The 57,671-nt window shown below is 39.4% G+C and carries 54 protein-coding genes, 1 other RNA gene and 1 riboswitch; of the genes, 11 read left to right on the top strand and 44 right to left on the bottom strand.

What is annotated here, in order from left to right; genetic code table 11:
- Positions 1–131: 131 nt before the first annotated feature.
- Entirely contained in the window at positions 132–749 is a 618-nt protein-coding gene (locus tag ACIQXN_RS08855; protein ID WP_402964931.1) for a YpjP family protein, read from the bottom strand.
- Between the two features lie 417 nt (positions 750–1,166).
- Here ACIQXN_RS08855 and ggt point away from each other — a divergent pair, with 417 nt between their 5' ends.
- Entirely contained in the window at positions 1,167–2,864 is a 1,698-nt protein-coding gene (ggt, locus tag ACIQXN_RS08860) for a gamma-glutamyltransferase (protein ID WP_402964934.1), read from the top strand.
- Here the strand turns inward: ggt and ACIQXN_RS08865 are convergent.
- The 10 genes from ACIQXN_RS08865 to ACIQXN_RS08910 all read right to left on the bottom strand — a co-directional run bounded on the left by ACIQXN_RS08865 (position 2,859) and on the right by ACIQXN_RS08910 (position 13,190).
- Entirely contained in the window at positions 2,859–3,638 is a 780-nt protein-coding gene (locus tag ACIQXN_RS08865) for a class I SAM-dependent methyltransferase (RefSeq protein ID WP_402964938.1), read from the bottom strand. The genes ggt and ACIQXN_RS08865 overlap by 6 nt on opposite strands.
- Before the next feature lie 81 nt (positions 3,639–3,719).
- Positions 3,720–4,154: a BrxA/BrxB family bacilliredoxin gene (locus tag ACIQXN_RS08870; protein ID WP_402964942.1), complete on the bottom strand. Its 435-nt coding sequence runs from the start codon at positions 4,152–4,154 to the stop codon at positions 3,720–3,722.
- 183 nt (positions 4,155–4,337) lie between these two features.
- Positions 4,338–6,008, bottom strand: coding sequence for a dihydroxy-acid dehydratase (gene ilvD, locus ACIQXN_RS08875; protein WP_402966068.1), 1,671 nt, complete (start codon positions 6,006–6,008; stop codon positions 4,338–4,340).
- A 468-nt stretch (positions 6,009–6,476) separates the two neighbouring features.
- Positions 6,477–7,022, bottom strand: coding sequence for a GNAT family N-acetyltransferase (locus ACIQXN_RS08880; protein WP_402964946.1), 546 nt, complete (start codon positions 7,020–7,022; stop codon positions 6,477–6,479).
- A gap of 253 nt (positions 7,023–7,275) precedes the next feature.
- Positions 7,276–8,400, bottom strand: a complete 1,125-nt coding sequence (locus ACIQXN_RS08885) for a conserved virulence factor C family protein (protein ID WP_402964950.1) — start codon at positions 8,398–8,400, stop codon at positions 7,276–7,278.
- Between the two features lie 130 nt (positions 8,401–8,530).
- Positions 8,531–10,408 (bottom strand): ABC-F family ATP-binding cassette domain-containing protein, encoded by a 1,878-nt coding sequence (locus ACIQXN_RS08890; protein ID WP_402964954.1) that lies wholly within the window; start codon positions 10,406–10,408, stop codon positions 8,531–8,533.
- Entirely contained in the window at positions 10,405–11,049 is a 645-nt protein-coding gene (locus ACIQXN_RS08895) for an HD domain-containing protein (protein ID WP_402964958.1), read from the bottom strand. Before ACIQXN_RS08895 ends, ACIQXN_RS08890 begins: the two co-directional genes overlap by 4 nt.
- A gap of 61 nt (positions 11,050–11,110) precedes the next feature.
- On the bottom strand, positions 11,111–11,956 hold the full coding sequence (locus ACIQXN_RS08900; protein ID WP_402964962.1) for a DegV family protein: 846 nt from the start codon (positions 11,954–11,956) through the stop codon (positions 11,111–11,113).
- Between the two features lie 136 nt (positions 11,957–12,092).
- Positions 12,093–12,569: a glutathione peroxidase gene (locus tag ACIQXN_RS08905; protein WP_402964965.1), complete on the bottom strand. Its 477-nt coding sequence runs from the start codon at positions 12,567–12,569 to the stop codon at positions 12,093–12,095.
- Between the two features lie 78 nt (positions 12,570–12,647).
- Complete coding sequence (locus ACIQXN_RS08910; RefSeq protein WP_402964968.1) at positions 12,648–13,190, bottom strand: hypothetical protein; 543 nt, start codon at positions 13,188–13,190, stop codon at positions 12,648–12,650.
- A 183-nt stretch (positions 13,191–13,373) separates the two neighbouring features.
- On the opposite strand from ACIQXN_RS08910, the gene metA reads away from it, so the two are divergent.
- Positions 13,374–14,282, top strand: coding sequence for a homoserine O-acetyltransferase MetA (gene metA / locus ACIQXN_RS08915; RefSeq protein ID WP_402964972.1), 909 nt, complete (start codon positions 13,374–13,376; stop codon positions 14,280–14,282).
- Positions 14,283–14,446: 164 nt separating this feature from the next.
- Here the strand turns inward: metA and ACIQXN_RS08920 are convergent, their stop codons facing one another.
- The 7 genes from ACIQXN_RS08920 to ACIQXN_RS08950 all read right to left on the bottom strand — a co-directional run bounded on the left by ACIQXN_RS08920 (position 14,447) and on the right by ACIQXN_RS08950 (position 20,727).
- On the bottom strand, positions 14,447–15,235 hold the full coding sequence (locus ACIQXN_RS08920) for a GNAT family N-acetyltransferase (RefSeq protein WP_402964976.1): 789 nt from the start codon (positions 15,233–15,235) through the stop codon (positions 14,447–14,449).
- 55 nt (positions 15,236–15,290) lie between these two features.
- Positions 15,291–15,989: an AIM24 family protein gene (locus ACIQXN_RS08925; RefSeq protein WP_402966070.1), complete on the bottom strand. Its 699-nt coding sequence runs from the start codon at positions 15,987–15,989 to the stop codon at positions 15,291–15,293.
- On the bottom strand, positions 15,989–16,684 hold the full coding sequence (locus tag ACIQXN_RS08930) for a class I SAM-dependent methyltransferase (RefSeq protein ID WP_402964981.1): 696 nt from the start codon (positions 16,682–16,684) through the stop codon (positions 15,989–15,991). The genes ACIQXN_RS08925 and ACIQXN_RS08930 overlap by 1 nt, the downstream gene beginning before the upstream one ends.
- Before the next feature lie 260 nt (positions 16,685–16,944).
- Positions 16,945–17,373, bottom strand: a complete 429-nt coding sequence (gene mntR / locus ACIQXN_RS08935) for a transcriptional regulator MntR (protein ID WP_402964984.1) — start codon at positions 17,371–17,373, stop codon at positions 16,945–16,947.
- Between the two features lie 101 nt (positions 17,374–17,474).
- The gene (locus tag ACIQXN_RS08940; protein WP_402964988.1) at positions 17,475–19,646 is read right to left on the bottom strand and encodes a DNA topoisomerase III; all 2,172 of its coding nucleotides are present in this window, start codon (positions 19,644–19,646) and stop codon (positions 17,475–17,477) included.
- A 246-nt stretch (positions 19,647–19,892) separates the two neighbouring features.
- Positions 19,893–20,357, bottom strand: coding sequence for a hypothetical protein (locus ACIQXN_RS08945; RefSeq protein WP_402964993.1), 465 nt, complete (start codon positions 20,355–20,357; stop codon positions 19,893–19,895).
- Positions 20,347–20,727 (bottom strand): hypothetical protein, encoded by a 381-nt coding sequence (locus ACIQXN_RS08950; RefSeq protein ID WP_402965006.1) that lies wholly within the window; start codon positions 20,725–20,727, stop codon positions 20,347–20,349. The genes ACIQXN_RS08945 and ACIQXN_RS08950 overlap by 11 nt, the downstream gene beginning before the upstream one ends.
- Positions 20,728–21,190: 463 nt before the next feature.
- On the opposite strand from ACIQXN_RS08950, the gene ACIQXN_RS08955 reads away from it, so the two are divergent.
- Positions 21,191–21,643 carry a DUF5392 family protein gene (locus ACIQXN_RS08955; protein WP_402965010.1) on the top strand — a complete coding sequence of 151 codons (453 nt, stop codon included), beginning with the start codon at positions 21,191–21,193 and terminating at the stop codon, positions 21,641–21,643.
- 96 nt (positions 21,644–21,739) lie between these two features.
- Here the strand turns inward: ACIQXN_RS08955 and ACIQXN_RS08960 are convergent, their stop codons facing one another.
- A complete protein-coding gene (locus tag ACIQXN_RS08960; protein ID WP_402965013.1) occupies positions 21,740–23,161 on the bottom strand; it encodes an amino acid permease in 1,422 nt (473 codons plus the stop codon).
- Positions 23,162–23,566: 405 nt separating this feature from the next.
- Here ACIQXN_RS08960 and ACIQXN_RS08965 point away from each other — a divergent pair, with 405 nt between their 5' ends.
- A complete protein-coding gene (locus ACIQXN_RS08965) occupies positions 23,567–24,193 on the top strand; it encodes a LysE family transporter (protein WP_402966072.1) in 627 nt (208 codons plus the stop codon).
- Between the two features lie 226 nt (positions 24,194–24,419).
- On the opposite strand, the gene ACIQXN_RS08970 is transcribed toward ACIQXN_RS08965, so the two are convergent.
- The 4 genes from ACIQXN_RS08970 to hmpA all read right to left on the bottom strand — a co-directional run bounded on the left by ACIQXN_RS08970 (position 24,420) and on the right by hmpA (position 28,865).
- Positions 24,420–24,875: a general stress protein gene (locus ACIQXN_RS08970; RefSeq protein WP_402965018.1), complete on the bottom strand. Its 456-nt coding sequence runs from the start codon at positions 24,873–24,875 to the stop codon at positions 24,420–24,422.
- Between the two features lie 79 nt (positions 24,876–24,954).
- Positions 24,955–26,202, bottom strand: coding sequence for a glutamate-5-semialdehyde dehydrogenase (locus tag ACIQXN_RS08975; protein WP_402965023.1), 1,248 nt, complete (start codon positions 26,200–26,202; stop codon positions 24,955–24,957).
- Between the two features lie 28 nt (positions 26,203–26,230).
- On the bottom strand, positions 26,231–27,319 hold the full coding sequence (gene proB, locus ACIQXN_RS08980) for a glutamate 5-kinase (RefSeq protein WP_402965027.1): 1,089 nt from the start codon (positions 27,317–27,319) through the stop codon (positions 26,231–26,233).
- A 337-nt stretch (positions 27,320–27,656) separates the two neighbouring features.
- On the bottom strand, positions 27,657–28,865 hold the full coding sequence (gene hmpA / locus ACIQXN_RS08985; protein WP_402965031.1) for an NO-inducible flavohemoprotein: 1,209 nt from the start codon (positions 28,863–28,865) through the stop codon (positions 27,657–27,659).
- A gap of 169 nt (positions 28,866–29,034) precedes the next feature.
- On the opposite strand from hmpA, the gene ACIQXN_RS08990 reads away from it, so the two are divergent.
- Positions 29,035–29,496 carry an RrF2 family transcriptional regulator gene (locus ACIQXN_RS08990; protein WP_402965034.1) on the top strand — a complete coding sequence of 154 codons (462 nt, stop codon included), beginning with the start codon at positions 29,035–29,037 and terminating at the stop codon, positions 29,494–29,496.
- Between the two features lie 15 nt (positions 29,497–29,511).
- Here the strand turns inward: ACIQXN_RS08990 and ACIQXN_RS08995 are convergent, their stop codons facing one another.
- The 3 genes from ACIQXN_RS08995 to ACIQXN_RS09005 form a co-directional block, all read right to left on the bottom strand.
- Entirely contained in the window at positions 29,512–30,510 is a 999-nt protein-coding gene (locus ACIQXN_RS08995; protein WP_402965039.1) for an HD-GYP domain-containing protein, read from the bottom strand.
- A gap of 78 nt (positions 30,511–30,588) precedes the next feature.
- Positions 30,589–30,780, bottom strand: a complete 192-nt coding sequence (locus tag ACIQXN_RS09000; RefSeq protein WP_402965042.1) for a zinc-finger domain-containing protein — start codon at positions 30,778–30,780, stop codon at positions 30,589–30,591.
- Positions 30,758–31,456: a ribonuclease H family protein gene (locus tag ACIQXN_RS09005; RefSeq protein ID WP_402965046.1), complete on the bottom strand. Its 699-nt coding sequence runs from the start codon at positions 31,454–31,456 to the stop codon at positions 30,758–30,760. Before ACIQXN_RS09005 ends, ACIQXN_RS09000 begins: the two co-directional genes overlap by 23 nt.
- 257 nt (positions 31,457–31,713) lie before the next feature.
- Here ACIQXN_RS09005 and ACIQXN_RS09010 point away from each other — a divergent pair, with 257 nt between their 5' ends.
- Entirely contained in the window at positions 31,714–32,121 is a 408-nt protein-coding gene (locus ACIQXN_RS09010; RefSeq protein ID WP_402965050.1) for a reverse transcriptase-like protein, read from the top strand.
- Entirely contained in the window at positions 32,105–33,013 is a 909-nt protein-coding gene (locus ACIQXN_RS09015) for a DMT family transporter (protein WP_402965055.1), read from the top strand. Before ACIQXN_RS09010 ends, ACIQXN_RS09015 begins: the two co-directional genes overlap by 17 nt.
- A 31-nt stretch (positions 33,014–33,044) precedes the next feature.
- On the opposite strand, the gene ACIQXN_RS09020 is transcribed toward ACIQXN_RS09015, so the two are convergent.
- From ACIQXN_RS09020 to ACIQXN_RS09050, 7 genes are all read right to left on the bottom strand, one after another.
- A complete protein-coding gene (locus ACIQXN_RS09020; protein ID WP_402965058.1) occupies positions 33,045–33,380 on the bottom strand; it encodes a DUF6123 family protein in 336 nt (111 codons plus the stop codon).
- 67 nt (positions 33,381–33,447) lie between these two features.
- A complete protein-coding gene (locus tag ACIQXN_RS09025) occupies positions 33,448–34,323 on the bottom strand; it encodes a 5'-3' exonuclease (RefSeq protein WP_402965062.1) in 876 nt (291 codons plus the stop codon).
- 88 nt (positions 34,324–34,411) lie between these two features.
- Complete coding sequence (locus ACIQXN_RS09030) at positions 34,412–35,239, bottom strand: sulfurtransferase (protein ID WP_402965066.1); 828 nt, start codon at positions 35,237–35,239, stop codon at positions 34,412–34,414.
- A complete protein-coding gene (locus tag ACIQXN_RS09035) occupies positions 35,227–36,009 on the bottom strand; it encodes a nucleotidyltransferase domain-containing protein (protein WP_402965071.1) in 783 nt (260 codons plus the stop codon). Before ACIQXN_RS09035 ends, ACIQXN_RS09030 begins: the two co-directional genes overlap by 13 nt.
- Before the next feature lie 29 nt (positions 36,010–36,038).
- Positions 36,039–39,743, bottom strand: coding sequence for a dynamin family protein (locus tag ACIQXN_RS09040; RefSeq protein ID WP_402965075.1), 3,705 nt, complete (start codon positions 39,741–39,743; stop codon positions 36,039–36,041).
- Positions 39,744–40,215: 472 nt separating this feature from the next.
- Positions 40,216–40,746, bottom strand: coding sequence for an isoprenylcysteine carboxyl methyltransferase family protein (locus tag ACIQXN_RS09045; protein WP_402965078.1), 531 nt, complete (start codon positions 40,744–40,746; stop codon positions 40,216–40,218).
- Positions 40,746–41,834: a type III polyketide synthase gene (locus ACIQXN_RS09050; protein ID WP_402965082.1), complete on the bottom strand. Its 1,089-nt coding sequence runs from the start codon at positions 41,832–41,834 to the stop codon at positions 40,746–40,748. The genes ACIQXN_RS09045 and ACIQXN_RS09050 overlap by 1 nt, the downstream gene beginning before the upstream one ends.
- 174 nt (positions 41,835–42,008) lie before the next feature.
- On the opposite strand from ACIQXN_RS09050, the gene ACIQXN_RS09055 reads away from it, so the two are divergent.
- On the top strand, positions 42,009–42,461 hold the full coding sequence (locus tag ACIQXN_RS09055; RefSeq protein ID WP_402965086.1) for a chemotaxis protein CheX: 453 nt from the start codon (positions 42,009–42,011) through the stop codon (positions 42,459–42,461).
- 359 nt (positions 42,462–42,820) lie between these two features.
- On the opposite strand, the gene ACIQXN_RS09060 is transcribed toward ACIQXN_RS09055, so the two are convergent.
- A complete protein-coding gene (locus tag ACIQXN_RS09060; protein ID WP_402965090.1) occupies positions 42,821–44,134 on the bottom strand; it encodes a nucleobase:cation symporter-2 family protein in 1,314 nt (437 codons plus the stop codon).
- A complete protein-coding gene (locus tag ACIQXN_RS09065; RefSeq protein ID WP_402965093.1) occupies positions 44,127–44,726 on the bottom strand; it encodes a xanthine phosphoribosyltransferase in 600 nt (199 codons plus the stop codon). The genes ACIQXN_RS09060 and ACIQXN_RS09065 overlap by 8 nt, the downstream gene beginning before the upstream one ends.
- A gap of 155 nt (positions 44,727–44,881) precedes the next feature.
- Positions 44,882–44,983, bottom strand: a riboswitch (purine riboswitch).
- Positions 44,984–45,348: 365 nt separating this feature from the next.
- Here ACIQXN_RS09065 and ACIQXN_RS09070 point away from each other — a divergent pair.
- From ACIQXN_RS09070 to ACIQXN_RS09080, 3 genes are read left to right on the top strand one after another with little or no spacing between them, the layout of a single operon-like run.
- Positions 45,349–45,498 (top strand): cytochrome c oxidase subunit 2A, encoded by a 150-nt coding sequence (locus ACIQXN_RS09070; protein WP_402965097.1) that lies wholly within the window; start codon positions 45,349–45,351, stop codon positions 45,496–45,498.
- 16 nt (positions 45,499–45,514) lie between these two features.
- Positions 45,515–45,994, top strand: a complete 480-nt coding sequence (locus ACIQXN_RS09075; protein ID WP_402965100.1) for a cytochrome c oxidase subunit II — start codon at positions 45,515–45,517, stop codon at positions 45,992–45,994.
- A complete protein-coding gene (locus tag ACIQXN_RS09080; RefSeq protein ID WP_402965102.1) occupies positions 45,991–47,643 on the top strand; it encodes a b(o/a)3-type cytochrome-c oxidase subunit 1 in 1,653 nt (550 codons plus the stop codon). Before ACIQXN_RS09075 ends, ACIQXN_RS09080 begins: the two co-directional genes overlap by 4 nt.
- Before the next feature lie 47 nt (positions 47,644–47,690).
- On the opposite strand, the gene ACIQXN_RS09085 is transcribed toward ACIQXN_RS09080, so the two are convergent.
- From ACIQXN_RS09085 to ACIQXN_RS09125, 9 genes are all read right to left on the bottom strand, one after another.
- The gene (locus tag ACIQXN_RS09085) at positions 47,691–49,244 is read right to left on the bottom strand and encodes a carboxypeptidase M32 (protein ID WP_402966074.1); all 1,554 of its coding nucleotides are present in this window, start codon (positions 49,242–49,244) and stop codon (positions 47,691–47,693) included.
- A 90-nt stretch (positions 49,245–49,334) separates the two neighbouring features.
- Positions 49,335–51,248, bottom strand: a complete 1,914-nt coding sequence (locus ACIQXN_RS09090) for an ATP-dependent DNA helicase (RefSeq protein WP_402965106.1) — start codon at positions 51,246–51,248, stop codon at positions 49,335–49,337.
- A 221-nt stretch (positions 51,249–51,469) separates the two neighbouring features.
- Positions 51,470–51,670: a cold-shock protein gene (locus ACIQXN_RS09095; RefSeq protein WP_034307871.1), complete on the bottom strand. Its 201-nt coding sequence runs from the start codon at positions 51,668–51,670 to the stop codon at positions 51,470–51,472.
- Between the two features lie 194 nt (positions 51,671–51,864).
- Complete coding sequence (locus ACIQXN_RS09100) at positions 51,865–53,013, bottom strand: THUMP domain-containing class I SAM-dependent RNA methyltransferase (protein WP_402965110.1); 1,149 nt, start codon at positions 53,011–53,013, stop codon at positions 51,865–51,867.
- Positions 53,010–55,094, bottom strand: a complete 2,085-nt coding sequence (locus tag ACIQXN_RS09105; RefSeq protein ID WP_402965114.1) for a sensor domain-containing protein — start codon at positions 55,092–55,094, stop codon at positions 53,010–53,012. Before ACIQXN_RS09105 ends, ACIQXN_RS09100 begins: the two co-directional genes overlap by 4 nt.
- Before the next feature lie 179 nt (positions 55,095–55,273).
- Positions 55,274–55,661, bottom strand: an RNA gene (gene rnpB, locus ACIQXN_RS09110) — RNase P RNA component class B.
- Between the two features lie 78 nt (positions 55,662–55,739).
- Positions 55,740–56,051 (bottom strand): cell division regulator GpsB, encoded by a 312-nt coding sequence (gene gpsB / locus ACIQXN_RS09115; RefSeq protein WP_402965117.1) that lies wholly within the window; start codon positions 56,049–56,051, stop codon positions 55,740–55,742.
- A gap of 203 nt (positions 56,052–56,254) precedes the next feature.
- The gene (locus ACIQXN_RS09120) at positions 56,255–56,806 is read right to left on the bottom strand and encodes an SLOG family protein (RefSeq protein ID WP_402965121.1); all 552 of its coding nucleotides are present in this window, start codon (positions 56,804–56,806) and stop codon (positions 56,255–56,257) included.
- 67 nt (positions 56,807–56,873) lie between these two features.
- A complete protein-coding gene (locus ACIQXN_RS09125; RefSeq protein WP_402965125.1) occupies positions 56,874–57,338 on the bottom strand; it encodes a CotD family spore coat protein in 465 nt (154 codons plus the stop codon).
- Positions 57,339–57,671 lie beyond the last annotated feature (333 nt).

Consider the following 57,671-nt stretch of genomic DNA (forward strand, 5'->3'; position numbering starts at 1 on the left):
CAGTTTTTCCTTACTATGTTTAATTACAAACAAAATAAATACGTTGCAGAGACAACGTATCTAAAAAATAATGAACTTATCTTCTTGATAATCATACTCTTACCACTAAATAAAATCAATGAACGATGACCTTAAGAGATTACTTGTTGATTTGTCCAATGAGGTGGAGTATTTTTATCCCAATATATTTTTCCGATATCATGGTGCGTCGCAAATGAATCATGGTAGGTATGATAATGAAAGTTAAACCAATAACCCTCTAATGGAGGATTTTCCTGTCGTACATGAAACCGGATGATATCGTTGCCACTTGGAGCATCATAAATATGGAAAATCTTTTCCGATCTACCTGCACTTGGTTGTTCGGTTACCGTAAGTTGTTTCAGCTTTTCATCAGGAATTTGATTTGCAATGTCGTTTATCGTCTCTTCAATTTTCGGTAAAATGACCTCTTTGAACTCATCGCCAATTTTCGGATTGATTTTCTCACCAAATTTTACATAAGCATTTTCTTCCGCTTTATCAAGCATATCCGATATAAAGTTCCCCCGGTCAAAATGGTCATCGGTTTCACTATGTTCTTGGGCAGAAGGAAATGGTGTATGGTCATCTTGTACGAATCCCTTTTTAGAATCTTTTAGAGTATCTGCTTCAGCAAGCCATGCTAAATCTGTAGGCGTCACAAGTCCAAAAGTTAATACGGAAACCAATATGACTAGACTTTTTCTTAACCATACAGCCGATTTCAAACCATTTCCCCACCTTCTGTTATTAATTAATTCTAGTATACTTTGATTATTTAGAAAATACGAATATATACTACCTAGGTTTCAAAAATAACAAAAAAGGATAAATACCTATATCTGCTTTGTGGCCACTTCTTTTTTACCATATTTCTACTATTTATATATTAAACAAAGGATTATTGGGTATTTTGTAGAACTTAAATAGATTCAGTATCTTTTTAAGGAGGGCTCTTTTATGGCTTTGACTACAACCGCCATGGTGGCTTTATGTCTTGTGACATTAGCATTTTTTGTATATTTATCATTTGCTGATTAAGACTAAATTTCCTTGTCGTTACTTCTAATGACAAGGTTTTCTTTTCAATAAAGTTCGTCTCTGGCTCTATAAGGAACTTAAGGCGATATACTGGAGGAATTCTGATGGAAAACATCGATGAAAAAACTAAACAGGAAAACTATAAAAGAGAAACGGCAATTGGAAAAGCGGGTATGGTCGTTACCGCCCATCCGGTTGCGACTCAAATCGGGGAACAAGTCTTACGTGAGGGTGGCAACGCCGTAGATGCGGCTGTAGCCATCCAGTTTGCCTTGAATATTGTGGAACCTATGATGACGGGGATAGGCGGCAGCGGCTTCCTCATGGTATATGATGCAAAAAGTAAAAAGACGGAAATATTCGATGGACATGTAAGGGCCCCTAAAGCTGCATACCCTGAGTTATTTCAGGATGAAAATGGAGAGGTGATTCCCTTTAAAGAACGTTCGATCAAGGGAACGGCTGTTGGCATTCCCGGAATCTTAAAAGCCATGGATGAAGCGCTCGATGCACACGGAAGTAAGCCGTTGGCCGATCTTATTGAACCGTCCATTGAATTTGCTGAAAATGGAGTCCCAGTGAATTGGGTACTTTGTGATGCACTTAAAAACTTCGAGTATCGGTTGGGTGAAGAAGCTCGAAACTTCTTCATGCCTGAAGGAAAAGCCTACCAAGTGGGTGATATTCTAGTGAAAGAAAAATTGGCGAATACTTATAGGATCTTGCAACGTGAGGGAGTATCCGCTTTTTATGAAGGCGAAATTGCGGAAGGTATCATTTCCTGTATCAAGGAACAGGGCGGATTCATGGAAATGTCCGATTTAAAAGACTATAAGGCAACCGTTGACGAACCCATGGTTGGTACCTACAAAGATTATAAAGTCGTTTCATCAATGGCCCCTAGTGCTGGAGGATTCACCGTCATTCAAATCCTGAAAATCCTGGAGTCCTTCCATTTAGAACAATATGATGTACATTCATGGGAGAAATATTATTTAATAGCTGAAGCGATGCGCCTAGCATTTACAGATAAAAAGGCATTTTTGGCTGACCCAGAATTTGCCGAATTACCTCTAAAGGGTCTTATGCATGATGATTATATAGCTGAGCGTCGGAAGTTCATTAATTTCAAGACAAGAAACAATGCCATTGATTTCGGGAACCCATGGAAATATGATTCCGTGAAGCAAAGAGCTGTCATTCCACAGCCAAATGATGAAGAACGCAGTGAAACGACACACTTTACAGTACGGGACAGATGGGGAAACATTGCAGCCTGCACCTCCACCGTTGAACACCCATTCGGTTCCGGAATCATGGTTTCCGACTATGGTTTTATGTTAAACAACGAATTGACGGACTTTGACTCCGTTCCCGGTGGCATGAATGAGGTTCAGCCTAATAAACGTCCTGTCAGCTGCAAGAGTCCAACCATCATTTTTAAGGACGATCAACCCATTTTAACACTCGGTTCCCCAGGCGGTCCGACAATCATTAGCTCAGTCGTCCAAACCATCATTAATGTGCTCGATTTCAATATGGACTTAAAGGCGGCTATCGAAGAACCAAGAATCTTCACTCCTATGGGACCCCATATTGAATGGGAAGCTGGAATTGATATGAACAGTAAGGGGCACCTCGAAGGAATGGGCTTTGTCTTCAATGAAGTCCCACACTCAATCGGTAATGTTCAGGCAATACAAATCAATCCGTTGGATGGATCTAATTATGGGGCTGCTGATTCCAGCCGAGAAGGCTGTGCCATGGGTCTAGATGAAACGGATTACCAAATGAAATCATGAAATAGAAATGAAGCCAAAATGAAATTTTGAGGTTTTTCGTTTTAATACGTCAAATCCAAATTGCTGAAAGCGGGTGCTACGGAAATGGTCTTTCAAGACCACTCTTTTTCGAGCAACCCGCTTGGCTTCATTGATTATTTCCATTGTCAAATTATTGGCTGCGGCAAAATGAGCAAGACCTTTAATGCCATTAGACTCCTGTATGGTTTCCTCGAACATCGGATCGAAATAAACGACGTCGACATGATTATCCGGTAACGTTTTCAAAAAAGCATTATGATCAGCTTGAATAACCTCAATCCTCCTCATTGCGGATATCATCCCATCATCTGCATCATTCCAAGTCTTCAAGCCCTGATCGACAAGTAAAGCCAAGAATTGATTATCCTCTAAGGCTACTACATGACCATCTTCACCGACTGCAAAACTTGCGACAATGGAATCAGCTCCTAATCCCAATGTACAATCAAGGACGGAATCCCCTTCTTTTATATCCCCAGCAACAAGCAAAGGATCAGACTCCCCATTTTTTAATCTTTTCAATCGAATCATCGCTAAGTTAGGATGGAAAAAGAAAGGCTCCTTCTCTTCATATCGGTATAATTCCAATCTATCTTTCCCGTAAACAAGGCAATCGTCAGTGCCATTTTCGAATTGGATATCATGAATCGACCGTTTTCTCCTAGGTATAAAAGGGATCTTTAAGTCCGTGGCTAACTTTCTTGCCAACTCTATGATTTCTATATCAGCTCTTCCAGCTGTTGTCACAAACATGCATCCTGCTCCTTTAAGTCCTTTAAATTTGAAAAAGAATGCCCTGTTTCCAGGACATTCTTCATATCATATATGTTTATATTACTTCACTTTGCCGAATGCTTCTAGAAGGTTTTCCATGATGGCTTCCATAGGTTGGCCTTCAATATCATGACGAGGTATGAAATGGACGACCTCTTTACCTTTTAAAAGAGCCATGGATGGAGAAGAAGGTTCGATTCCATCGAAATACTCACGCATTTTGGCTGTCGCTTCTTTATCTTGACCAGCAAATACGGTTACAAGATTATTTGGTTTCTTCTCAGCTTGCAGTACAGCTTGAGTCGCTGCAGGACGCGCTAAGCCGGCGGCACAACCGCAAACTGAATTCACGACAACAAGAGTTGTGCCTTCAGCCGCTTCCATGTATTCTTCTACCATTTCGGCTGATTCCAATTCCTTGAAACCTGCTTGCACCAATTCAGCACGCATTGGCTTTACCATTTGTTTCATGTACTCATCATAAGCCATGGACATAACAAAATTCCCCCTTGAAATAACTAGATGACTATAAGGATACTATAATCTATGACAGTAATGCAAAATTGACGCCTATGTCATTTTGAAAGTTTGATGAATGTAACTTTTATAATTAACTATTCTTATCGATCTTAGAAAAAAAAAAGGGCAGCATATTCTGCCCCCCCATTCACCTGAAAATTAAATTTTCATGACGCCGCCCGTACTTGCATTGGTAACTAGTTTAGAATAACGACCCAGATACCCTTTGGTAACCTTTGGCTCAAAGCCTTTCCAATCGGCTTTGCGTTTTTCGAATTCCTCATCAGGAATTTCCAATTGAATGGTACGATTATTCAGGTCGAGTTCGATGATGTCACCGTTCTCAACAAATGCGATTGGTCCTCCTTCTGCTGCTTCAGGAGATATATGACCAATGCTTATTCCTCTTGAAGCCCCTGAGAAACGTCCATCCGTAATCAAACCTACTTTAGCTCCTAATCCCCTGCCGACAATTTGAGAAGTCGGCGCCAGCATTTCCGGCATGCCCGGCCCACCTTTAGGCCCTTCATAACGGATGACCACGACATCGCCTTCTTTTACTTTACCGGTAATGATTCCAGACAGTGCATCTTCTTGAGAATCGAAGCAGATTGCAGGACCTCTATGATACCCGCCGACCGATTCATCAACGGCGCCTACCTTTATGATGGATCCTAAAGGAGCCAGATTACCGAATAATACTGCAAGTCCTCCACGTTCAGAATGTGGGTCATCCAAAGGATGGATGACATCCGTATTCAAGATCTCGCAGCCCTCAACATTTTCACGCAGTGTTTTACCGGATACAGACAAACAATCTCCATTGAAAGCTCCCGGCTTTTTCAGCAGCTCATGAATGATTGCACTTACTCCTCCCGCATTATGGACATCTTCAATATGATAATCGGATGCAGGAGCAATTTTGGCAAGATGTGGTACCCTTCCGGCTATTTCATTGATTCGCTCCATCGGATACTCAAAACCCGCTTCATGTGCCAATGCCAGTGTATGAAGAACGGTATTTGTTGAACCACCCATTGCCATATCCAGTGCAAATGCGTTATCAATTGCATCTATCGTAACGATATCGCGTGGTTTACGATCCATTTTTATAAGTTCCATCAATTGTTTAGCGGATCTTTTAACAAATTCCTTACGTTCTTCGGCCACGGCCAAAATCGTGCCATTACCGGGCAGCGCAAGACCTAATCCTTCCGCTAAACAGTTCATCGAATTCGCTGTAAACATTCCTGAGCAAGATCCGCAAGTCGGACAGGCAACTTCTTCGATTTCTTGTAAATCTTCAGCATCGATATTCCCCGCTTGATACGCTCCGACACCTTCAAAGACAGATGTTAAAGATAGTGATTTACCGTTTTTATCTTTACCTGCCTTCATAGGTCCACCACTGACGAACATCGTCGGTATATTGACACGTAGCGCGCCCATCATCATTCCAGGTGTAATCTTATCACAGTTTGGAATACATACCATCCCATCAAACCAGTGGGCGGAAACAACCGTTTCTACGGAGTCAGCGATGATTTCACGACTTGGTAAAGAATAACGCATACCGATATGTCCCATGGCAATTCCGTCATCCACCCCAATTGTATTGAATTCAAAAGGTACCCCGCCTGCTTCCCGGATAGCAGCTTTCACGATTTTACCGAATTCCTGAAGATGTACATGTCCAGGAACGATATCTATATATGAATTACAAACCGCAATGAACGGTTTGCCGAAATCTTCTTCTTTAACCCCTGCAGCACGCAATAGACTTCTATGCGGAGCACGGTCAACTCCTTTTGTAATCATGTCACTTCTCATATTCGATGTAGACATTTATGTAGCCCCCTCATTTTCATCCATTAATATTTTTAACTTTTTATAATACTCTAAAAATTCTAACATATATAAAGTTAAATGTAACCATTCTACTTCAACTTTTCTTTAAAAACATTTTACTAAAATAGTAGAACCCAGCTTGCTTGGGCGGTTTCGAATAGGAAATTGGTAAGATATGAAGAAGGATTTTTACTTGGAGGCAAGGAAAACTATATGTTACCTAAGATTGCTAGACGATTAAAAATCATATCTCTACTGCACTTTGCTAGTAACATAATCATTTCGCTCTGCGTTCCATGGAATATCTAAATTTGAAAAGGAGCAGAGAAACCAAATGCTCCACAATGCTTGCCAAAATTCTAATAGCATTACCGCCAATTTCTTACGTAAGGTATTAAAAACAGCCATTCCTATGTTGGAACGACTGTACTTATTCCACTAAAGCCCCCATTACTTGAATAACTTATACCAGTATAAAGTGGTTTCAATAGTAGCATTATTTGACTGCTTTAATGTGTCAACTCCACCTAGTATGAATCCTTGTTTTACATAAAATCTGCACGCACCAAGATTATCATCTTGGGCTTCCAAGGACATTCCTATAAGTTTTTTCTGTTTTGCCCACTCTTCCGCTCTATTTAAGAGTAACTTTCCGACTCCACTGCCTCTATAATCTTTTTTAGTAGCAATGTTTTCAATATAACAGAAGCTATTCCAATCCTTAGTTATTCTAATTTGTCCGATGCAAGTATTATCCATATAAGCTAAAAACAACGTTTTATCCTCTCGATTTATATATTGGCTCCAATCAAGTTTGTCATCTGGAAAACGCGTTACTCTAGTTTCATCAAAAAGAACTTCTTCATAAGACCATCTTCCTGATTGTAGACTGGGGACAACTCTACCATATAATTCAAAATAATCATTTGTCATATTGATATCCTCTATTAAGTCATTATTTAATGGAGAAATAATGACTTTACTTTCACTACCCAATATTACACACTTCCTTTTTTGGAGTTTTGGAAATACTTATTTAAGGTTCACTAAACCCTATTCTTATACAACATTACTGCCCTTTAACTGTATAAGACTCTCTTTATACAATACCATAAAAAGTAAATTGACTTACTATAATTACAAGCAACAATCCTTACGAAAAGAGCCTATAAAAAAAGAGGATAACCACCAAAACCGTTTAAATGGTTTTGGGATCACCCTCTTTCTCATATATAAACTTCCTCGTTGGTTATTTCCTTGATTCCGTCATTTGCTTCCATACGGAACCTTTTGCTTCTTCTCCATTTTCAATCCTATCCACGGCCATTTTAACCTGAAGAGCCACTTCAAATTCTGGATCCTGTTCTGCTTTCTTTAAATAAGGAAGGACTGTTTCGTCACCTGCCTCGTAAAGAAACATCGCAGCCCTCCATCTCACTAATTTATTCTTATCTGATAAAGATAGCGCCATCTCACCCATCGCTTCTTCAAAGCCAAGATCAGACAAACAGTCTCCTGCCGTTCTTCTGACTGCTGCACTGGAATCTCGCAATGCTTTATATAAGCTCGGAAGGACTTTAGGGTCTTCTATCATCCCTAAATATACAGCAGCAAGTCGACGAATAGATACTTTACTATCAGCCAAGGCTTTTTCTAATACCGGAATATCTTCAACCGTCGGGTCATTCATCTGATCCAGCAGTTGGTACCGTTTTTCCCAACTTTCATCATCCAGCATGTCGACGGTCAATTTAATTTTGGGACGATTCATGACCGGCTCTTTTTTATCTCCTGTTTCTTGTGCCGCAGCAACCAGTTTATTAATTCTTTCTTCTGGGTAAGCTGCAACCAATTCATCCGCCACTTCTCTGACGATGTCTTCCATTTCCCCGTAGCGAATGCCGTAATCTTTCCATTTACGAAGAAGGACGACATTATCATCTTCTTTTTGGGCAGCTGCTACACCCTTGATGAAATACTCCGGTAAGGCAAAACGGTTTTCCTGAGTGCTATCACTTGCTTTGATTTGCATGGGGATTCCTTTGAATTGTTGGATGGAAACCGTTACTTCTCCATAATGCTCGTTTATTTGCGCCTGTTGATTCTGTTCCCCGGTATTCTCACCGAAAACTTGACGAACCTGGACTAAAATATCCTGCCAGTCAAATTTCGCATTGCGCTCGACAGCTAAAAAGTCAGCCACATGATATATGCCCTTGACGCCGTCAATTTGAAGCATGTCTTTTATCATTTGCGGAGCGTGTTCTGCTTGATCTTTTTTATAATTATTACTTTTTCCTCCTGGTAGTTCTTCCGTAAGGTTAATTTTCATTGTATTCGGACTTGGTGTCGGTTCTATTGATTTTATGTTCAATGCATTTCTCTCCTTTATCATTACAATCTCATGTCCTAGATTTTATCACAACGGCAAGAGATTCTCATGCAATTGAGATTAACGAAAAAAGACTACGCCAAGCTTACTCCTCTTGGCCCAGTCTTCTCGTTTATTCCTCTTCTAGTTTTTCCGCTAAGTATGTCCATCTTTCCATTGTATACTCTAACTTCTCGTTAAGCTCTTTTTCTTCTTCCAGGAGCAGGCGTACCTTTTCGAAATCACTGCCCGCTGCTGACATTTCTTCAGCGATATCCTTCAGGCGATTCTCGACTTGCTCCATTTTACCTTCAATTTCTTCCCATTCCTTACTTTCCGCATACGTAAGTTTTTTCTTTTTCTTTTCAGTGCGGCTAGGCTGGGACTCCGAGACTTTTTCAGGAACAGTTTCTTCTGTCTTTTCTTCTAGGTACTCAGAGTAATTCCCATAATAAAAATCGATTTTGCCTTTATCTTTAAAGACAAGTAGTTGATGACATGTTTTATCAAGGAAGTAGCGATCATGCGATACGGTAATGACGACGCCCGAGAACGTTTCTAAATAGTCTTCGAGGACGGTCAACGTCTGCGTATCCAGGTCATTCGTCGGTTCATCCAAAAGAAGGACATTGGGTGCCCCCATCAAGATGTTCAACAAATACAGTCGTCTTTTTTCTCCACCTGATAGTTTACGTATAGGTGTGCCGTGCGAACCCATAGGGAACAAGAATCGTTCAAGCATCTGCGCAGCGGATATGAAGCTGCCATCTTTAAGTGCAATTGAATCAGCCGTTTGCCGGATATATTCAATCATGCGGAGATTCTCATCCATATCGGTGCTTTCTTGCGTATAGTATCCGATTTTGACCGTTTGTCCGATGTCAAGATTTCCACCATCTATCGGTTCACGGCCGGCCAAGATATTCAAAAGAGTCGATTTTCCACTACCGTTATTACCGACGATTCCGATACGGTCGCCCGGCTTGAAGAGAAAGGATAAGTCTTTAATGATTGCCTGATGTCCGAATGATTTAGAGATGCCTTGCAGTTCCAATACCTTTTTCCCGAGTCGGGCACCGCTTAATTCCATTTCAAGGCTTTCGTTCTTCTGCTTGTCCTTGACACCGGTTTCTAATGATTCAAAGCGTTGGATCCTCGCTTTTTGTTTTGTCGAACGTGCCTTTGCACCTTTGCGGATCCAGGCCAATTCCTTTTTGAAAAGGCTCTCTTTTTTAGAGCGCTCAGTCGATTCATTTTCTTCCCTTATAGCTTTTGATTCCAGGTAATCGGCATAATTTCCCTTGTATTCAAAAAGTTGCGCTTGGGCTATTTCCCAGATTTTATTGGATACCCGGTCAAGAAAATATCGATCATGAGTCACGAATAAGACGGATTTTTGATACTTAGACAAGTATTCTTCCAACCAAGTGATACTTTCGAAGTCCAGATGGTTGGTAGGCTCATCCAAAATGAGCAAATCGGGAGTTTCAATTAAGGTCTTTGCCAAGGCAGCCCGTTTCTTTTGTCCACCTGAAAGTTCGCCTAATTTCCTTGAATGGTCCGGAAGGCCAAGTTTGGTCAGAATCGTCCGCGCATTTGCGCTAGTGTCCCAAGCATTTAGTGCATCCATTGATTGCTGTTGTTTTAATAATCGATCTTGCACTTCACTATTTTGGGGATCAATCTGCAACTGTACCAGTGTTTTTTCATATTCCTTTATCAAGGAGAATACAGGTGTCGAACTTTCATACATATACTCCATGATCGTTAACTTTTCATCAAAATCAGGATCTTGCGATAAGTATGAAATCGTATAGTCATTCGGATGATCCTTCGTCCCTAGATCACTTTCTTCCAATCCTGCGATTATATTCAAAAGCGTGGATTTACCGGTTCCATTGATACCAACGATTCCTATTTTTTCACCTTCACTGATGGACAAAGAAACATCTTTAAAAAGAAGCTTCTCCCCTTGTGTTTTCATTACATGTTCCATACTAAAAACCTTCATAAACGTACATCCCATTCCTTATAAAATTCTTCTAGAAAACGAACCATATATTCATGACGTTCGCTCGCGATTTTCTTCGCTGTACCCGTGTTAAGTAAGTCTTGTAATCGTAATAATTTTTCATAAAAATGGTGGATAGAAGAACTATTACCCATCCGATATTCCTGCTTTGTCATCTCTTCGCGCACTTTGAGAGATGGATCATACATAGGTTGCCCCTTTTTTCCGCCATAGGCGAATGTTCTTGCAATTCCAATCGCTCCGAGTGCATCCAAACGATCGGCATCCTGAACAATTTCAGCTTCTATCGATGGAAGAACGTCTTCCCCGGCACTGTAGGAGATGGTAGAGACAATCTGCTTTATATCCTGAATCGTATCCAGATCCAACCCTGTCTCCTTGAACCATTCGTCCAGCTTGTTCCAACCTAATTCCGCATGATCGTTTAATTTATCATCTGGAATATCATGTAGGAGGGCTGCCATCTCGATAATGAATTCATTTCCCTTTTTTTCTTCATGTGCAATATGTAAAGCCAGCTTTCGAACCCGATCGATATGAAACCAATCATGACCACTGGCATCAGATTTCAATTGTTCATATACAAATGATTCCGTTTGTTTTATTATATATTTTTGCATTTCACCACTCCATGTCCTTTCTATTTTACCATGGTTCTTGTTTTTAGAAAGGGATATTGTCCTAAACTTCCTTGAACCAACTGATTCCGATTGTCTCTTCACCGGTATGCACCCCTATTGCACTACCAAGTGGGGATATATGTATGTTCACTTCCGGAAACTCTTCAGATATCTTCTTTTTTATATGTTCAACCTGAACCGGTGAACCCCCGTACAATATACTGCATTCTTTAACATTTCCTAGTGATATGGATTTACGAAATTCATTAAATAGATATTTTTCTGCTTTCTTAAGATTTCTAGTTTTTGTTTTATTTTGCAACAAACCATTTTCAATGGTTATAATCGGTTTTAAACTCAAAAGGCTTCCAAGGTAATATTGAGTCCCCGTTAACCGGCCGCTGCGATGAAGCTGGTCTAACGAACCAATCAAGACATAGGTCTCATGGCTATCTGCATACCTCCTCGTATGGGTGAAAGCTTCTTCGATTGAGTAACCTCTATTTAAATACATCATGAGTTTTTTCATGATTAAAAGCATTGGATACGAAATAAGTAAGGTGTCAAAGACGTCTACCGGTATCGTAACCAGGTCGGCAGCCTGCCGGCTTGAGGACACCGTGCCACTCAATTTACTTGATAGATGGATAGAAATCACACGATCATAGTCTTTTTCAAGTTTTCTATACAACTCGTAGAATGTGCCTACCGATGGCTGGGAAGTAGTCGGGGCCTCTTTTTCTTCCTTTATCCTACGATATAGTTCTTCTGGTAGTAGATCGACACCATCTTCATATTCCTTACCATTCATGATGACAATCATTGGAACGACATATACATGATCGTTTAAAGAAAGTTCTTTGTCTAATAAAGCCGTACTATCGGTTACCCATGCAATTCGTTCCATCGTTTCCCTCCTGAATAAAATAGTTGTTACCCATTATATTCAACTTTATCCTCTTTTTTCCCCTCTTTGAATTTACGGATGATGAAAAGTTCAAATAAAAAAGGCCCACCGATAACATTACGGTGAGCCATTTGAGTTATAGCAATTTTTTTATATCTTCTTCCATTTCTAGCGGTTTTGTTTTGGGAGCATACCGATTAACGATATTCCCCTCACGGTCGACCAAGAATTTAGTGAAATTCCATTTAATCGACTTCGATCCCATCATTCCTGGTGCATTTTCAGTAATATAGTTAAATAGCGGATGGGCATCCTTTCCATTCACATTCACCTTGGCAAACATCGGAAAGGTAACGCCATGATTGAGCTTACAATAAGAATCGATTTCAAGTTCATCGCCGGGCTCTTGGTTAAGGAACTGGTTACAAGGAAAACCCAGAACCTCCAATCCAGCCTCTTTATATTGTACATACAGACTTTGCAGGTCATCATACTGTGGTGACAATCCACATTTACTGGCGGTATTAACAATAATCAATACTTTTCCTTTGTATTCCTCAAGCGAAACGGCCTCTCCATTAATCTTTTTCACTTCATATTCATAAATGGACATATATGATCTCTCCCTTTTGCCTATTGATGACATTTTACCTTATTTGAAGCAAACTTTACCACTTTTAGTGTGCCCCTTTTATCGGTGGTTCACAGAATCTTCAACAATTTGCAAAGATTGAAGCAGATATTCCACCATATCTTCTAAATCATCCATTTGCTCTTCCTTGATAAGTCTTCCGAAAGATATTTGGAATGTTGAATTGCTTAAGGGCTGCTCCTTTTTACTTACCATTTCAGAAGTTGTCAATGTAATGGTCCTTTGACTTCCCCAAACATTCTCCAGTTCCTTTGAAATACTATCAACTTCGATACTGTTTAGCTTTCTGGGTATAGAAATGAATAGATCCACCGCACAACCGGAATATGCCTCATTTAGGTGGCCCTGTAACAGTTCGGAGCTTAAATTTTCAAGTGAAGCGTATAACTCAAAGCCTCCGGTCACAAGGATTGTACTCCCGGATTCTTTCATTTCCAATTCGATTTTGTATTTCCTTGCCATCGTTGAGAGATTAACGATATCGTCTCGTCCAATGACTAATATATCTCCAATAAGGTCACGATCATATATCGCTCCTTCCAATACCACTTTCATATTTTCAAATGCTGTAGGATCAAACACTTTTATACCCCTCTTCTAAGTTCTTATCTTATGAAATAAAAATTATGTATCAAGCTCATATTCATTTTACCATTGTCCTGTATTCTTATAAGCATCTATTAAAATTAATAAAATTGCTTTTCTATTTTAAATTTTTCTATATAATTGAAATATTATGATTTCAAAAAGGAGGCAAAGATAATTATGCCGATCAAAATACCAAGACACCTGCCAGCAAAAGAGATTTTAGAAGAAGAGAATATCTTTGTAATGGATGAGGAACGGGCAACCAGTCAGGAAATCCGTCCATTAAATATATTGATTTTGAATCTTATGCCTGAAAAAGAGAAAACGGAGGCACAGTTACTGCGTTTTCTAGGGAATACCCCCATTCAAGTAAACATATCTTTTCTTGGATTGAGTACACACGAATCGAAAAACACTAGTAAATTTCATTTAAATCAATTTTATAATTCGTTTGAAGAAATTCGCTCAAAAAAGTACGATGGCATGATCATCACTGGCGCACCTGTCGAAAAAATGGATTTTCAAGATGTTAATTATTGGGATGAATTAAAAGATATCATGGATTGGTCAAACGAAAATGTCACCTCCACTCTACATATTTGTTGGGGAGCTCAAGCTGCACTCTACCATCATTACGGTATAGATAAATATGAACTTCCAAAAAAATGCTTTGGCATTTATAAACACAAGGTTCTCGAGCCGAATGAAAATCTCGTCCGCGGCTTCGATGATTATTTCTTGGCACCTCATTCTCGCTATACTGACATTGACTTTCAAAAATTGGTGAATCATCCAGAACTAAAAATCTTAGCCCAATCCGATAAGGCAGGGGTGCTCATCGCCGCTTCGAGAGACTCCAAAAGAATAATGGTGACCGGTCATTTCGAGTACGATGCAGGAACGCTTGGTGACGAATACAATCGTGATATCGGACGTGGTATCGAAACTCGACTCCCGGAAAACTATTTTCCAGACAATGACCCTTCAAAAACTCCACTGCACCGTTGGAAGAGCCACTGTAGCCTCATGTTTTCCAACTGGCTTAATTATTACGTCTATCAATCCACACCATATGATTGGGACTGATAGGTGAATGGCAAAAGGGTAATCCCCCGTTAAATGATTCCCCTTATTTTGGGGGAACCTGCCACACTTGACGAAGAAACCCTGATTATTGCATCAGGGTTTTCGCTTAAGCCTATTGATTAAAGAAATTTGAATGTTTTGCTAAAAAGGAAAATCAATCAAGATTACAATGTTTTTGCAAATACAGAATACCTTAATGGACTTTCAAATCCAATAGTGTTTGCCATAGAAATCGAAGCGGGATTACCTACACTACAATCCCAACGTGGTGTAATGTTTTTCTCGATACAATGATTTATAAATGATTGCGCTGTAACCTTCCCTAAACCTTTTCCCTTCCATTCGTTCTTGGTTACAATATCCATTTCAGCTGATTTTTCGGCTCTGAAAATGGTAGTGCATTCGCTTACGAGCGTGTCATCATGTAATATACAATATCCAAATCCGTTCTCAATGAAATTGGATACCGACCCCCAATACTTTTCATAATACTCTTCATTGAATTCAGTAGATTGATGAATGTTTTCCAAATTAATTTTCTTCAGTGTAAATCCTTTAGGTAGTTCCATCCTATTACTATTACTTAAGTTCTTAAGCTTGTTAAACGCAAAGGCATATCGATTATATCTACAAACCATTTCTTCATTTTCAAATAGACCATCCAATGCTTCATCCCATTTTTCTGATGAAGAAAATAATGTGAATCTAGACTGTTCCTTTTTCCTATCATGATATAAACTGAATAATTCCTCTTTAAACTTACCATTTGCCTCTTCACCCATGACATAAAAAATTCCCGAAAAAGTTCCTATGAGAAAAGTACCTTCATTACTTAGATCTCTATAAACGAATCCAGGAATCATCTTGTTCAAGACTGAAAAGACAAAAGATGGGGATATTACTGGAATTGATTTTTCCACGTCCCCATAATCCGCTTCCACTACTCGAAACATACTATCCCTCCCTTCTATCACCACTTATAAAACATAAAAACACAACCAAGAGCTATTATTTAGACTCTTTATCACCGAAATACACTTCTTCATAAGGTTGGACAACAACAAAACCCTGCCCCTCGAATTTCATCTGAACGGACTCTCCACTCCCTCTCCCAAAAAATGATTTCAAGGATACGTCGGTTACAAAGTCTGGCTGAAGGTTGCCAGACCAGGCGACGGTGGCATTTGGATCCGTATAGACGGGTTTTCCCGGTTCGACAAGTAAAGTGAGCGGTTCATAATGAGAAGTGAATGCCACCATTCCATGGCCTTCCAGCCTAACATTGAACAAACCACCAGCCAGCAAACCGGCAATGCGACGCATCATTTTAATGTCCCATTTCATACTCGGTTCAAAGGCCAGCAAATCGTTTCCGTTTATAGTAATGGACTTACCATCCATTTGTAAGATCGAAATTTTCTTTCCTTGGTCCGCCACATATAGCTTCCCTTTTCCCGTCGCTTTCATTAAAGAAGCACCTTCACCAGTAAAGGCTTTCTTAAATAACTTTCCGAACCCGTGCTCCAATATTCCTTCTCTTTCAAATTTGATACTGCCCCGGTAAGAAATCATTGTCCCCATTTTGGCCCAGATCTGTTGTTCAAGATTAATTTCCAGTATACGTTCCGTCTCAAGTTCAAATAATCCCTGGCCCTTATCCTGCTGTTTCGTTTTTTCCACAAATTGATCTATTTTATATTTTTCCATCATTGAATACCTTCTTTTTGCAAGAGGAACAACCACATAAACGAAACGGCCTGTTTCAGTTCTTTTGAAAAGTGGCCTAGCTTGGTATAATCCACCCCTCTTTTCCCTACCCCGATTTCAGCCACTTCCTTCCACCCACTCCCAAGTGCTAGTTTTTCAAACTCCCAGGCCTGCATGGTATTCATGATGACATCCTCACCCACTAACCGTCGATAACTAAAGTTCTTACGTGGCTCCGCCGTGGGTCCAAGTATCCCAAAGCATACATGGCCTCCTGGTTTTATAATACGATGTATTTCCTGCATCACCGTTAGCGGCTCCCCAGTATATTCAAGTGAATTAATCACCATTGCCGCATCCATTTCTTCATCCTTGAATGGAAGGCTATAAAAATCCCCTTGAGTAAAAGATAGACCCGGTTGTTGATTGGCATTTCCGTTAGCGATCTCAATCATTACGTGTGAAAGGTCGATACCCGTTACGACATAACCCGTTTGAGCGAGTTTCAAAGAACCCATACCGTCACCGCAGCCTATATCTACAACCTTGGCCCCGGCCTCTACATGTTCAGAAAAAAAAGGGATGATACCTTTACGACTACCCGTTTCCCACATTTCCTGTGAATTCTTCGCCCACACAGGGGCAAAATCATCCCATTTCTTTTCCGCTTCTTTATGCCAAGTATGTATATTCAAATGTCATTCCTCCATTATTAGTATTCTTTAACCTTTGAATCATAATCGATGTTAACGAGTACCTACATTCCCTTTTTGAACCATATCAACGGCCATCTATATCCTTGCTTTATAGCTATTCTGCTCTAAATCTAAAAATCCTTTTTTAATATCCTATAGGCATGATTAATAATTCTAAAAAGCATGGCTTTTTTATGCCTAGATTCTCTAACAACGTCTTAAAAGGGATTTTTAACGCAAAAAAAACTGCCCATGGCAGCTTATTTTGTGTTTTCTTCATTTCTCTTTTGTATATTTCTTAAATCCTCGACCCGGCTAGAAGATTCCTCAAAGAATTCAACAAGGTCCCCAATCCGATCTATGGCATTCCAGCTAAGGTGGTGCTCGATTCCTTCAACATCTTGATAGATATTTTCTTCCTTGACCCCTATCAAACGTAGCATCTGTTCCAATAATTCATGACGGTAAACGAGTCTTTTACCCACTTTTTTTCCGTTTGCCGTCAAAACCAACCCACGATACTTTTCATAGATTAAATATTTTTCGTGATCTAGCTTTTGTACCATCTTCGTCACAGAAGAAGGATGTACAGAAAGATTTTCGGCAATATCGGAAACCCTTGCATACCCTTTCTCTTCTATAAGCAAATAAATTTGTTCTATGTAATCCTCCATGCTCGGTGTAGGCATCAGGAATCCTCCCATTCAAACGCATATCTAAAAATCTTACTATAAAAACGGCCCTGAAACAAGGTAATATCGTCTCAGGGCAAGGTCAGGGTCAGAAACACTTAATTTTGCTTAACGGGCTGATCCGAGAAAAATTTGAAATTGATTTTCTTTTCGGTATCAGACCATATCAAAGCAGCATTAAATGTCCGTTCCCCTTTTTTGAATCCACTGATCATGTCGGTTTCTCCATCGGTTAAAAGCTTTTTAACATTGCCTTGACTGATCTTTTTATTAAGGATTTTCTTTGAGACGGTAAAGTTACACTTCGTTTTCTGGTAACTCGCACATCCATAGAATTCCCCTTTATCGATCACTTTGGCGCCACAAAACTTGCAATTACCTACCGATGCCGCACTTTTCTTCTTATAACCCGGCCTTTGAATCGACTCAGTATCGAGCCCTTGAAAATCCCAGGCTTCGGAAGATTCGACGGCATCACTGATGATTTTCGTCGACATCTTTTTAACGGCTTCCATAAAAGCCCCCGCAGAAGCCTTACCTTGTCCGATTTCCCTTAGGCGCTGTTCCCATTTAGCCGTCATTTCTGGAGAAGCAAGGATTTTTTCACCAATCGCCGTAATGAGGACCTTCCCTTTGTCGGTGGCAAATACCTGGTTTTTCTTAACATCAATGTATTTGCGATCCTTCAGCATGGTAATGATCCCTGCACGCGTCGCTTCGGTTCCCAGGCCTTCTGTTTTCATCAGGACCTTTTCGAGCTCTTCATTGTCCAGGTGCTTGCCTGCCGTTTTCATCAAGGTAATCAGTTGACCCTCCGTATATCGCTTAGGGGGCTGGGTTTTCCCTTCTTTCACTTTCACTTTGGATACCTGACCGATATCCCCTTGTTTAAGGATCGGTAAAAGAACATCATCATCTTTCTCATCTTGAAAAATGACTTTGCGCCATCCTTCTTGAATTTGTTGCTTGCCCTTTGAAATGAACTCAGCCCTTTTCTCGACCATCGTCTGGATGGTCGTATAATCGAAAATGGCCTTTTCATAATGAGCCGCAATCAGCCTGCGAACCACTAAGTCATATATATTACGTTCCTCACCAGAAAGTCTTTTAGGATCCACAACCTGTTCGGTCGGGATGATTGCATAGTGATCAGTGACCTTTTTCTCGTTAACGAATCGTTTATTATCAATGATACTTGGTAGAGGCAATGGGAAGAACGATTGATATTCCGAAAACCCACTTAATTTTTGCAAGATGTCCGGGAATGTTTCAGCTTCGCCCTTTGTAACATAGTTGGAATCTGAACGTGGGTAAGATACAATTCCTTTTTGATATAAACTTTGAACGATGTCCAAGGTCTTTTTCGGTGAGTATTTATAGATTTTATTCACAGTTGCTTGCAACGACGACAAATTGAATAAGAGTGGAGGCTGAAATTCCTTTCTTTCAGTGGTCATGTCGGCAATTTCAGCCTCTTTTCCCTGACAAAACGCAGCTATTTTTTCTGCCATCTCTTTTGAAAGAATTCTCGAATCATTATTTTGCTGCCATTTCCCCTGATATTTCTTTCCATCCATCTTGAAGTCTGCAAACACTTCCCAAAACGGTTCTGATTTGAACCGTTCAATTTCCATTTCCCTCTTGACTATCAAAGCAAGGGTCGGTGTCTGAACCCGGCCTGCTGAAAATACATCGGATACACCCTTTTTCTTCAAGAGAATGCTATATACTCTAGAGGCATTCATGCCTACGACCCAATCCGCACATGCTCTCGTATATGCTTCATGATAGAGTGGTCTCGTCTTTTCTTCACTTATGAGATTTTGAAACCCTTCATAGATGGCTTTTGGCGTCAGTGAGGAAATCCACAAGCGTTTCATCGGTTTTTGGACATGACAAAGTTGAATGATATTACGTACAATCAATTCCCCTTCTCGCCCGGCATCCCCAGCATGAATGATTTCATCTACATTCGATCTTTTTAGCAGCGCTTTCACCACATTGAATTGCTTGGCCTTTTGGCGTGTCACTTCATATTGAAATTTCTCGGGTATCATCGGCAGGGTATCAATCGACCATTTTTTCCAGTTTGAGTGATACGTTTCCGGTGATACGAGCTGGCATAAATGACCGACTGCCCATGTTACATAAGCGCCATCCGGGAAAAGCTCATTCGGCATGATTTCTATATATCCCTGTTGTTTCTTCGATTTGAATTGAGCTGCCAACGTTGAACCTTGATCAGGTTTCTCGGCAATGATCAGCTTCATATTATCTTCACCTAATCCGTTACAAAATAACTTTCTTTCTTATTATACCTTAATTATAAAAATCGGAAAGATAAGGAGCCGTTTTTGTTTTGGCTTAAGATCTAGAAAAAACCGAACCTTTTCTAGGCCTGAATAAAGGAAATGATAGTTTGTAGCTATTCGAAAAGAAGTGTATATTCGACATAAAAAGACGACTACCTTATTGATAGTCGACTCTCCTAGAGAATGCATTCATTCATGGATCGATTACTTAAAGACTTTAGATATGATTTCGTCTGTCGTCATTTCACTATCTATCACATAAGAACCAGGACGTAAATTGTTCGCCTTGCCTCTTTTTTCAACTTCATCAAAGAAATCTTTTGCATCCGCGATGATTTTGGACCGTTTAAGATTTTTACCGACATCAATGCTTGTCATGCCTTTAGAAACTTTCAACACAGAACGATATATGATTTTTTCTTTTGGTCCTTTATCTTCCGCTACAACTTGACTTGACTTCAATTCAGCAAGTTGCTCTTCATACTCTTTCTCTGTATGGATGACATACCCTTCTGAAGTTAGCTTGCGTTTCATCTCATCATCCGTTACTTTTTCTACAGTTTGTGTGCTCTCCCTTTCTTCTTCAGAATCGAAGTAATATACTGCTCCGCATATACTTGCTGCTACAAGGAGGCCACCAGCAAAACTGCGCATCGATTTAGATGTCATTGGCAACTTTTCTCCTTTCATCCTTTGCTTTTATGTATGGAACAAGCATGTATTCTATTTCTTCTATAGACCGATCTTTTTTGGCTGCTATGCTATCTAGTGAATATCCACGCTTATATAAATCTAGTACATCATGCAACAAACTCCACTTTTCAGAAGGTCCTGACAGTAATCCCGCTTCTTGTGCCATAATTTCAGCATTTATCTCAAGAGTCCTGATTTGCATTTGTAATTGGTTCACTTCATCTCCAAAAGTACTAGTAATCTGTTCCATTTGCTGTTCCACCTTCGCTGAATCCGTTTTAATATACGACACAATGAACAGTATAACTGCGACACCGAACAAGATGGCTAACGCCCATGACATCATTCTATTCCCTCCTTAACTTAATACAACTTCTAGCTTATTCATTATATATGGATTCAACCGAAAACTCGATTTAAAGTAGCCGAGCCTCAGGAAAACAGAACAAAAGTCATGCATTTATGACAATAAATACGCATTTACTATTTTTTTATATAGTTTTGTATATAATCACTTATTTCTTTATTCCTATCAAGGGACTAATTTTTTTATTTACCTGACACCGCATTCCATCTATATATTAGTAAAGTAAAATACATGACAAATGATTTTCTACACGTTAAAATGAAGATATTGTGCTTTTTCAGTCTTTTTATCATTCATGATTAATCCTTTCTTAGTAATAATCGTAGAATGAAAAAATATAGTGAAGACCCATCGAAATACTGTGTTACAAATTGGTTAAAATAAGTTTTTTAATCTAACAGGTTCTCTACACACTACACATTAAAACTAAGAGGAGGATACGATGAATATTAAAATCAATAATATTCCACACTTTATGCAAAATGAGATGAAGAAAATTCAATTAAAATTGAATCCCTTATTGAAGAAAAATATGAAATATGGTTTCTTTTCGACCATAATGATTGCTTTCTCCCTCATCAACCTTTTTTTCCTCTTGTTTAATAATGATTCTTACCCGATTTCCAAAATAGCACTTTGCATATACGCTCTAGTAGGTGCCATAGGCTTTGCTCTTAAGAAAGAAAACAAACATAATAAAAAAGAAATTGTGAAAATGAGCCAAAAATATGTGTTAGAGAGAATGAAAAAAAGCGGTTATCTAACGGATGCCAGAAAAAATAATTACTATCAAAAAGTGAATGAATATCCTTTATTGACAATGAGTGTTTTTATTGAATTTCTAGCTGAAGAAGAGCAAAGGAAGAATGACTTCTCCGGGAATGAAAACAGATGATAAATGGTTTTCGATTATGATCTAGGATTTAGATTGACTATACCGGAAAATTCAATGTTAAAGGGAACTCGACAACATGGCCGGGTTCCCTTTTTTTTAATCAAGTTCGGATTTATTTGCTCTAGCAGTCATCGCCTTGTTCTTATTCCATACTTTAGACTTCATGTATATGGTTGCAAGGCTAATGATGACGATGAATAACAGGCTGACGAAGAAACCTGGGCGAATCTCTTTTTCAAGGAGAGTACCACAAATGGTTAATAGTATTAAAGTAATACCGAACCCCCCTGTAATTTTACTCCATATTTTATGTTCTAGTATTTTAAAAGAAGAAAGGATGATAAAAGCCCAGTTATACAAAAGTAGTATACCGGCTGACGTTGTAATGTATTCATAAATCTTTCCTGGCAGAAGCAAGGCCGTGATGATTGACCCTAAAAGCCCTATTGCCGCTAGCACTAGAGAGGGTAATGGTAGATCCTTGAATTTCTTCATTTTTTTCATGAAAAATGGTGGTGCATTGCCATCATCAGCAAGCGTGACCAACAGGTTTGTAACCCCAAATAATGAAGCGGTCATCGTTGAAAAACCTGCAATAATGATTGCACCATTAAAAACATGCGGAAAAAAGGTCAAATGATAGCTATCGAGTGCCGTAACGAACGGGCTTTCTTTTTCACTAAACGCATCTAAGGAAACCATGGTCACAGCTAGCCCCAATGATACTACATAGATGATTGTAAGCACTAAAAGCATGATGGTTCCAGCTTTTTTTGCATCTTCTTTCTTTTTCAAATGCATCGCCATCAAACCGATGACTTCAATGCCTCCAAAGGCATAAAAAGCATAAATGAGCGATGTCCAAAACCCTATCCATCCCTTCGGAAATAATTCATGATAAGTATTTGGAAATGAAGGAGGTTTCCCGCCATCGAGGCCAAACCAACCTACAACCGCACATATGGCTATGATGATGAACATGACGATTGCTGCTGTCTTAATGACGGCAAGGAGGTTTTCAACCCTGTCAAACCCTTTTGTACCCAACAATACGACCACGATTGACACGAGTGCAAATCCTGCTGCAATAAGCCATAATGGGACCTTAGGAAACCAAAACTGGGATAGTAGCGAAAGCGCGGTCAACTGGCTTCCCATGATCAAGATATTGGAGGACCAATAATTCCAGCCACAACTAAAGCCGGCCCATCGCCCAAATGCTTTATTAGCATAATAACAAAAAGAACCTTTTTGAGGGTCAGCCGCTGTCATTTTAGCTAACAAATTATAAACGATATATGTTCCCAGCGCTGCTAATACAAATGAAAATACAATGGAGGGGCCCGTTGTTATAATCCCTATTGTCGATCCAAGAAAATAACCCGTTCCAATCGTGCAACCAACACCGACTAAGGAAAGTTGCCACCATTGCATATCGCCCTGTTGATCGCTGGAGGCGTTTGAGTTCTTCCCTGTGCCTGTCTTCCCATTCGCTGAACTGCTATTATTTTTCTCCATAAGGTTTCCCCCCTTCCATCCTCCATAGTATGAATAAAGCCACTATGAATTATGTAAGGAAAGATTCTAGTCTTATGTAAGTAGGTTTATGTAACGATGGCCGTAATGCCTTATTAAGCATAAACTCCAAAGCCGAACAACACTCCTTTCGAGTAGGTAATAACTTGAACATTCTAAGTGACATTCCTTTACCTATTTCCTTTTACTGAAAAAAGAGGTGAATAATACGTAGTTCAAAACATGGGGATGATTCTGACTTTCTCGATTAACTGGTGGCAAGCCCTGTAAGGCTCGATCTAGAAATCATGTAGCTTGCCTATTAAAGAATGAAAAAAAAGGTTTGCAAGTCCATTAGTTTGAATACATTCAAATAAGCAAGATTAATGAAGGGGTGATAATTTGGATTTGGGTGTTTTCTTCAGCTATATATTCTTGGGCTTGTCGCTAGCTGCTCCTATCGGTCCTTTTAATGCCGCTGTATTGGACATAGGGATTAAGAAAGGGTTTTTACATGCATGGATTTTCGGTTGGGGGGCCATTTTAGCAGATACTATCTTTATTCTCCTCGTCTTTTTCGGTTTTATCCACTTTATGGACAACTCCTTCTTGAAGACATTTCTTTGGCTATTTGGTTTTTTCGTACTGACTTATACAGGAATCGAGAGCCTCTTAAGTGCTGGTAAAATTGAGGTCAATGGTCGGAAAGTGAATGATCGATTCGTTTCTTCATTTTTTTCCGGATTCATCATGGCACTTTCGAATCCTTTATCTATTTTGTTTTGGTTAGGAATTTATGGTTCAGTTATTGCAAACACGGCATCAAAATATGATATTCAGCATTTACTCGTATATAGTGCAGGTATCCTTCTTGGCCTTGTAACCTGGGATTTCATGATGGCCATCTTTTCAAGCACACTTAGAAGGTATTTATCTCAACCGATACTAACAGGCATTTCGATTATATCAGGGGTTTCCCTAATAGGAATCGGGATCTATTTCTCGATTCAAGCAGCCAAGCTATTATTTACATAAAAGTGGTTGAAGAAAAGAACTTCCCAATTTTTGAAAAAAGCTTTTATTTTAAAAGGCAAGGGCAGTATTTCAGGTGTAAAGCATGATCCGGATTTTTAACCTTATACTTCCTTCACGCCCTGTTTAGGATCCCTACCAACGCAAAAAGAAGAGAATGCTTGGCGCATCCTCTTCCACCTTAATCTATTATAAAAAATTCTTTATGTATGTAGGGGTCACTGATAACTTAATCTACTTGTTGCTTACTTAAGTTAGGATCGGCAATAACCAATATTTTACCATTTTTGATATCCTCTACATACTGTTTAGCTTCAGTTTTCTCTAGGCCGTAGTCCATTAAAGGTTTTTCCAATCCACCTGCACCAGCTGCTGCGCCTGCCGCTGCTCCACCAAATGTAGCAAATAACGGACCAGCTGCCAAAATCGGTCCGATACCAGGTACAGCGAGTGCACTCATTCCTATAAGTAAACCAGTCAAACCAACTGCACCTCCAGCTGTTGCACCTGCGATAAGACCATCAGTTTTAGTCGGGCTGACTTCTTCGACTTCATTAGATAAGCTCTTACTATCTTTCGCAACCACTGAAATTTGATCTGTTGTATATCCTTCTTTTTTTAAAGAATTCACTGCTACCAATGCTTGATCTTCATTATCGAAAATTTTTATATATCTCTTGTCCATGATATCTGCTCCTTTTAATGTAATGTAATATACCATTACCCTTTAAAAAGATTTATTAATCATCATGAATCATGCTTTTTCACTCCCTAATATGTCCTTGACCATATATAAAGTACTTGCTTGAAGTTAATGCAGGTAAGCCCATAGGTCCGCGCGCATGAAGCTTTTGTGTGGATATGCCTATTTCGGCACCGTAACCAAATTCAAAACCGTCGGTAAAGCGTGTCGAAGCATTATGATAAACTGCCGCTGCATCCACCTTGTTCAAAAAGACATTTGCATTTTTTGTGTCATTTGTAAGGATTGCTTCAGAGTGCTTTGTACCATATTGGTTAATATGTTCAATCGCCCCAGAAACATCTTTGACAATTTTGACACTGAGTTTCAATGCTAAATACTCAGCTGACCAATCCTCTTCCTTCGCGGCTATAGCTCGTAAAGAAGTGGAACAAACCGTTTCATCCCCGTATATCTCTATCCCTTTATCATGCAAGACCGACAACAACCGTTCTCCGTTTTCTTCAAACCATTCAGCATGAATAAGCAAGCTTTCAATGGCATTGCATACGGAAGGGCGCTGAGTTTTTCCGTTTAATACTATCTTCTCCACCATTGAAGGTTCAGCCGTAGCGTCAATGAAAATATGACAATTTCCTGCCCCTGTTTCCAGGACCGGGACGCTGGCTTCTTTCATCACTGTTTCTATTAAATTCTTTCCGCCCCGAGGAATCAAGACATCCAAATATTCGTTAAGATGGAAAAGCTCTTTTGCCGTTTCACGGCTTGTATCTTCTATTAGCTGGACAGCCTCCAATGGGATCTCCGTGTTTTCCAAAGCTTTATGGATAGATGAAACCAAAGCCATATTAGAATGTTTCGCGGATGAACTTCCACGTAAGATGACCGCATTGCCTGTTTTTAATGATAATGTGGCGGCATCGATTGTCACATTGGGCCTTGCTTCATAAATCATGCCGATGACGCCAATAGGGACACGTTTCTTTTTAATCAATAAGCCATTTTCTTTTTCAATGTTTTCCAGGATTTCACCAACTGGATCTTTCAAGTCAACTAAGAGAAGTATGGCCGCTGACATATCATCAATACGTTTCCCATTCAACATGATTCTGTCTAATATCGACTCGCTCATCCCTTTTTGTCTGCCTTGTTCTAGGTCTTTTTTGTTTTCTCTTAAAAGATATTCCTTATCAATGATCAGTTGATGGGCAATTTTTTTCAATGCCTCATTTTTCATTTCAGTAGATAGTCCGATTAACTGATAGCTTGCATTCTGTGCTGCCTTTCCCTTCGCCACCACTTCACTCATTTCTACAAACCCCCTTAATTACTTTTCTTTAGGCCTTCACCCATTTATCACGATGGATGACCTCGATCGATGAAATAACAAGCTCGGTTGTCCGCTTGCCCATCGCTTGTTTCAATTCGGAGGAGGAATATAAGACCTCCCCTCGCCCCAATATACCGCTCGCCCCAAAAACTTCGACGACGTCACCTTTATTGAAATTCCCTTTAATATCGTATATACCTGCAGGCAATAAGCTACTTCCATATAAAATTAAAGCCTTTTCGGCACCTTCATCCACGTAAATTTCCCCTGATACTTTCGAGTGCAGGGATATCCACTGCTTATTTTTTGTTACTGTCGTTAAGACCTCATTACCGATATATGTGCCATCACCGCTACCTTCAAGAATGGTAAGAAGTTTGTCGCTACCCTCGCCGGATCCTATAAAAACTTTCACTCCCAAGGAAAGAGCAGTCTGCGCAGCAATCAGCTTAGATTTCATTCCTCCTGTCCCAACACTTGAGCCTGGACCTTCAGCCATGCGTAGCAAATCTTCTGTGATATCCGAAAGCTGGCTGAATCTCTTTGCCAACGGATTGGTCTGCGGGTTGGAATCATAAAGTCCATTAATATCAGTTAGAATAATTAACTGATTGGCATGGACAAGGCCGCTAACAAGCGCAGATAACATATCATTATCACCGAAAGTCAATTCCGCTATGGATACGGTATCATTTTCATTAATTATCGGGAGAATTCCCCGATCAAGCAGTTCCATCAATGTAGCATATGCATTTTTATAACGATCTTTATTCGAGAAATCATTTCTTGTCAATAAGATTTGGGCGGGAATAATCCCGAATTGTCCCAGTTGCTCCATGTAAGATTGTATCAATAAACTTTGCCCGACCGCGGCAGCCGCTTGTTTTCCTTTTAATGTAACTGGCCTTGTCGGATAACCCAATTTTCGAAAACCGGTTGCGACCGCTCCTGACGACACAAGTACTACTTCATGTCCGACCGAACGCAATGCAGCCACTGCTTGAATATGATCGGAAAATTTATTCTGGTCGATTTCACCTTGGTTGTTCGTTAAAGAACTACTTCCTATCTTTACAACGATGCGCTTCTTTTCCATCGGTTTTTTCCTCCAATTAGTATCTTAGACATGAAAAAAAGCCCTTTTCATCCTCAAAACAAGGACGAAAAGGGTTGCTTTCCGTGGTACCACCTTCATTGGATGCACAAATAATGGCATCCCACTCTGCCTATTAACGCCAGGATTCGCGCCTATGTTTTGCATAGGACTCAAGAAGCAGGTTCAGCGCTTATCTGTCGCGGGTCTTCCAGCTATAAACACCGCTCTCTGTCACAGTAATGTTTCGCATACTAATCTTCTCTCAACGTTCATTGTTTTAATATAGTATGCAAAATTATCATTGCGATGTCAACAACATTCAATGTCCGAATAAAACCTAAAGCGCCATTGCCGGACCGAAAAACTCATAATGGATTTTTTCAGAATCGACTCCTAGCTCTTTCAAGTGAGTGACGATACTTTTCATAAATGGTACAGGTCCACAGACGTAATAATCGGCATCTGGTTTTAAATGATTGCCCAAAAGCTCAGCGTCCATATAGCCCTTTTTTTCGTAGTTGGGTAGATTTTGATCATCTTGACTTGGGTTCTTATAGACAAAAGATAATTGATAGTTGCGTAGTTTTTCTGTCAGTCCAGTCAGTTCTTCTCTAAATGGCTGAACTGCCCCATTTTCAGAAGCGTGTATGAATTGAATATCACGTTCAGACTGTTGGTCAGCAAGTGCATGTATCATACTCATGAAAGGAGTGATTCCAACTCCTCCACTAAGAAATACAAGCGGGGTTTGCATTTTATTGTCGAGAGTAAAGTCTCCGGCAGGCACCGTTATATCAATACTGTCCCCCACTTGAATGCTCTCGTGCAAGTAATTTGAAACCCTTCCATCAGGAGAGATTCCTGTTTTGTCTTTTTTGACGGAAATCCGGAAATATTCTTTGCCTGGTGCGTCCGATAAACTATACTGACGATTGAATAAGTATTGTTCACCTTGTATCTCCATGCGGACGGTTAAATACTGTCCAGGTAAAAATGACGGGATTGAATCGCCATCAGCAGGCTTTAAATAGAAAGAAGTTATAACATCACTTTCACGTACCTTCTCTACAACAGTGAAAGGTTTGAAATCAGCCCACCCCCCATTCTGGTTGGCGGCTTGGTCATACATGTCCTTTTCCATATTAATAAAAACACCAGCTATGACACCATATGCGTCTCCCCATGCTTGAATGATTTCCTCGGTAGCGGCATCGCCTAATACTTCCTTAATTGCAGCCAATAAGTATTCTCCCACAATAGGGTAATGCTCTGGTTTTACAACAAGACTCCTGTGTTTTTGAGCAATTTGTTTGACTGCTGGCAAGATCGTCTCAAGCTGGTCAATGTATTTAGCGGCAGCTAACACCGTATTCGCAAGTGCATTTTGTTGGCGCCCTTTTTTTTGGTTGGTGTGATTGAAGATATTCAATAACTCTGGATGTGCTTCTAAAAGATTTTTATAAAATACAGTAGTTATGGTAGTGCCGTGGACTTCCAAAACAGGTACAGTAGATTTTATGATTTCAATGGTTTTTTGAGATAACATATATAAGCTCCTCTTTAAAAAACAAGTATTTTAAATACATGTTTATCTTAAATCGAAAATACAATTAAAGCAATATATTAAATACTTCTTTTAGGCACTTTAGTATTAATGTTTAAAAAGTGTTCACATTTATGATATAGTCAAGGGGATAGAATGTGAGGCGATAGATATGAGGCTAACGAGTTATTCAGATTATTCATTAAGAGTATTGATTTACCTAGCTTCCCAAGAACAAAACAAATTGACGAATATTAAAGAGATTTCTGAAGTTTATCATATATCGAAAAACCATCTCATGAAGATTGTATATAACCTAGGTAAATTGGGTTATATCGAAACAATACGTGGACGTAACGGTGGTTTTCGGCTAGCAAAATCTCCAGATGGTATCAATGTTGGAGAAGTGGTACGGAAAACCGAAGAAGATTTTTACCTGGTAGAGTGTTTCAAAGATGATGATAAATGTGTGATTTCTCCGGTATGTTCTTTGAAATTCATACTTAATAATGCCTTAGATGCTTTTTTGAAGGTACTTGATCAATATACAATAGCTGATTTCACTGAAAATAAGGTAATGCTAAAAGCCTATTTCGATTCAGTAAAGCCAATTGAAAAAGAGCCCGATTTATAAATCGGGCTCTTTTTCTCATTTACTTATTATACGGTCAATCTGTAATTCCTTTTCCATTCTTAAGTCCACGATGCCAGTATCTGTTTTCATGAGTACTTTAAGGGGATCATACGGGTTGATCATGAGAATTGTGCCCGTTTGTTGATTTGTTAGCACAACTTCTTTTCCTATTAAAGTTTCCATCAACGTATTAATGAAAACCAACAAAATTTTAGGATTGAATTTCCCAAAAACATCACGATTCATTTGTTCAATTACCATATAAAATGGCATGGCCTGATGATATACACGATTTGAAGACATGGCATGAAACACATCAGCGATAGCTACGACCTTGGAAAGGTAGTAAATGTCATTCCCATTGAGATTTAATGGATAACCATGTCCATCTTCACGCTCATGGTGCTGAAGTGCCGTTAATGCTATAGATGGATGAATGCCCGGAATGTTCTTGAGCAGCTCATACCCGTATATCGTATGACGTTTCATTTCTTCGTATTCTGTCAAAGTAAGCTTGCCCGGTTTATCTAATAAACTCTCAGGAATCCTTGTTTTCCCCACATCATGTAGGGTTGCAGCTAAAGTGAGATTGGTGAGGTTTTCACTCGATAAACCAAGCTTTTTTCCTAAATAGGTCGCGATGATCCCTACTCCTATATTATGCTTGTACGTATATTCATCTTTAGATTGCATTTCTTCAAATAGATAGTAGATGTCAGGAATTTTTGCAGCCTCTTGAATGACAGGAACAATCTCGGCTTGAATCCTATCAATGGTTCGACGCTCAATTTTCTCTTCTTTTCGTATATCATCGAAAATACTCTTTATTTCTACCGTGATATCGTTTATTTGGTTATGAAAATTGTCATTGAACCTTTGTTTTACATTATGATCACTCACTGATTCTTGATTTTCTTCTATCTTTTTATTCAGATTTTCCAACAAAGAATCAATTTCGGAAATGGTAAGTGGTGAAACCCACTCTTTATTTACATATCCTTTTCTTTTATTCATGGCCCACACTTTTCCTTCTTTTTTCCTATAATACCATATTATTCTATGTCATTGCGAAAAAAAGTAGATGAATATGTCTTATACTTGTGAATCGTCAACAAGTTTATTGCCAAGTTCTCTTAGTTTTTCTCCGACAGTGCACTGCGATATGCAGAACTGGTGGGCATATGAACGTCCTTTATCTTTTCGAAATTGTTTTTGTAAAAAACAGTCCTGGCAATATGATACGATAACCTCTTCAACTTCTTCATAAATTTTTTTCCGATTCATCCTTATTACGACTCCTTTGATCAGCAATTTCCAACTTGCTAAAAATGGCTTCTCCCTGTAATGCTTGTGTTGCCAAACGGTCCGCTTCTTGATTTTCCTTGCGTGAAATTGGCTGATAATGCGGAATGATTTTCATTTTCTCCATCTTGGCTTCGATCCGATCCAACCATTTATTTAAGTTTTCTTCCATACATGGCCAGTCACCCGATAGTTGATTTAAAACAACAAGTGAATCTCCCTTAAAGAAACAACTTTGATGATGTACACCTAACTCCTCCATCTGGTTCAGCGCTTCATAAAGTGCGGCATACTCCGCTTCATTATTGGACTCGAATTGATCAAGCCTTAAATTCGCACGGATACGGAAGCTTTTTTTTCCTTGCCGATAATAAATGACTACACCTAATCCAGCTATATTCTGTTCCTTTTGGTAGCCTCCATCAAAAAAGACCGTCACATCCTGCGGCTCCTCTTCCACCACAGTCAGAAGTTTCTTCAATTCTTTCTTCGTCCATGTCGTTTCGAAATCATCCTTGAATTCCACGTCCTTTAACCGCCCCGATTTTTCAAGGTCCTCGGCTATGATTAACGCACTACCGGCATCCAGCCAATCCGAAGTAAAAACAGCCGAAGGTTTTCTGGAAGCTTTATATTTCCATTGCATGATTACTTTCAATGATTTTCAGCCCCTTGATCGCTTTTTTTTTTCACTCGATTGAGTTAGACAATTTTACATACCTTTTCTCCGTAACACCATCTATAATATAAAATATATAAATAAATATTCTTATAATAATTATTTATAGTAGTTCCCTAAATAGCACGAAACTCTCTCTTTTGAATGGGGATGTTTTTCATTCTTCCGTTTAAAAATGTTTTATAAACAAGTTTTAATCATATCATATTAACAATGTGTACTCGAGGAGGAACATCATGATTGAAGTGTATATCGATGGAGCCAGTGCCGGAAACCCTGGACCAAGCGGGGCTGGGATTTTCATAAATAATAACGGTGTAGTAGAACGTCATTCCATTCCGCTAGGATATATGGAAAACCATGAGGCGGAATACCATGCTTTAATAAAGGCTTTAGAGATATGTGTGGCCAGCAATTATAAAGTGGTCTCCTTCCGGACAGATTCCCAAGCGATTAACCAAGCCATTGAGAAGAAGTTCGCTAAAAAAAAATATGGAGTCTTGCTTTATGAGGCACTTAAGCTGACCGACCAACTGGAGCTATTCTTTATTAAATGGATACCAAGTATAGAAAACAAATCGGCTGATGAGCTAGCTCGACGGGCCATACGTTTGAATAAGGATGAACATGAAAAAAACGGCTGATGTAACTCTACTATTCGTGGTATTTATTTGGGGCGTTACATTTGTAATGGTTCAAAACGCTCTCTCTTTTCTTGAACCCTTTAGCTTTAACGCTGTCCGGTTTTTCATTGCCTTTCTGTTTTTGCTGATCCCTTATTTTTTGACTTCACATAAAAAAAGAACGACATGTAGTAAAGAAGTGTTGATTGCAGGAATTCATATCGGAGCATGGCTCTTCTTGGGTTATGCGTTTCAAACGAAAGGTCTGGAATTAACAACTCCGGCAAAAACAGGCTTCATCACGGGCTTAAGTGTGGTTATGGTCCCCGTTTTTTCTTTGCTGCTCTTAAAATTGAAGTTATCGCGTAATACAGTGTTGGGAGTCGTTGCCGCAACATTCGGACTTTATTTAATGGCGTTCGTTGACCATTCGTCTTTAAATACCGGGGATTTCTTGGTGTTTTTATGTGCAGTCAGCTTTGCGATGCAGATCATCACCACCGCTAGATATGCCAAAATCCTTCCGGCACTTCCCTTGACGTTGATTCAAATCTGCACGGTATCTTTATTGTCCTTTGTCTCCGCCTTCCTTTTTGATGAGAATTATTCCGTGGTCTTCAAGGCGGAAGTCATGCTTCAGACAGAGGTTTGGACGGCATTATTGGTAACCGCTGCCTTAGCAACGGCATTCGCCTTTTTCGCACAAACCTATTTTCAGGCTTATACGACTCCCACAAGGGTTGCTTTGATTTTTTCAATGGAACCTGTGTTCGCTGCTATAACCTCATACATATGGATTGATGAAAAATTGACGATGGCTTCTTTAGCAGGGTGCGCTTTCATCTTCGTCGGAATGATTCTTGCTGAACTTCCATCCAAAAAAAGGACATCTTTTTCTAGGGAAATAACGTAAATAGGTTGGACTTCTACTTACGAAGTCCAACCTATTTAAGTAATCCTTGTTCTTTGGCAAACGATACCGCCGCTTTGTGCGTTTCAATGCCATTGTGTTTTAAATTTTCAAGGAATGAGATATAAAAACTGCCATCAAATTTCTTTTGGACTTTCAAGGTCAATTCGATTGCCACATTGACTAAAGTATCACTTGCTTCGGTATAACGTTTGCCAAAATAAATAAAACCTATGGCGTCATCACCGAAAGAGAAGCCCTTTCCTTCTAAAAAACTCACGTATTCTTCAGTTGATTGCCCCACTACCGCATCACTTCCTCTTTCATGCTTTTTACATCTTATCGTAAATAAGTAGTTTTGCCTATCCATTTTTCGACAAAAATCTCCCTATCCAAAGAAAAAAGGAATTCCCGATGGGAATTCCTCTCATTTATTTTTATAGCATACGCAGTAGGGTTTTATATTCATGATCCCTGACCAAATTTTGGACCTTCTCACGATCGTATTGATAAATTGCCTGATCTAAGGGACACGATATCGGCACATCGCATTTGATTTCCGCCAGTTGCCTTGATAAATGAAGCATATCAATGGCTGATTCGATCTTTGCTCGCTGTCCCTTCGTCAATGAAGCAACGTTTTCGAGGATACCCTCTATATTTTGATATTGTATCAATAACTTTAAGGCTGTTTTTTCCCCTATCCCTTTTACACCGGGATAATTGTCAGCGGTATCACCCATTAACGCTTTTAGGTCAATCATCTGTCTAGGGGTAATCCCTTTCCATTCAAAGAAGCTATCGGGATTATGGACTTCGTAATTTCCATATCCCTTTTTTAAAAGGAGAACGGAAATATTGTCTTCGATTAACTGAAGCATATCTTGGTCGCCCGTTAAAATTCCAACACGACTATGGTTAGCTGAAGCTTTTGCAATGGTGCCGATACAATCGTCCGCTTCATAGCCTGGAAGCCCGATATTCGGAATATCAAAAGCCTCGACGGCTTGTTTAGCTAATTCGAATTGTGGAATCATTTCAACAGGGGCGGACGTTCGATTCGCCTTGTACCCGTCAAACAATTCATTCCGGAACGTTTTACTACCCATATCCCAACATACCGCGATATGACTAGGGGAGAAATGATTGACTGCTGTGAGCATATGCTTTAGGAAGCCCTGTACAGCATTAGTGGGCGCCCCTTTTGAATTAATCATAAACTGGCCTGTGACCGCAGTTGCATAAAAAGCTCTAAATAAAAGTGCCATTCCATCGACAAGCATAAAGGAAGGCTGCTGTTCTTTTTCATTCATTAACACTTAATCACCTCTATCATGATGTATATCTATTTTACCATAGCTGTCCACCTTTTTAAGGATAGTTAATTGGAAAATTAGTTAATCATCCTATAGGGTTGTCAGGGTAGGAAATCCAGTCACTGAAGCTTCCCACATATACCTTCACATTGGGAAAACCGGCTTCCTTTAAAGCTACATAATTGGGAGCAGCCGTCACACCGGAACCGCAATATACGATAATTTCCTTATCCCGGCTAATACCTTTGTATGTTTGCTTAAGTTCTTCAGCCTGTAAAAAAGAGCCCTCATCCAAAACATTCGTCCATACCTTATTGATTGCCCCTGGTATGTGACCTGCCTTTTTATCAATTGGTTCTTCAATCCCTAGAAACCGTTTAGTTTCCCTTGAATCGATCAACACCACATCATCAGGTCTTCTTTCAGTGAAGTCCTTCACTTTTTGATAAGAAGCGAGCACAGATTCCCTGATTTGCAAGTGGTATTCCGCTGGTTCATAATGTGGCAACCGATCATCAGAGGCATATCCTCTTTCCTTCCATGCCCGATATCCACCGTTTAGTATATATACCTTCCGATGCCCCATATAAGTAAGAAGCCAAACGAATCTCGAAGCGAAGCTACCCTCTCCGCCGTCATAGGCAACTAAAATCGTATCATTGGTTATTCCATATGATTCTAGCTTATCTTTAAATTGACCCAGGTTCGGAAGCGGATGTCTACCCCCATGTTCTTCAACCTTCCCCGATAAGTCTTTTTCTAAATCAAAATATATGGCACCAGTAATATGTTCTTTTTCGTATTCATTGCGACCCATATCGGACGCACCTAGCTTGAATCGACAATCACAAATCCTGATATTCCCCCTATTAAACATGGATAGTAGTTCTTCACTCTCCATTATATATCCCATGAACCCATCTCCTTTTTTAAAATGGACCAATTTATTTGATTGAGTTTCTCTTCCATATTGACCCCTAAAGAAAGGTTTGCTAATTTTTCTTTCAGGAAGGGTAATTCCCCTTTCAAGAAGTTGAGATTTTCTTCACTCTCAATTTTAGAATAGTGCCGATCCTTCTTTGCCATAAATATGGCGGTCATTCTCTTTTTTGTGGTTTCTTCAAGCATGACGGAATCCGTTAGATCCCAAACATTTATTGGTGGCAGCGGTTCTTTTTGGATGAGATACTGCAAAGTTACATAAGAGCGATAAACTTGTACCCATGTTTTCAACTCTTTAATATCTGAATCTTTCTTTTCAGACAATCTTTGTAAATTCCCCCATAACATTCGGAAATAATGATGACCTAAGACCTTTTTGGAAAAAGCCCTATCCATCAAATCTGACACTTTACGATAATAGTCCAGCTGAGAGATAAGCTGAATAGGAGACTTAAACAATTCATAAAGAGAAGGATTACTTTTTAATAGGAGCCGGGATGCCTTAAATAAATCCCAACCAACGAAATCTAGGCTGCCTTCATCCATTTGAATAAGATCGACAGGTTGGCTTATTGATAGATAGGATTTCACTTCATTATGGGCATAAATGAACCTGACATCAGAATCTGAATTAGAGGAAGATAGACCAAAAGAATGGCTACCTGTTACAGCAGCCACCAAAATCGTAATATTTTTTTGCTTTTCAAGCTTCAACAAATGTGAAATAAGGTTTTCTTTCATATAAGTAACCTCGTTTCTATTTATCATTTCTATGAGTTCATATTTACCAACTTCTCTACAGCCTGTTCATAATACGGTAAATCGACCTTTTCTTCCAATGCAGCGCGTAAGCCAGCAAAAACATCGGCTATTTCCCCTTGGAATTTCTTTTGAATCGATAGTAATTCCTGATCCAGAATCCCCGTATATAATTCCAATATACGTGCCCCTTGTTCCTTTACGTAAATCAGAGCGGGCTCATCCAAATGCTGTTGAATATCTTCACTCATTTTAACCTTTTCATTTTTTTCAAAGAAGGATTTTGGATTTTTGAACTGGGCCAATTCTCTTTTGAATTCACTTGCATCCATTTCGGTAAAAGCACGTGTAAATTCAAGGGACTCTTTCTCACTCGGTTCATAGGGTTGTAAAGAAATTGTTTTTCTGACAGTCTTAATTTGTTGAAGCAAACCGACTTGTTTTTCATTCAACAATTTATTAACGAACATTTCCGTTCTCAATGCCGTCGCACGCATTTCCTGTGAAAGGTCGAAACCTAACGATTCAAGTAATTCTTTTAAGGATTGTTTCAGGACCTGTTTCAAATCCTGCCCATCGTCTTTTATGACTGCAGGGTTAAATGCTTCCTTAAAGAAGTCATTGAACCGGAAAAATACACGCTGTTTACTATAGAATGTCAGTTCATCAATCTCTTTTTTCAACCGTAGTTTTTCGGCATCCCCTTTAATGACTTCCAAAATACCTGAAATGGTCCGAGCCTCATGAGTCAATGTCTCAAGGGCCTCTTGCTTCGCTTTTTCATCTTGCTTGGAGGCAGTAATTACATCACGCATTAGTTCCTCGGTCCTTCTTACAGCGGCCTGCGCTGATTCGATGGCAAGTCCCGTCAAGTCATTTTCTATGAACGAATCGAACTGCAATTGAAAATCGGATATTCCACTATCCTGAAGGAAAGCGTGCTTGAAGGAACCAGGAATTTTCTTCTCTGACAATGCTCCCTTACTTGTAAGAGGGAATAGCTTTGGAAAACGGATCCCGAAGCCATTTAATTGATCCTTGACATACTCCATCACTTCGTCCAACTCGTCAGTATTTTGAGCTAAATCGACTGCATTGACGATAAAGAACATTTTATCCATTGCAAAGGAATCCTTAACTCGGCCAAGCTGGATCAGGAATTCTCTGTCTGCCTTTGAAAATGGATGGTTGTAATAGGTCACAAAAAGAATGGCATCCGAATTTTTTATATATTCGAAGGCAGCACCAGTATGCCTGGCATTTATTGAATCCGCTCCCGGTGTATCAACAAGCACCATCCCCTGCTTAGTCATTTCACAGTCGTAACGCAATTCTATCAAATCTACGAGGCACGACTTCGACTCCTCTGCAGCAAAACTCTTGAATCCTTCCAAATCCACCGTTATGACGGTTCCTAAATCTTTTTGGTATGGCGGCATTCCGTGATAAAACGCCCGAAGGAAAGATAGATGGGTTTTCCCTTTATCGACTTCTCCTGCTTTTTCGATTATCTCTCCAGCCAATTGATGAGCCTCACCTAGTGACTTGGCTGTTTGATCAAACGCAGCTAAAGCTAACTTCACATCTTCTAGCAGCATCTCTTCGGTTTTTAGTGTAACAGCTGCCGTACCATGTGCATGTTCACCATCCGAAGCCATTATTTTATTGATTGCAGCAGTGGTAGGATTAGGCGATACCGGCAAGACGTTCTCTCCCATTAATGCATTGGCAAAAGAGGACTTCCCGGCACTGAAGGCACCGAATAAAGCAACAGTGAACGTTTGCTTTTCGAGACGGTTAGCCTTCTCCCTTAATTCCTTATACAGTGATTGGAAACCTTTCAAGGGCTGGATGAGTTTGGCGGCACTTTGTAAATTCTTTGCGGTATCCATCAACTTATCCTTACCCCGTAAATCTTTATTTGTAGCAGTATCAGTCACAACCGTTTTTATTTCCTCATTTTTTTCATCACGGTTTGTGTCGAGTTTCTTATCTCGATCAAACGTTTCATTCTCACTCGTATTCATTATTTTAACCGTGACGTTTTTTTCTTCTTCATCCCATTGAGTTAAAAGGGACTGAATAACACCTTCTTCGACTGGTGGTACCGTTTGATTGAAAATGGCATCCAAGCGTTCCTTTTGAGTGGCTATTTCACCATTCATCGCTGCTGTAACCTTAAGAGCTTCTGCAAACTCAGAAAAATCCTCCAATTCGTTATCGATGGATTCCGAATGCACCTCAATTTTCTCCTGCAAAGCGACTACCAATTTATTGAAAAACAAATCCGCTTCATCACGAGCCTTCTTTTTAATCGTGGAAGCGAGGTCATTGGTATAATTCAAAACATATTCACCCGTAACATTTACCTGCGGCTTTAAAGATTTCTTGACGTAGTCCTCTGTTATCTCGATGTGCAATGTCTGGGCTTCACTTTCAAGCTCTGTATCATGTACTTCTGCTTCAGTTAGAGTTTTCACAGCCAACTCCTTCAGGTGCCATTCAAGTTGTGTCTTGACCTTTTCTTGCAAATCGGCCAAGAATGAATGAAGGCGTTCCAGCCGTTCAGCTTCCGTTTTTTTCTTTGCGAATAATAATCCCATTTTAAAATCAGGCTGTAAGGATTCCAAGAACGATTTACCCAAATCACGCGTAGTTGCCGGCATGATGTACGCACTTTTCAGGATGACTTCCAAGTCTTCGGAGAATTGAGCCTTTATCCTTTCCAAGCGATTTGTCAAAGAACCTTTCTCCTTGATTAGTCTATCCACTTGGTTCGTCAATTGCATCCGTTCTTCATATGGAAGTTCCGAGAGCACCTCGAATTCGCTGGCATGTTCTTCTTCATACTGCTCTTTTAGCCAGGTGAGATGTCTCTCAACCAGGGCATTTGCAGATTGTATAATGGCATCTTTCCCGTTAGTCAGGCCCTTTTCTGCCATTTCATAAAGAAAATTACGAACGGTTTCAATCTCGTTCTCGCTATTATCCAAATCTCTGACCGATGTATAAAAGATTCCATCAGGATATACATTCCAGTTCGCAAACGCTTCTGAAACCGAGAGTTTGAAGTTCTGGAAGCTCAGTTCGCTTTCATCATGTTTATCAATCATATTGATAATTAAGTATGTTGGTTTTTCAGCTTCTAACAGTTCTTTCGTAAACAGGAAATTCACTTCTGATTGAACATGATTATAGTCCATAACATAAAAAACAACATCCGCAAGGTGCAAGGCCGATTCGGTAGATACTCTATGAGCATCATCGGTCGAGTCAATACCCGGCGTATCCATGATTGCACAAGAATCCGGCAATTGAAACTGATCGGAGCTTATAGTAATGGCCGATACGGAATCACCGTCCTTGGCGAATTTCTTTACTTCCTTAAAATCATATGGTGCAGGGAATACGACCGGTGGCTGATGATGAAAAAAGACCTTGGCATAGTCCTCCCCTTTTTGAACTTTAACTGTATTGGCACTCGTCGGAATCGGGCTAGAAGGCAATACTTGATCACCTAGGAAGTAATTGATCATGCTGGACTTCCCTGCGGAAAAATGGCCACAGAATGCTATGATGAATTCTTCCTTATTCACTTTCATGATTAACTGTTTAAGTTTATCTGCATTCCCAATATCCCCTGCCAATTGGAATTTTTCATACATGGCAGTCAAAATCCCCATTTTAGACTGTTGTTTGATTACTTCAGAAATCATCGATCCATACCCCTTATTCTATCTTCATTTTGATAATCTTATTGTAAACGATTTCGTTTGTTATTCATACCGTTAGCTTAACGATTTGCTTGTCCATCATGTAATGACAAGCAAAAAAGCCCACAGTTTTGTGGGCTTTCACTGAAGTACTTCACTATAAAAAGGCTTACCGAGTTGAGGGTGTTGGGTGGAAAGTAGCGTGATTTTCTTTTTTTGACTGAGTTAAAGGTCGTACGGCCTTAGCCGGTTTTTGGATATTGTTTAACACATGTTTCATCACAAATGTATATGTAGCGACTGTCAATAAAATGAATAACCAAATCATTACAAAACACCATCCTCTTATATATTAGGCTATTAGTTTCATCTGTCATATTTATATGTTTTCTACTCTATTGAGAATAATTTTCATCTTCAATTAGAATCTTATCACGAACGATAATCATTTTCAATAAGAAAAATAAACTTTTTATTATTTTTGCTTAAAAGCTGAAGAATATTCCGTGTGTTCTTTTAATGCCCTTTCTTCCATGGGAATCCGAACAGACATCATCCAGACATTCAACAGGCTGAAAATCATTGCTGTAAAATAAGCATTGAATAATAAGGAAATGACAATGATTTCAGTTGCCACGATGAGGTAATTAGGGTGTTTAATGTACCTATACGGTCCTTTAATGACCACTTCCGCATTCGGGACGACTATGATTTTTGTGTTCCAATGTTTCCCGAGCGTCATTATGACCCAAACCCTTCCTATTTGTGCTATCAGAAACAAAGGTAACCAAATAGGCCACAAGGGAGAAAGCTCTCTTGTGAATGCGACTACCTCAATAGTAAGAACGACAAAAAAACTCAAGTGCATAAGGACCATCCAACGGTAATGATTCTCTCCGAACTCCACTGCCCCCGCTCTCTTCATTTGCTTTTCATTTTGCTTGGCGATGTATAATTCAGCAAGGCGCTGTAAGGCAATCAAGCCTATAAAAATCCCAAAAATCATCAGTTCCACCTCATTAACACTAATTCAGATGAAAAACCTGGACCCAATGCAGCCGCAAGGCCGTAATCCCCCTTATGCCCACTACGCTTCATGAACCTTTCAAGGACATACAAAATCGTGGCCGAAGACATGTTGCCAAACTCTCTTAAAACGGCCATGGAATCCTCCGTCATATCTTCATTGAACCCTAATGACTCATGGTAGGCATCAATAACCTTCTTCCCTCCAGGGTGGGCTATAAAATCGTGAATATCTTCAAGTCTAATTTCCTTTTTCTCTAAAAAGGCCACTACATTTGGTTTAAGCCATTCCTTAATAATGGTGGGTATATCTTTAGAGAAGACCACATGAAGACCTTGATCTTTCAAATCCCATCCCATAACCTCCAAAGAATCGGGCATAAGGGTGGACTGGGATTCTAAAAAATACAGATGGTTTTCTTTTGTGGTCATCCCCTCTACCTCTGCATCGTCACCGCAGATTAACACACAGCTAACTCCATCAGAAAATAAGGACGTCCCAATTAAATTACTTTTAGTAATATCATCTTTCTGAAAAGTCAAGCTACATAGTTCTACACATAATACGATAACCTTAGCGTCCGGATATGCTTTGCAATACTCAAATGCCCGTGAAAGACCACTCGCTCCCCCCGCACAACCCAGCCCCCATATCGGGATCCTTTTCGTATGGGAATCAAAAGGAAGTTCATTCATGATCCTCGCATCTATGGTTGGGGTTGCTAATCCAGTACTTGAGATAAAAAAAAAGGCATCAATTTCACTAGGATGAATCTCATTTTTCAAGAACTCAGTATTACCCAAGCACTTTTCTATGGCCTCTTTTCCGAAGTCGACAGCCTGTTTGACATATACTTCATTTTTTTCTTGAAACGTATGATCTTCCCTAAACCAATCTAGGTCATTGGAAAAATACCTATTTTCCACTTGGCCGTTTTTGAACGCCTGCAATAATCGTTCGATATTCTTAAAAGATGCACCGAAAATTTCGCGGGAAAACTCCATGATTTTATCCTGTGAAAGTTGATAAGGTAGTTTTATGTGGGAAGCAGATAATAAATAAGACATGAATACACTCCTTATTAATCAATATATGGTTAAGCTTCCCAATAAAAGCAAAAATGATTCTGAAACATTTAATAGGCTTAAATACACAATTTTAAATATTTTTTTCGTAAAGATAGGTAATTAACCCTATAAATTTGTTATTATAGGAATAACCATACAATCGGGGGTATCTATATGGAAATCAATGCTCTTATAACAAAAGTATTAAATGGAACGATTTCTGCAGTAAAGTCGGTCCTTCCTTTTTCTTCAGAAGTCCAGAAACCCTCCTTCATTAAGCAACCCTTTGAACAGGAATCCATCTCTGTACTAATCGGGATGACGGGGGACGTCCGTGGAAGATTGATCATTGAAGGAACAAGCGACTGTGTGAGTAAAATAGGTGAAGTCATGTTTGGTATGCCTCTCGAAGGCGAAATGCTGGAATCCTTCGCTGCCGAGCTTGGTAATATGCTTGCAGGTAATATTGCCACTTCCTTAGCAAATGATAATATTCTTATGGATATTACACCACCAACCGTCCTTGTCGGTCATACAAAAATGTATGGCTTCAATCAAGCCATCAATCTGCCTATCGTCTTGGAAGGGGCAGGAACCCTTCATATGGTTTTGATGATAGAAATGTAATTTATCAAACGAAAGAAGCCCCTTACCTTCAATTTATCTGGTAAGGGGCTTCCTTCAATCTTCCTTCTCTACGGAAGATTGGTTTTGAACTTGGATGATGATGTTTTGAAATTCCTCTTTTCCACAGACAAAACATCTACACTCCTGATTCAATATGGTCCGACAATGCATACAGTATTTTTTCTCCATCCCCATCACTTACTTTCTTAAACAGATACTAACAATATATTCAGAAAGTGAAGAGAGTTTCCTATTATTTATTCATCCAGGTCTTTTCATCAAACCCATTAGATGATACAAACAAAAACTGCCTCCATCCCAAAGCGGGTCAATGGAGGCAGTTTTTGTTCATTTAATAATCAGGCTACATTTTGTCCTTCCATATGCATTTTCTTTACTTTCCCTTTTGAAGGGATCACATTGAAAATGATATTCAAGAATATGGCTGTGAAACTCCCGGCTACAATTCCATTTTCAGTTAGAATTTGGATACCCTTAGGAATATGGGAGAACACCTCAGGCACAACGGTTACCCCTATTCCCATTCCCACTGAGCATGCAATGATTAAGAGATTTTCCTGTGAAGAAAAATCCACTCTGCTTAACATTTTAATTCCTGCTGCAATCACCATTCCGAACATGGCGATCATCGCCCCTCCTAAAACGGAAGGAGGAATCACTGTAGTGAACGCACCTATTTTAGGGACAAAACCAATTAATATAAGCATGCTTGCAGCTACATAAATGACATTTCTCGTTTTAATTCCAGACAATTGTATCAGTCCGACATTTTGTGAAAAAGCCGTATAAGGAAAGGCATTAAATAAACCGCCTACAATACTGGCCAGCCCTTCAGAACGATACCCGCGGGCAAGGTCTTCTTCTAAAATCTTTTTATCTGTAATTTCTCCCAAGGCATAGTAAACACCTGTCGATTCAACTAAGCTAACTATGGCAACCAGAGTCATTGTTATAATGGCGGTTATATTGAATTCAGGAAGGCCAAAGTAGAAGAAATGTGGCAAATGAAGCCAAGAAGCGCTGGCTACCGAACTGAATGCCACTTTGCCCATGAAGAAAGCGACAAATGTCCCGAAAAATAACCCAAGTAAAATTGCGATGGATCTTGCAAAGCCCGTTGAGAATTTATACATCAATATGATAAATAGCAACGTTCCGAAACCAAGCGCTACATTACTCAAGGAACCGAAGTCAGCAGCCCCTTGTCCGCCTCCCAAGTTATTAACGGCCACCGGAATGAGAGTAATTCCAATGATCGTTACTACTGACCCTGTTACAACGGGAGGGAAAAACCTTGAAAGCTTTCCGAAGAACTTACTGACTAATACAACGACCAACCCCGAAACCAGAATGGCACCATAAATGCTATTCATACCGTACTGGGTACCAATTGCTATCATCGGGCTTACTGCCGTGAATGTACAACCCAGGACGACGGGAAGGCCAATGCCAAAATGCCTCATTTTCACAACTTGTAATAAAGTGGCAATCCCACACATTAGAATATCGATGGAAACCAAATAGGTCAGCTGTGTCGAATTCAATCCCATCGCACCGCCGACAATAAGGGGGATAACAATGGCACCCGCATACATAGCAAGAACATGTTGTAATCCTAAAGATGCAACTTTCCATGGGGATTGATTAGCCATTAACGATAGCTCCTTCCTTCTCCTCAACAAATACGATTTCGCCAACGTTCAACTCCTTGATCCTCGCTAAGGATTCGACATGGAATCCCTGATCCCTTAGGTCCTTCCCGCCGCTTTGGAATGCTTTCTCGATGACAATCCCTATACCGACCACTTCAGCTCCCATTTGCTTACAGATATCCGCCAAGCCCCGAGCAGCTTGTCCTACTGCAAGAAAATCATCGATTATCAAGACTTTATCGCCCGCTTTAATATATTTATTAGATACCGTAATGGTATTCGTTTCCTTTTTAGTAAATGAATGAACGGACGCGGTCACCAAATCCTCAGTCAATGTAAGGGATTTACGTTTGCGGGCAAATATTAACGGTACGTCCAACTCCAAAGCCGCCATCAGTCCTGGCCCAATTCCGGATGATTCAATCGTAAGCACTTTTGTTATTTCTTTATGGGCAAATCGTTTTACAAATTCTTTTCCAATCTCTTTCATTAGCATAGGATCCATTTGATGGTTCAAAAATGAATCGACTTTTAAAATGTCTTTGGATAATGCTTGCCCTTCGGACAGGATCTTGTTTTTTAATAGTTGCATGATGATTCCTCCCAATCTGGATGTTTATTTACCCATGTCTGCTTTTGTTTCTTGGCAAATAAAAAAACCAAGAAACATTGCAACACTTTGGAGTGAGGCAATATTTCTTGGCATCCGTGAAAAAAAGGAATACATAAATCCCTTTCATCCTGCAACAAGATCTATTACTCACTCATAGTCAGATTGTTTACGGCAATCCGGTAGAAACTTGCAGGCCATATCCCTGCGATTATACGAGTGAAACTTTAATTTTTATATTATAAGAATTATAACAACGCTAGCTCTATTTGAAAAGCGAATTTTACTAAAAAACGAACTTTACAAAGAAATACCTATTTAACATTAGATTTTTTAGAAAATTCAAAATAGTAAGAGTTAATTCTCAGTAGTATCCTTCCTTAAAAAATTAATGACAGCACTTTACACTTCACAATACTTTCACAAATTACCTTCCAAAAAAGTTTACTTATCTTTAGCCTGGCAATTTTACACTATTCACAACATGTTAAGGAGATGATTGAACAATTTGTGAAATGATAGATAAAGGATACTTTTTCACCATGTCTTTTGTATGATGAATTTATTTAATAAACATTTTCATGAATTGAAAGGAGTGGAAGTAATGTCCGAGCCTGCTTTTAAGAGTAAACGTACCATAAAAAAACAGGATACCAATCTAAAAGGTACACTCGCTTCTGTTTTACTACTTGGAATTTTTCTGGTAATCGTATGGGTCAGCATTTATTTTTTATTTACAGATCGTTTAGGTTAATTGAGGAGGAAAAATCATGCACATGCATAAGTTTGAAAAAATCTGGCTGATTTTAGGAACGGTCGCCCTACTCATTTTCTTAACCGTCTTAGGAGTGAGTGCCTTCTATTTAGGGAATCAGCCACCAAGCTGCTTAGTAACCATCGATCCAGAAAAAGTGGATACAACAGCCCCCTTCGATGCCCCCGGCTTACATAAAGTCGAGGGAAAAGAGTGGGATTATGAGTTAGTATTTGTAGCTTCTGCCTTTTCATACAGCCCTGCAAAGGTAGAGATACCGAAAGGGTCTACTGTCAAAATCATTGCGACGACCAAAGATGTTATCCACGGTTTCGAGGTAGCCGGAACAAATGTCAATATGATGCTTGAACCCGGTTATGTCAGTGAATACACCGCCACTTTTAATAAAGTGGGAGAAAACCTGATTATTTGCAATGAATATTGCGGAGTTGGTCACCATATGATGAGCTCCCAGATTGAGGTGGTTTCAAAATGACAAAAGCTATTGAAAATGAAAGAATTCACCCACTGGACGCAAAGCTCGCCATGGCTCATTTCTTTGTAGCCATCATTGCCTTGGCACTAGGAGGCTTTGCAGGGTTACTTCAAACACTCGTGCGTTCAGGCAGAGTCGAATTGCCCGCCGGAATAACCTATTATCAATTACTTACGGTTCATGGCGTTTTACTCGCTCTTATACTTACAACCTTCTTCATCATAGGATTTCATCTATCAGCAGTCAGTAAAACGATCGGGCCCTTAAGCAAACGGGCAAGAATATCAGGCTGGATAGGATTTTGGACAATGACCGCCGGTACTGCAATGGCTGCACTAATGGTCTTATTAAACGAAGCGTCAGTCCTTTATACTTTTTATGCTCCGCTTCAAGCCCATCCCATTTTCTATGGGGGATTGACACTTGTTATCGTTGGTAGCTGGATTAGCGGCGGGGCCTTATTATCGACCTACCATAAATGGAGGAAAATAAACCGGGGCCAGGCAAGCCCTTTATTAAGTTTTATGGCTGTAGTCAATACTTTACTATGGATTGTTGCCACTATAGGGGTTGCTGTCACCGTATTATTCCAGCTTCTTCCTTGGGCTTTGGGGTGGGTTGATTCGATTAATATTTTGGCAAGCCGGACCTTGTTTTGGTACTTCGGTCACCCACTTGTCTATTTCTGGTTGCTTCCAGCCTATATGTGCTGGTATGTGGTGATTCCTAAAATCATTGGCGGTAAAATATTCTCGGATTCATTGGCAAGGATGTCTTTTATTTTATTTCTGCTATTCTCCATACCTGTCGGACTACATCATCAATTACTTGAACCTGGCATCGATCCAGTTTGGAAATATTTACAGGTCATATTAACCTTCTTGGTCGTTATCCCATCTTTAATGACAGCTTTTTCTTTATTCGGGACGTTTGAAAAATATGGCCGTTCACAAGGTGCTTCTGGTTTATTCGGCTGGTTCAAAAAACTGCCTTGGGGAGATGCTCGTTTTACCGTTCCTTTCATCGGGATGGTGGCATTCATTCCAGCGGGTGCAGGGGGGCTTGTCAATGCTTCCAACCAGCTGAACCAAGTTGTTCATAATACCATCTGGGTAACTGGACATTTTCATTTAACATTGGCCACTTCGGTGATCTTGACTTTCTTTGGTATTTCTTATTGGCTCATCCCCCATTTGACTGGTCGGACATTGACAACAAAATTGAATAAATTAGCAATCATTCAAGGGATTTTTTGGGCAATTGGGATGTCCATCATGTCCGGGGCCATGCATATTGCCGGTCTACTAGGAGCTCCTCGTCGATCTTCATACTCCACTTATGGGGGATCCTCTCAGGCCATGGATTGGATTCCATATCAAATCGCTCAGGCAATTGGTGGAACCATACTGTTTATTGGAATCATTTTATACATTATCGTTTTCATCCAATTGGCTTTCTTTGCTCCCAAAGGAAATGAAGAGTTTCCCGTGGGTGAAGCATCTGCAGACGAAACTGCACCCCTCATTTTTGAAAACTGGAAATTATGGATTGGAATAACAGCGGCACTTATTCTTTTTGCCTATACCATTCCATTTATTGATATTATCCAGAACGCTCCTCCAGGTTCTAAAGGTTTTAAATTATGGTGATATAAAAAAAGCCTTGGCAGCTTGCCAAGGCTTTCCCTTTGAAATCACTATTTGATTTTATAAACTTCTTTATATTTTTCTTCCAGATACTCGATTAGATATTTCACGTTCAAGCCTTCCCCAGTTGTATCTTTCAGTATCTCTAAAGGCTTTTTCATTTTACCGAATTTATGGATATTTTCGTTAAGCCAATACCTGATCGGTTCAAGGTTACCTGATTCCACAAGTTCATTAAAGTCAGGCAAATCCTTTTGCATCGCATGTTTAAATTGTGCAGCATACATATACCCCAATGCGTAGGATGGGAAATATCCAAAACTACCATCAGACCAATGTACATCTTGCAAAACTCCCATTGCATCATCTTCAGGTAGAATTCCGAGATATTCCTCGTATTTTTTGTTCCAAGCGCTTGGTAAATCCCTCACCTCAAGCTCTCCATTGAAAAGTGCTTTTTCCAATTCGTACCGAATCATAATATGTAATGGATATGTTAACTCATCTGCTTCAATTCGGATGAAAGAAGGCTTTGATTCGTTGATTCCACGGTAGAAATCTTCAAGTTCAACATCTGAGAACTGCTCGGGAGCATACTCTTTCAATAATGAATATTGCTTTTTCCAAAAACTTAGGCTTCGGCCAATGAAGTTTTCAAAGAATAAAGATTGAGATTCATGGATGCCCATTGAAGTTCCACTATCAAGAAGCGTTCCTGTTAGCTCCCCGGCAATATTTTGCTCATAAATAGCATGTCCACACTCATGAATTGTTCCAAAAATCGCGCCTCTAAAATCCCGTTCGTCATAACGGGTCGTAATCCTTACGTCTCCACTATTGATTCCAGTCGCAAAAGGATGGACGGTTTCATCCAGCCTTCCCGCCTTAAAGTCATAACCAAGCTGTTTTAAGACTTCTTGGTTGAATAATAGCTGTTTTTCCTTTGGAAATGCTTGATAAAGGAAATCTGTTTCAGGTTGTTCCTTACTATCTGCAATTTGCTTGACTAAGGGAACGATGCTTTCTTGAAGCTCGGCAAATACTCGGTCCAGTATTTCGACTGTCATGCCCGGTTCATACATGTCCAACAAAGTATCGTATGGCTGGTCCTCATATCCCCAGTATTCAACAAATTTACGAGTATAGTCGACAACTTGCTCCAGGTATGGTTCAAATAAAGAAAAGTCCGCTTTTTCCCTAGCCTCTTCCCATGCACTTTCCGAACGGGATTGTAATATGACGAATTCCTTGTATTCATCTGCTGGGATTTTCTTATTTCGATCATATTCTTTTTTACATTCCTGTACCATTTTGATCGTTGTTTCACTTAGTATCGCTTCTGCTGTTTCTATTGTAAGTTCATCAATAAACCGCTTCATCTCAGAACTTGTCGTCATATTGAAAACCTCAGAGGATAGGACCCCAATCACTTCAGAACGCTGCTCTACTCCCTTTTTGGGAGCACCTGTACGCAAATCCCAAAATATGAGTGCAAGTGCCTCGTTATATGCCGAAATTTTCTTAACATAATCTTTAAACTCTCTTTCAATTAGCTCCACATTCTTTGTCAAATAAAACACCCCTTCCACATTACACTTTACCATATTATACAAAAAGATATCATATCTGAACTATCTAGCTTCCTCAAAAAAAGAGCCAAAGAGAAATTCCCTTGGCTCTAAAAAAGATTTATATTAAATCGTTACCGGAAGAACGGAAATGATTTTCTCTTTGACTTGATCCGATATATCGTTGTCGATCAGAATTTGCACAGTCCCCGAATCATTGCTAGTACGGATTAAACGCCCAATACCCTGGCGTAAACGAAGTAGCATATACGGGAGGTCAACCGATTCAAAAGGAGTTGTACTTGAGTTCCTTTTGGCTTCGAATACTGGATCATGTGGCGGGAATGGGAGTGAATGTATCACTACATTTTGTAATGAAGCTCCTGGCACATCCAGTCCTTCCCATAAGTGATAGGAAAATAGGACGGAATGTTCTTCCTCCTGAAACTTTTTAACAAGATCACTAATTTCAGATTCGCCTTCAAAATAAAAAGGATATGCTGTCTTCGCGCAGTTTTCCTTGAACCAATGCAACTCTTCTTTTGATTGGAACAATACGAGAGTCCGGCCCTCGTTTTCCTCGATTGTTTTCATTGTATACTTGAGCTTAGCCAATTGATCACCTTTTTCGAAGGCAGGCATGTTCATTTTCATCACGTCTTCGTAATCAAATGGTGATTCTACTGAGAAACTGTCGAAGTTTTTAATTCCTAAGCTATCTGCAATATATTGGAATGATTTATTATCAGAGAGAGTCGCCGATGAAAAAATGTATGGGATCTTTTTCGAGAAAACTTGTTCTGACAATATATCCTGGACAAGTCTTGGCATGATGACCAACGTTTTTGTCATCTCATTTTCTTCAAACCATGAAACAGCCTGTTCATCTTTCACAAATAGGGAAAGTGAGTATCCTAACTGTTCTAAATACTCTTCGGTGACTTTCAAATCATAATCGTTAATCGTATACATTTCCGATTCAAAAACAAGGCTTTCTTCTAATTCTTCCACCTTTTTATGAAGTTTTTTTGCTAAAGTGGTAATTTCCTTGGACATCGGAATTTCATATCGGTTAGAGCCACTTACATGAATTGCCTTATCATCAAGCAAATCAAAAAACTCTTCATTGATTTCGATTAAATCTTCAATGACGTACAGCGTTTCCTCACGCACCTGGTTCGCTGTTAACAACTCCAAGATAGAATCTAGTGTTTGTTCACCCACTTTATAAGTAAGGGCTTTTTGTGCAGAAAATTCCAGTAAATGACCTTCATCGAAGATTACACAGCTATGTTCAGGCAATAGTGGAAGCTGTCCTTCACGCTTGCGTTTTTCCTTCGTCCAAACATGCTCCATAAAGAAGTCATGAGAACAAATGATCAAGTCACTCGATTTCCGGTAATGATCACGCGAAAGGGTCTGTCCGCATCGCTGACGCTTATCGCAGGTAAAACAGTTTTGCAGTTGATCCCAGCCTACTTTTGACCAATCTTCATCATTAAGGTATGGATATTGTTTTCTATCTCCATAAGGTGTATAGGCATTCATGGAAGAATTATTATGCACAAATTTCGGTAGTTCATCGAACAGTTGATCGATTCCCTCCGAATCCTCATGATTCACGGCATGATCCAATTTCTTAAGGCATACGTATTGATCGTGGTATTTCGCAAGTCTAACATCCACATCAATCCCTAATGCACTCTTTATTTTTTGGATATCGCCTTCTTCTTTAACTAGCTGTTCAATCAATGTCTCATCCGCACAAGAAATGATTGCCGGTTTATTGGTATATCGGGCATAGCAGATTGCGTATAACAAATACACCAATGTCTTTCCGGTACCAACACCAGCTTCTGCAAAACTTATATTTTTTTCCTTGAAGGCCTTCTCTAGTTGAAAAGCCATGAAAATTTGCTCATCACGCAGCTCGAATCCTTTTTCGGGAAGAATATCGTAAAAAACATCACCCATCCATTCTGAAAGCTTATCGTAAAAAGAATCTTCCTTTGTTACCGAAAAAGGCAGTGTTTTAAGCATTATGGTCTCCCCTTTTATGTATCTTAAGTATATATAATCAGTCATCAAAATATATCTAGGCAAAAGTATATTATCCTTCACTTTAAGAGCATAGTCAAGTTGTTTCCTCACCTGTCAATAAAATATTATATCGCCTCCCCCTATTGCTAGATATTTTTAATGTATAAAAATAAAAAGACAGACTCCCTAGAGAGCCTGTCTGTAAATAATATAAGGTTGAATTAAGCTTTGTTTACGTTTGATGCTTGCGGTCCGCGTTGACCTTGTTCTACATCAAATGTAACGTCTTGGCCTTCTTCAAGTGTTTTGAAACCTTCTCCTTGGATAGCTGAGAAATGTACGAATACATCGTCTCCACCTTCACGTTCGATGAATCCAAAACCTTTTTCTGCGTTAAACCATTTTACTTTACCTTGTTCCATTTTTGTTGCCTCCTAGTGTGTTTGCCACACATTATATTACTATCCTTGCTCACTGATTATTAAGGTATTCCTTAAATCTGAACAAAAATAATTCAATATCAGAATAACAGAAATGGAAGGGATAATCAAGAATAGAACCCACCTTTAGATAAAATGTCCTGATTTTTCTAAATCTTATATTATATTATACCTATTTATTCCCCTCTAGGTTGTCTAGCCGGCCTTTTCCCCCAATATTGATAAAAGTCCGTCCTGATGAATCCATTGAACAACTTCCTTTTCTTCGTAGCTGGCTTCCCATAATGCTGTTCAAAGTCCGGGTTCGAGGTAATCATATAAATAGACCATGTGTCCAGCTTTTTAAATGCTTCACCCATTTCTCGATACATTTGCTCAACGGCTTTCTTCTCACCGAGACGTTCGCCATACGGAGGATTCCCCACTATGACCCCATATTCCTTTCTCGTCGAGATATCTCTGACCTGCATTTGTTTGAAATCGATCAAATCTCCAAGACCCGCTTCAAAACTATTGGCTTTTGAGATTTCCACCATGCGATGATCGATGTCACAGCCTGAGATATCCAAATATTGATCATAATCAGCCAAATCTTCGGCTTCATTTCTCGCTTCATCCCATACCTTACTGTCCATCCATGACCAGCTTTCAGAAACGAAATCACGGTTAAATCCAGGTGCGATATTCTGTCCAATCAATGCGGCTTCTATAGGAATCGTTCCAGATCCACAGAATGGATCGATGAAAGGTTTATCAGGTTTCCAGTTTGTAAGCATGATCAAAGCTGCTGCCAATGTTTCCTTAAGGGGCGCTTCACCTTGTCCTGTACGATAGCCACGTTTATGTAATCCAGCACCCGATGTGTCAATCGTAAGCGTAACTAGATCTTTTAGGATGGATACCTCAATTTTAAATAACGGGCCCGTTTCTTCAAACCAAGAAACTTGTTTGTACTTACTTTTTAATCTATCTACAATCGCTTTTTTAACGATGGCCTGGCAATCAGGCACACTATACAACTGAGATTTAACCGATTTCCCACTTACGGGAAACTCCACATCTGCGGATAAATAATCTTCCCAGTTCAATGCTTTGGTTTTTTCAAATAGTTCATCAAAAGAATACGCTTTAAATTCAGCTACTTTAATTTTCACGCGATCGGCACTGCGTAGCCATAAATTTGAACGGGCTATAGCCGATTGATCTCCTTTGTACATAATTTTTCCGTTTTCAACTTGACAATCGTAACCTAGGTCACGCACTTCCTTTGCAACAATAGATTCCAATCCCATTGCTGACGTTGCAATAATATCGAATTGTTTCATTCGTCATGCACCTTCTTTCCATTAATCAAACTCGGTTCCCACATTTCCAAAAAGCCTTGTAGATCAGAAAATGGTAACGGTTTCGACAGGTAAAACCCTTGAATGATATCACACTTTTGCCTTTTCAAAAAGTCTACATGCTTTTTAAGTTCTACGCCTTCTGCTATGATTTCCAGATTAAGCGCCTTAGCCATGGTAATGATTGCTTTCACAATAGCCGAATCATCTTTATAATTACTTAAATTTTTAATGAAGCTCTGGTCAATTTTAAGAGCATCAATCGGAAATTTCTGCAAGTAACTCAAAGAGGAGTAGCCCGTCCCAAAATCATCAATGGACAATTTAAGTCCGTACTGTTTAAGTGTAACCAACTTCCTTACTGAATCCTGCCCATTAGGCATGATCATGCTTTCCGTCAATTCCAGCTCCACACGATAGGGATTGATGTTTGTATTTTCTATAAGGCTAATCACATCTTTCACAAAGTTTTCCTGAGTGAAATGCAAAGCCGATATATTGATACTTACCTTTAAATTAGGATACCCAGATATATGAAGATTTTTAACATCTTCACAAGCCTTTTTGATGACCCACTGGCTAATTGGGATGATTAAACCCGTTTCTTCCGCTATCGGGATGAATTCGGCTGGAGAAACCTGGCCCAATTCAGCCTCATTCCAACGAAGAAGAGCTTCCACCCCCGCCACTTCACCGGTTTCCAGAAAAACCTGCGGATGATAATGGACTTGAAGCTCATTGTTGCCAATTGCGGTATGTAGCTTATTTTCAATTGTTCTCCTTCGGGTATCATTCCCCGTTTGCGATTCTTCATGATATAATTCAAAGCCGTTAACACCCTTAGACTTCGCATTATTCAACGCTTTTTCGGCATTTATTAATAAAGTCTCAACTTGCAAGCCATCAAAGGGATACAAACCTATACCTATACTAGCTGAAGTATACGCTTCTTGGTCATATAAATAAAAAGGTTGCTTAAGTGCTGAAATGATATCTTGCGAAATGTGGACAGCTTCTTTTACATGCTTTAAATTCGGCAAAACAATGATGAACTCGTCACCCCCGAACCTTGCGAGCACATCTTTACTTTTCAGCATCCTCTTAATTCGTGCAGCTACTTTTTTCAGCATTAAATCTCCATATTCATGACCAAGTGTTTCATTAATCACCTTAAAGCGGTCAAGGTCTAAGTGTAACACAGCAAGAATCTGTTCATACTTTTGAGAGGTTTTCATTAAAGCACTCAGCTCTTCATTCAAGGAAGAACGGTTGGCCGTCCCAGTTAACGCATCATACCGGATTAGCTTTTGAAGTTGATTTTCCTTATGCTTTTTATCGGTAATATCCGAAAACAAAGCGACATGGTTCGTGACTTCCCCAGAATCATCCACAATGGCATGGATCGTTAACCATTCAGGAAAAACCTCACCGTTTTTACGTTTATTCCAGATTTCTCCGCTCCATCGTCCTTTTTCGGAAATATCTTTCCACATAGCGTCATAAAAATCCTTTTTATGGTATCCAGATTGAAGAATGTTTGGTCTTTCCCCGATGGCCTCTTCTTCTGTATAACCTGTTACAATTTGAAAGGCTGGATTGACAGAAAGAATCACGCCTTGTTTATCCGTATACAATACACTTTCTTCTATATTCATAAATATTTTTTCAGCGAGGGCCCTTTCAGCTTCTTCCCTTAACTGAAGTGTATGATTGTCGAAAATAACAAAGTACAGCAGCCGCCCTGTTATTGATATTTCACTGATTTTCATCTCCGCTTCAAATCGTGTTCCATTTTTATGGATCAGCATTTGGGAACCACAATATACTCGATGGCGCTGTAATTCCTTGCTTATCATTTCAAACCTATCCAAACTCGCAAATAAAGAAGAAAATAAAATGTCACAATGATCGAATCCACTGAACCCAATGATTTTTTCCGCAGCCTTATTTGCTTGGGTGATTACACCTTCTCCAGAAAAGGTCAAAGCACCCTCCTGCATCAGTTGCAAGATGTTATTAGTTAAAGAAAATACTTCCGGAAGACCGACCTGCATATCCCTCATGTTGATAACCTCCGATTAAGTTGTTTATACTTCAATGATAAAGTATTTTTCACAGGATGTGTGAAGAAACGAAGGATATTTTCAACATTTTAAGACATATTTAACAAAAAAAATCATAAACAAAACAAAAACTCTCCTTATCAAAAGGAGAGTTGGTCTTTAATTGTTATATGATAACGTTCTGTAAGCCATGTTTTGTTCCTCAGTACTACAAGCGACTTGCGTCTCGTACTTCGGCGGTAATCATCTATCTACAGAAGCATTGCTCCTGTCCTTCTCCTCGTTCAATTCCAAGGAAGAAAGCGCCCCTACCATTAATTTGGGTTTCTCGCTCGTGGGGTTTACCTCGTTCCACCCTTTACATTTCTGCAAAGGCTCCGTCACTGTGGCACTTTTATAGGTATTCATGCCATATCCAAAGGACTTAGGCATTTTCCCAGCCGTCAACAGTCCAAGACTGTTTCCCAAGCTTATTTTTTCGCCAGGCACGAACACTACGGGCATCTCAGCCCGTGCGAGCATGGACTTTCCTCTACTGCATAAATGCAGCAGCAATTACCCAAACGTTAACATAACATTATTGATTATAAAACATTATCAAAGAAAATACAATACAATTTCAAAAAAAGATAATAACAGGCACACTTAATCGAAAAGCTTATTTCCAAAGACGTGCTTTTCTAAATTGGATAACCGTTTCAAAATATCAAAGTTCGTAGTACCAGGAGTAGCTCCTGGAGCAGGCTGACTCGGACGTTTCGGATTCTCTTCAGTTTGCTTTCTCAATTTGAGATTTTCTTGTTTAAGGTCTTCAATTTCCTGATGGAACACTTCATAATCCTTGATGATTAGATCTAAAAACTGGTCTACATCTTCAGGTTTATAACCTCGCATTGCCGTTTTAAAATCCTTTTCAAGAATATCCTTAGCCGTTAATTTTATCTTATCGGATATCATAAGACTTCACCTCAATACTTTCGCCAATACAATCGACTTTTTTTTATTTTTTCAAATCTGCTTGGATTTGTCAAACAAACACATTCATTTTACAAATAAGAGCTAATTTTGCAGCTTGAATATTGACATTGTTTATCTAATTTTCACCATAATATGATTATGCTTCGGAAACGACATTTAGTCCATAATTATTTGCTAACGTTTCAATCGTCAGCCCAGTTATCCTCTTCCGCTACTTGTTGCAGATCGTCAAAACTAATTTGGTATATCGGATATATTTGAGATTCTGCTTTTTTCACGGCTTCGTAATAAGCAAATTTCGCGGACCCTTCCTTTTCAGGATCGAAAACAATCATCATGGCATCACTTTTATGGACCATATAACTATTTTTAATTTTCAACTGTTGTGGCCCTTCGTACGGCTTCTTGAAAATTGATTCGACAAAATCGGCACCAGCCAAAATAGAACGGTAATAGTCCTGATTTGTCTCATTCCATGATTCTTCCTGATTCAGAAATGGAGTGAGCACACCCAGTTTCAAGGGAGGATACTCCTGTTTAATCTCGTAAACCACCTCTGCCCCCCAAAGTTCCGATCCCAATTGACCAGAAATGATTACCCATTCAAGTCCATCCTCTACTAAGGGGATAAGCCGTTGCCTTATGGCCTTTTTTATGAATTGGACACCTTCATGGTCATTCTTAAATATTCCCAATTCAAATGCTTTATAGCCGGTTAGATACAAAACCTTCATTTAAGTGCCATCCTCCCTTTCAGGCATTATGTATGAAAAATAAGGGCTTATTAAGCCCTTAATCATTTCAATATCCAAATTGCCTTGGTGGGCAGCATGGATTGACTGGTGGCATTCCACATACCAAGTTTTGGGTATAACACTCGTTCACTACTGATTGAGTATGAGGGAAATAGTGTTTAAATGTGTTGCAATGTTTATTTACAGTTGTTGTATGAGATGGGTGAATAACTGGAATCACTGTGTTGGTAACGTTCGTGTTGACATATTGTTGTGTTGGAGAAACCTGTGCAGGTGCTGTTTGAGTTGGAAATGCCTGAGTTGGACCTTGTTGTGCTCCCATCACATTTCCACCGTACCCTGCATTCATTGGGCTATATGCACCCATTACGTTGGATTGTGCCCCCATTACATTGGACTGTGCTCCCATTACATTAGAATGCGCACCCATTACGTTGGATTGTGCTCCCATTACATTGGATTGCGCACCCATTACATTAGATTTATATCCTCCACAATTACGAAAATACATTTACAATTCGTCCCCTTTCATCAGATAAGTTTGCCTTACCATTACAGACTATGAAAAAAAGGGTAGACGTGTACTGATGAAAAAACCTATTTATACCAAATACTATCATAAAAACTTTTATTATATTTGGGTGGCTTTATGTTTTGGCATGTGTGCCTTTTATAAAAAAGAATAAAAACTGTCTTTCAGTGATGTAAATAAAACAATCGTCAAACATAGGACAACAAAAAACAGAAATAAGGTGGTTTTATACATTTCTTCGCTCCGCTTTCACTTTAAAGTTTATTTAATTGTCGGACTCTCATTATCTTCGACGATTACCATTTTACACAT

It is taken from the genome of Peribacillus sp. NPDC097295, from assembly GCF_044761665.1.
Taxonomy (GTDB): domain Bacteria; phylum Bacillota; class Bacilli; order Bacillales; family DSM-1321; genus Peribacillus.

Excerpts from the sequence above, each read along its gene's own strand:
- ggt (WP_402964934.1), top strand. The coding sequence starts at position 1,167 with ATGGAAAACATCGATGAAAAAACTAAACAGGAAAACTATAAAAGAGAA.
- ACIQXN_RS08865 (WP_402964938.1), bottom strand. The coding sequence starts at position 3,638 with ATGTTTGTGACAACAGCTGGAAGAGCTGATATAGAAATCATAGAGTTG.
- ACIQXN_RS08870 (WP_402964942.1), bottom strand. The coding sequence starts at position 4,154 with ATGTCCATGGCTTATGATGAGTACATGAAACAAATGGTAAAGCCAATG.
- ilvD (WP_402966068.1), bottom strand. The coding sequence starts at position 6,008 with ATGAGAAGTGACATGATTACAAAAGGAGTTGACCGTGCTCCGCATAGA.
- ACIQXN_RS08890 (WP_402964954.1), bottom strand. The coding sequence starts at position 10,408 with ATGAAGGTTTTTAGTATGGAACATGTAATGAAAACACAAGGGGAGAAG.
- ACIQXN_RS08895 (WP_402964958.1), bottom strand. The coding sequence starts at position 11,049 with ATGCAAAAATATATAATAAAACAAACGGAATCATTTGTATATGAACAA.
- ACIQXN_RS08900 (WP_402964962.1), bottom strand. The coding sequence starts at position 11,956 with ATGGAACGAATTGCATGGGTAACCGATAGTACGGCTTTATTAGACAAA.
- ACIQXN_RS08905 (WP_402964965.1), bottom strand. The coding sequence starts at position 12,569 with ATGTCCATTTATGAATATGAAGTGAAAAAGATTAATGGAGAGGCCGTT.
- metA (WP_402964972.1), top strand. The coding sequence starts at position 13,374 with ATGCCGATCAAAATACCAAGACACCTGCCAGCAAAAGAGATTTTAGAA.
- ACIQXN_RS08920 (WP_402964976.1), bottom strand. The coding sequence starts at position 15,235 with ATGTTTCGAGTAGTGGAAGCGGATTATGGGGACGTGGAAAAATCAATT.
- ACIQXN_RS08925 (WP_402966070.1), bottom strand. The coding sequence starts at position 15,989 with ATGGAAAAATATAAAATAGATCAATTTGTGGAAAAAACGAAACAGCAG.
- mntR (WP_402964984.1), bottom strand. The coding sequence starts at position 17,373 with ATGCCTACACCGAGCATGGAGGATTACATAGAACAAATTTATTTGCTT.
- ACIQXN_RS08940 (WP_402964988.1), bottom strand. The coding sequence starts at position 19,646 with ATGAAGCTGATCATTGCCGAGAAACCTGATCAAGGTTCAACGTTGGCA.
- ACIQXN_RS08945 (WP_402964993.1), bottom strand. The coding sequence starts at position 20,357 with ATGACATCTAAATCGATGCGCAGTTTTGCTGGTGGCCTCCTTGTAGCA.
- ACIQXN_RS08950 (WP_402965006.1), bottom strand. The coding sequence starts at position 20,727 with ATGATGTCATGGGCGTTAGCCATCTTGTTCGGTGTCGCAGTTATACTG.
- ACIQXN_RS08955 (WP_402965010.1), top strand. The coding sequence starts at position 21,191 with ATGAATATTAAAATCAATAATATTCCACACTTTATGCAAAATGAGATG.
- ACIQXN_RS08960 (WP_402965013.1), bottom strand. The coding sequence starts at position 23,161 with ATGGAGAAAAATAATAGCAGTTCAGCGAATGGGAAGACAGGCACAGGG.
- ACIQXN_RS08970 (WP_402965018.1), bottom strand. The coding sequence starts at position 24,875 with ATGGACAAGAGATATATAAAAATTTTCGATAATGAAGATCAAGCATTG.
- ACIQXN_RS08975 (WP_402965023.1), bottom strand. The coding sequence starts at position 26,202 with ATGAGTGAAGTGGTGGCGAAGGGAAAGGCAGCACAGAATGCAAGCTAT.
- proB (WP_402965027.1), bottom strand. The coding sequence starts at position 27,319 with ATGGAAAAGAAGCGCATCGTTGTAAAGATAGGAAGTAGTTCTTTAACG.
- hmpA (WP_402965031.1), bottom strand. The coding sequence starts at position 28,865 with ATGTTATCTCAAAAAACCATTGAAATCATAAAATCTACTGTACCTGTT.
- ACIQXN_RS08990 (WP_402965034.1), top strand. The coding sequence starts at position 29,035 with ATGAGGCTAACGAGTTATTCAGATTATTCATTAAGAGTATTGATTTAC.
- ACIQXN_RS08995 (WP_402965039.1), bottom strand. The coding sequence starts at position 30,510 with ATGAATAAAAGAAAAGGATATGTAAATAAAGAGTGGGTTTCACCACTT.
- ACIQXN_RS09000 (WP_402965042.1), bottom strand. The coding sequence starts at position 30,780 with ATGAATCGGAAAAAAATTTATGAAGAAGTTGAAGAGGTTATCGTATCA.
- ACIQXN_RS09010 (WP_402965050.1), top strand. The coding sequence starts at position 31,714 with ATGATTGAAGTGTATATCGATGGAGCCAGTGCCGGAAACCCTGGACCA.
- ACIQXN_RS09015 (WP_402965055.1), top strand. The coding sequence starts at position 32,105 with ATGAAAAAAACGGCTGATGTAACTCTACTATTCGTGGTATTTATTTGG.
- ACIQXN_RS09020 (WP_402965058.1), bottom strand. The coding sequence starts at position 33,380 with ATGGATAGGCAAAACTACTTATTTACGATAAGATGTAAAAAGCATGAA.
- ACIQXN_RS09025 (WP_402965062.1), bottom strand. The coding sequence starts at position 34,323 with ATGAATGAAAAAGAACAGCAGCCTTCCTTTATGCTTGTCGATGGAATG.
- ACIQXN_RS09030 (WP_402965066.1), bottom strand. The coding sequence starts at position 35,239 with ATGGGATATATAATGGAGAGTGAAGAACTACTATCCATGTTTAATAGG.
- ACIQXN_RS09035 (WP_402965071.1), bottom strand. The coding sequence starts at position 36,009 with ATGAAAGAAAACCTTATTTCACATTTGTTGAAGCTTGAAAAGCAAAAA.
- ACIQXN_RS09040 (WP_402965075.1), bottom strand. The coding sequence starts at position 39,743 with ATGATTTCTGAAGTAATCAAACAACAGTCTAAAATGGGGATTTTGACT.
- ACIQXN_RS09045 (WP_402965078.1), bottom strand. The coding sequence starts at position 40,746 with ATGATTTTTGGGATTTTTATAGGCTTGATTGCCTTACAGCGCCTTGCT.
- ACIQXN_RS09050 (WP_402965082.1), bottom strand. The coding sequence starts at position 41,834 with ATGTCTTATTTATTATCTGCTTCCCACATAAAACTACCTTATCAACTT.
- ACIQXN_RS09055 (WP_402965086.1), top strand. The coding sequence starts at position 42,009 with ATGGAAATCAATGCTCTTATAACAAAAGTATTAAATGGAACGATTTCT.
- ACIQXN_RS09060 (WP_402965090.1), bottom strand. The coding sequence starts at position 44,134 with ATGGCTAATCAATCCCCATGGAAAGTTGCATCTTTAGGATTACAACAT.
- ACIQXN_RS09065 (WP_402965093.1), bottom strand. The coding sequence starts at position 44,726 with ATGCAACTATTAAAAAACAAGATCCTGTCCGAAGGGCAAGCATTATCC.
- ACIQXN_RS09070 (WP_402965097.1), top strand. The coding sequence starts at position 45,349 with ATGTCCGAGCCTGCTTTTAAGAGTAAACGTACCATAAAAAAACAGGAT.
- ACIQXN_RS09075 (WP_402965100.1), top strand. The coding sequence starts at position 45,515 with ATGCACATGCATAAGTTTGAAAAAATCTGGCTGATTTTAGGAACGGTC.
- ACIQXN_RS09080 (WP_402965102.1), top strand. The coding sequence starts at position 45,991 with ATGACAAAAGCTATTGAAAATGAAAGAATTCACCCACTGGACGCAAAG.
- ACIQXN_RS09085 (WP_402966074.1), bottom strand. The coding sequence starts at position 49,244 with ATGGTAAAGTGTAATGTGGAAGGGGTGTTTTATTTGACAAAGAATGTG.
- ACIQXN_RS09090 (WP_402965106.1), bottom strand. The coding sequence starts at position 51,248 with ATGCTTAAAACACTGCCTTTTTCGGTAACAAAGGAAGATTCTTTTTAC.
- ACIQXN_RS09095 (WP_034307871.1), bottom strand. The coding sequence starts at position 51,670 with ATGGAACAAGGTAAAGTAAAATGGTTTAACGCAGAAAAAGGTTTTGGA.
- ACIQXN_RS09100 (WP_402965110.1), bottom strand. The coding sequence starts at position 53,013 with ATGAAACAATTCGATATTATTGCAACGTCAGCAATGGGATTGGAATCT.
- ACIQXN_RS09105 (WP_402965114.1), bottom strand. The coding sequence starts at position 55,094 with ATGAGGGATATGCAGGTCGGTCTTCCGGAAGTATTTTCTTTAACTAAT.
- gpsB (WP_402965117.1), bottom strand. The coding sequence starts at position 56,051 with ATGATATCCGATAAGATAAAATTAACGGCTAAGGATATTCTTGAAAAG.
- ACIQXN_RS09120 (WP_402965121.1), bottom strand. The coding sequence starts at position 56,806 with ATGAAGGTTTTGTATCTAACCGGCTATAAAGCATTTGAATTGGGAATA.
- ACIQXN_RS09125 (WP_402965125.1), bottom strand. The coding sequence starts at position 57,338 with ATGTATTTTCGTAATTGTGGAGGATATAAATCTAATGTAATGGGTGCG.